The 57,671-nt window shown below is 71.8% G+C and carries 45 protein-coding genes, 2 tRNA genes and 1 pseudogene (2 of these 48 running past the window's edge); 15 read left to right on the top strand and 33 right to left on the bottom strand.

Features of this window, described 5'->3' with window-relative positions; translation table 11 throughout:
• Positions 1-80 carry the start of a GNAT family N-acetyltransferase gene (locus tag SM447_RS24715; protein WP_474575247.1) on the bottom strand. 337 nt of this gene lie to the left of the window's left edge, so the window shows 80 of its 417 coding nt (coding positions 1-80); its start codon is at positions 78-80; its stop codon lies beyond the left edge, outside the window.
• A 376-nt stretch (positions 81-456) separates the two neighbouring features.
• Between SM447_RS24715 and SM447_RS24720 the strand changes: the two genes are divergently transcribed.
• A complete protein-coding gene (locus SM447_RS24720) occupies positions 457-912 on the top strand; it encodes a hypothetical protein (RefSeq protein WP_474575248.1) in 456 nt (151 codons plus the stop codon).
• 256 nt (positions 913-1,168) lie between these two features.
• Here the strand turns inward: SM447_RS24720 and SM447_RS24725 are convergent.
• The 5 genes and pseudogenes from SM447_RS24725 to SM447_RS24745 all read right to left on the bottom strand — a co-directional run bounded on the left by SM447_RS24725 (position 1,169) and on the right by SM447_RS24745 (position 4,708).
• Positions 1,169-1,245 (bottom strand) — tRNA-Ile (locus SM447_RS24725).
• Positions 1,246-1,280: 35 nt separating this feature from the next.
• Complete coding sequence (locus SM447_RS24730) at positions 1,281-2,978, bottom strand: M16 family metallopeptidase (protein ID WP_474575249.1); 1,698 nt, start codon at positions 2,976-2,978, stop codon at positions 1,281-1,283.
• Positions 2,975-3,925 carry a hypothetical protein gene (locus tag SM447_RS24735; RefSeq protein WP_474575250.1) on the bottom strand — a complete coding sequence of 317 codons (951 nt, stop codon included), beginning with the start codon at positions 3,923-3,925 and terminating at the stop codon, positions 2,975-2,977. The genes SM447_RS24730 and SM447_RS24735 overlap by 4 nt, the downstream gene beginning before the upstream one ends.
• A 46-nt stretch (positions 3,926-3,971) precedes the next feature.
• Positions 3,972-4,472 (bottom strand): annotated as a pseudogene (locus SM447_RS24740) (FAD-dependent oxidoreductase); the annotation flags it as partial.
• A 163-nt stretch (positions 4,473-4,635) separates the two neighbouring features.
• A tRNA-Asn gene (locus SM447_RS24745) sits at positions 4,636-4,708 on the bottom strand.
• 276 nt (positions 4,709-4,984) lie between these two features.
• Between SM447_RS24745 and SM447_RS24750 the strand changes: the two genes are divergently transcribed.
• Both SM447_RS24750 and SM447_RS24755 read left to right on the top strand, forming a co-directional pair.
• On the top strand, positions 4,985-5,368 hold the full coding sequence (locus tag SM447_RS24750; RefSeq protein WP_474575251.1) for a hypothetical protein: 384 nt from the start codon (positions 4,985-4,987) through the stop codon (positions 5,366-5,368).
• A 170-nt stretch (positions 5,369-5,538) separates the two neighbouring features.
• On the top strand, positions 5,539-6,717 hold the full coding sequence (locus tag SM447_RS24755; RefSeq protein ID WP_474575252.1) for an ROK family transcriptional regulator: 1,179 nt from the start codon (positions 5,539-5,541) through the stop codon (positions 6,715-6,717).
• A 190-nt stretch (positions 6,718-6,907) separates the two neighbouring features.
• Here the strand turns inward: SM447_RS24755 and SM447_RS24760 are convergent, their stop codons facing one another.
• The 17 genes from SM447_RS24760 to SM447_RS24840 form a co-directional block, all read right to left on the bottom strand.
• Complete coding sequence (locus SM447_RS24760) at positions 6,908-7,915, bottom strand: sugar phosphate isomerase/epimerase family protein (protein ID WP_474575253.1); 1,008 nt, start codon at positions 7,913-7,915, stop codon at positions 6,908-6,910.
• A gap of 275 nt (positions 7,916-8,190) precedes the next feature.
• Positions 8,191-9,912 (bottom strand): ThuA domain-containing protein, encoded by a 1,722-nt coding sequence (locus SM447_RS24765; protein ID WP_474575254.1) that lies wholly within the window; start codon positions 9,910-9,912, stop codon positions 8,191-8,193.
• An 80-nt stretch (positions 9,913-9,992) separates the two neighbouring features.
• The gene (locus SM447_RS24770) at positions 9,993-12,863 is read right to left on the bottom strand and encodes a carbohydrate-binding protein (protein ID WP_474575255.1); all 2,871 of its coding nucleotides are present in this window, start codon (positions 12,861-12,863) and stop codon (positions 9,993-9,995) included.
• A 241-nt stretch (positions 12,864-13,104) separates the two neighbouring features.
• Positions 13,105-14,172, bottom strand: a complete 1,068-nt coding sequence (locus SM447_RS24775) for a polyprenyl synthetase family protein (protein WP_474575256.1) — start codon at positions 14,170-14,172, stop codon at positions 13,105-13,107.
• Complete coding sequence (locus SM447_RS24780; protein WP_474575257.1) at positions 14,169-15,557, bottom strand: alkaline phosphatase family protein; 1,389 nt, start codon at positions 15,555-15,557, stop codon at positions 14,169-14,171. Before SM447_RS24780 ends, SM447_RS24775 begins: the two co-directional genes overlap by 4 nt.
• A complete protein-coding gene (gene eboE, locus SM447_RS24785; RefSeq protein ID WP_474575258.1) occupies positions 15,554-16,762 on the bottom strand; it encodes a metabolite traffic protein EboE in 1,209 nt (402 codons plus the stop codon). The genes SM447_RS24780 and eboE overlap by 4 nt, the downstream gene beginning before the upstream one ends.
• Positions 16,762-17,613 (bottom strand): TatD family hydrolase, encoded by an 852-nt coding sequence (locus SM447_RS24790; protein ID WP_474575259.1) that lies wholly within the window; start codon positions 17,611-17,613, stop codon positions 16,762-16,764. Before SM447_RS24790 ends, eboE begins: the two co-directional genes overlap by 1 nt.
• A complete protein-coding gene (locus SM447_RS24795; RefSeq protein ID WP_474575260.1) occupies positions 17,613-18,230 on the bottom strand; it encodes an EboA domain-containing protein in 618 nt (205 codons plus the stop codon). Before SM447_RS24795 ends, SM447_RS24790 begins: the two co-directional genes overlap by 1 nt.
• 98 nt (positions 18,231-18,328) lie before the next feature.
• Positions 18,329-19,393, bottom strand: a complete 1,065-nt coding sequence (locus SM447_RS24800) for a sugar phosphate isomerase/epimerase family protein (protein ID WP_474575261.1) — start codon at positions 19,391-19,393, stop codon at positions 18,329-18,331.
• Positions 19,390-20,295 (bottom strand): SCO3242 family prenyltransferase, encoded by a 906-nt coding sequence (locus tag SM447_RS24805; RefSeq protein WP_474575262.1) that lies wholly within the window; start codon positions 20,293-20,295, stop codon positions 19,390-19,392. Before SM447_RS24805 ends, SM447_RS24800 begins: the two co-directional genes overlap by 4 nt.
• Positions 20,279-21,439 carry an inositol-3-phosphate synthase gene (locus SM447_RS24810; protein ID WP_474575300.1) on the bottom strand — a complete coding sequence of 387 codons (1,161 nt, stop codon included), beginning with the start codon at positions 21,437-21,439 and terminating at the stop codon, positions 20,279-20,281. The genes SM447_RS24805 and SM447_RS24810 overlap by 17 nt, the downstream gene beginning before the upstream one ends.
• 510 nt (positions 21,440-21,949) lie before the next feature.
• Positions 21,950-23,125, bottom strand: coding sequence for a Gfo/Idh/MocA family protein (locus SM447_RS24815; RefSeq protein ID WP_474575301.1), 1,176 nt, complete (start codon positions 23,123-23,125; stop codon positions 21,950-21,952).
• A gap of 54 nt (positions 23,126-23,179) precedes the next feature.
• The gene (locus tag SM447_RS24820) at positions 23,180-24,232 is read right to left on the bottom strand and encodes a substrate-binding domain-containing protein (protein WP_474575263.1); all 1,053 of its coding nucleotides are present in this window, start codon (positions 24,230-24,232) and stop codon (positions 23,180-23,182) included.
• Positions 24,233-24,322: 90 nt separating this feature from the next.
• On the bottom strand, positions 24,323-25,435 hold the full coding sequence (locus SM447_RS24825; RefSeq protein ID WP_474575264.1) for an ABC transporter permease: 1,113 nt from the start codon (positions 25,433-25,435) through the stop codon (positions 24,323-24,325).
• On the bottom strand, positions 25,432-27,039 hold the full coding sequence (locus tag SM447_RS24830) for a sugar ABC transporter ATP-binding protein (protein ID WP_474575265.1): 1,608 nt from the start codon (positions 27,037-27,039) through the stop codon (positions 25,432-25,434). Before SM447_RS24830 ends, SM447_RS24825 begins: the two co-directional genes overlap by 4 nt.
• The gene (locus SM447_RS24835) at positions 27,036-28,214 is read right to left on the bottom strand and encodes an ROK family protein (RefSeq protein WP_474575266.1); all 1,179 of its coding nucleotides are present in this window, start codon (positions 28,212-28,214) and stop codon (positions 27,036-27,038) included. Before SM447_RS24835 ends, SM447_RS24830 begins: the two co-directional genes overlap by 4 nt.
• A gap of 180 nt (positions 28,215-28,394) precedes the next feature.
• A complete protein-coding gene (locus SM447_RS24840) occupies positions 28,395-29,489 on the bottom strand; it encodes a YihY/virulence factor BrkB family protein (RefSeq protein WP_474575302.1) in 1,095 nt (364 codons plus the stop codon).
• A gap of 583 nt (positions 29,490-30,072) precedes the next feature.
• Between SM447_RS24840 and SM447_RS24845 the strand changes: the two genes are divergently transcribed.
• The 5 genes from SM447_RS24845 to SM447_RS24865 all read left to right on the top strand — a co-directional run bounded on the left by SM447_RS24845 (position 30,073) and on the right by SM447_RS24865 (position 37,086).
• The gene (locus tag SM447_RS24845) at positions 30,073-32,166 is read left to right on the top strand and encodes a TRAP transporter permease (protein WP_474575303.1); all 2,094 of its coding nucleotides are present in this window, start codon (positions 30,073-30,075) and stop codon (positions 32,164-32,166) included.
• Positions 32,163-33,203, top strand: coding sequence for a TAXI family TRAP transporter solute-binding subunit (locus SM447_RS24850; protein WP_474575267.1), 1,041 nt, complete (start codon positions 32,163-32,165; stop codon positions 33,201-33,203). Before SM447_RS24845 ends, SM447_RS24850 begins: the two co-directional genes overlap by 4 nt.
• Positions 33,204-33,269: 66 nt before the next feature.
• Positions 33,270-35,696 (top strand): sensor histidine kinase, encoded by a 2,427-nt coding sequence (locus SM447_RS24855; protein ID WP_474575268.1) that lies wholly within the window; start codon positions 33,270-33,272, stop codon positions 35,694-35,696.
• Positions 35,696-36,121, top strand: coding sequence for a roadblock/LC7 domain-containing protein (locus SM447_RS24860; RefSeq protein WP_474575269.1), 426 nt, complete (start codon positions 35,696-35,698; stop codon positions 36,119-36,121). The genes SM447_RS24855 and SM447_RS24860 overlap by 1 nt, the downstream gene beginning before the upstream one ends.
• The gene (locus tag SM447_RS24865; protein WP_474575270.1) at positions 36,118-37,086 is read left to right on the top strand and encodes a TAXI family TRAP transporter solute-binding subunit; all 969 of its coding nucleotides are present in this window, start codon (positions 36,118-36,120) and stop codon (positions 37,084-37,086) included. The genes SM447_RS24860 and SM447_RS24865 overlap by 4 nt, the downstream gene beginning before the upstream one ends.
• A 123-nt stretch (positions 37,087-37,209) precedes the next feature.
• On the opposite strand, the gene SM447_RS24870 is transcribed toward SM447_RS24865, so the two are convergent.
• The 9 genes from SM447_RS24870 to SM447_RS24910 form a co-directional block, all read right to left on the bottom strand.
• Positions 37,210-38,019 (bottom strand): ABC transporter permease, encoded by an 810-nt coding sequence (locus SM447_RS24870; protein ID WP_474575271.1) that lies wholly within the window; start codon positions 38,017-38,019, stop codon positions 37,210-37,212.
• Between the two features lie 8 nt (positions 38,020-38,027).
• Positions 38,028-38,822, bottom strand: coding sequence for an ABC transporter permease (locus tag SM447_RS24875; protein WP_474575272.1), 795 nt, complete (start codon positions 38,820-38,822; stop codon positions 38,028-38,030).
• A 24-nt stretch (positions 38,823-38,846) separates the two neighbouring features.
• Positions 38,847-39,779 carry an ABC transporter ATP-binding protein gene (locus tag SM447_RS24880; protein ID WP_474575273.1) on the bottom strand — a complete coding sequence of 311 codons (933 nt, stop codon included), beginning with the start codon at positions 39,777-39,779 and terminating at the stop codon, positions 38,847-38,849.
• Positions 39,780-39,840: 61 nt separating this feature from the next.
• Positions 39,841-40,377: a hypothetical protein gene (locus SM447_RS24885; protein ID WP_474575274.1), complete on the bottom strand. Its 537-nt coding sequence runs from the start codon at positions 40,375-40,377 to the stop codon at positions 39,841-39,843.
• 2 nt (positions 40,378-40,379) lie between these two features.
• Positions 40,380-42,245: a DNA primase gene (gene dnaG, locus SM447_RS24890; protein WP_474575275.1), complete on the bottom strand. Its 1,866-nt coding sequence runs from the start codon at positions 42,243-42,245 to the stop codon at positions 40,380-40,382.
• Between the two features lie 177 nt (positions 42,246-42,422).
• Positions 42,423-44,060: a BCCT family transporter gene (locus SM447_RS24895; RefSeq protein ID WP_474575304.1), complete on the bottom strand. Its 1,638-nt coding sequence runs from the start codon at positions 44,058-44,060 to the stop codon at positions 42,423-42,425.
• 142 nt (positions 44,061-44,202) lie between these two features.
• Positions 44,203-45,048 (bottom strand): siderophore-interacting protein, encoded by an 846-nt coding sequence (locus SM447_RS24900; protein ID WP_474575276.1) that lies wholly within the window; start codon positions 45,046-45,048, stop codon positions 44,203-44,205.
• A gap of 52 nt (positions 45,049-45,100) precedes the next feature.
• Positions 45,101-46,333, bottom strand: a complete 1,233-nt coding sequence (locus SM447_RS24905; RefSeq protein WP_474575277.1) for a deoxyguanosinetriphosphate triphosphohydrolase — start codon at positions 46,331-46,333, stop codon at positions 45,101-45,103.
• A complete protein-coding gene (locus SM447_RS24910; protein ID WP_474575278.1) occupies positions 46,323-46,676 on the bottom strand; it encodes a VOC family protein in 354 nt (117 codons plus the stop codon). Before SM447_RS24910 ends, SM447_RS24905 begins: the two co-directional genes overlap by 11 nt.
• 442 nt (positions 46,677-47,118) lie before the next feature.
• Between SM447_RS24910 and SM447_RS24915 the strand changes: the two genes are divergently transcribed.
• On the top strand, positions 47,119-47,619 hold the full coding sequence (locus SM447_RS24915) for a roadblock/LC7 domain-containing protein (RefSeq protein ID WP_474575279.1): 501 nt from the start codon (positions 47,119-47,121) through the stop codon (positions 47,617-47,619).
• Positions 47,620-47,723: 104 nt separating this feature from the next.
• Here SM447_RS24915 and ppdK read toward each other — a convergent pair whose 3' ends face one another.
• Positions 47,724-50,432, bottom strand: a complete 2,709-nt coding sequence (ppdK, locus tag SM447_RS24920; RefSeq protein WP_474575280.1) for a pyruvate, phosphate dikinase — start codon at positions 50,430-50,432, stop codon at positions 47,724-47,726.
• 313 nt (positions 50,433-50,745) lie between these two features.
• Between ppdK and SM447_RS24925 the strand changes: the two genes are divergently transcribed.
• From SM447_RS24925 to SM447_RS24950, 6 genes are all read left to right on the top strand, one after another.
• Complete coding sequence (locus tag SM447_RS24925; RefSeq protein WP_474575281.1) at positions 50,746-52,632, top strand: beta-N-acetylhexosaminidase; 1,887 nt, start codon at positions 50,746-50,748, stop codon at positions 52,630-52,632.
• Between the two features lie 466 nt (positions 52,633-53,098).
• Positions 53,099-53,758, top strand: coding sequence for a C39 family peptidase (locus SM447_RS24930; RefSeq protein ID WP_474575282.1), 660 nt, complete (start codon positions 53,099-53,101; stop codon positions 53,756-53,758).
• 296 nt (positions 53,759-54,054) lie between these two features.
• Positions 54,055-54,966 (top strand): ribokinase, encoded by a 912-nt coding sequence (locus SM447_RS24935; RefSeq protein ID WP_474575283.1) that lies wholly within the window; start codon positions 54,055-54,057, stop codon positions 54,964-54,966.
• Between the two features lie 5 nt (positions 54,967-54,971).
• A complete protein-coding gene (locus SM447_RS24940) occupies positions 54,972-56,000 on the top strand; it encodes an ABC transporter permease (protein WP_474575284.1) in 1,029 nt (342 codons plus the stop codon).
• A gap of 53 nt (positions 56,001-56,053) precedes the next feature.
• Entirely contained in the window at positions 56,054-57,073 is a 1,020-nt protein-coding gene (locus SM447_RS24945; protein ID WP_474575285.1) for a substrate-binding domain-containing protein, read from the top strand.
• A 3-nt stretch (positions 57,074-57,076) separates the two neighbouring features.
• Positions 57,077-57,671 carry the beginning of a sugar ABC transporter ATP-binding protein gene (locus tag SM447_RS24950; RefSeq protein ID WP_474575286.1) on the top strand. It continues 953 nt past the right edge of the window, so the window shows 595 of its 1,548 coding nt (coding positions 1-595); it begins with the start codon at positions 57,077-57,079; the stop codon falls past the right edge of the window.

Here is a 57,671-nt window from a genome sequence, read left to right on the forward strand (position 1 = left end):
GAGCGGGTGAACCAGTCCAAGGCAGCGGACCGCCAAGGCGCCGTGGCGTCGCCGACGGGTGCCCCCATCGCCTCCAGCATGATGACGCGGAGTTGTACCAACGCAGCCGCGTCGCTGGGAACAGCCCTACGTGGTCGTGCCATTTCTCGCCTTACTTCCCTCCAGCAGCGAGATCGCTGCGAATTCCTCAACCGATGACGGCGGTGAGGTCGAACAGAACAGTTCGTGCGGACCGGGCCGGACGGAGGTCGGCCTGGCGCGGCCTGGAAACCTTAGCCTCGGAGCACTGCGGCTACTGACCGATGTCGAGGACAACCTTGCCGTGCACAAGTCCCTCGTTCAGCGCCTGGATCGTGGTGCCGGCGTCCTTCCAACTGTCGCGCCTGGCGATGCGACCGCGTCGAGGTCTCCAAGCGCACGTTCTTTCGCACCTTCGCCAGCAAGGAGGAAGTGGCGATGGCGCCCTACGAGGACTTCTGGCGAACATTCGTCGACGACCTGTCACTGCGGCCGGCTTCTCCGGGCCGGCCGATCCTGCTGGCGTTGCAGGACAGCGTGCTGGCCGCCATGCAGATCATGGACTCCGGTGACTGGGCACGCCGGCTACTGCTCTGCACGCAACTGGCCAGCAAGACCCCCGCGATCGAAGCTCACTGCCTGTACTTCTGCGACGTCACCGTCCGCGCCGCGCTCGACGTCCTGCACCGCAGGTTCGGTCTCGCGTCTCACGACCTCCGCCCCCGGCTCGCGCTGGACGTCCTCGTCGCCGCGTTCCACCGCGGACTGGAAACCAGGGCCAGCCGGCCGCACGCTGCTACCGCCGATCAACTGACCACCGACACGCGCACCGCGTTCGCCACGATTCCCGGCATCCTCACCCTCGCTGCTGTCGCACCGGCGGACCAGGCCTGATCACGATGCCGCGCTGCTGGTTGATTCTGTCGGTGCGTTCGGGACTCCCATCGCGTGCGATGACAGCACCCGCACCGTCCGACGCGCCACCGACCAGCCCGTCCGCAACCTCAAAGCCAGCCGGCCCCGCAAGGCACCGCCTTGACCGGGCGGCGGCTCGTGCTGCTGCGGACTCAGTGCGGACTGAGGGCGTCGGTCCGGACCTCGACGCGGTTCTTCCGGATCGTCGGCAGCATGCCTGAACAGGGAAGACGGCTGGTGGGGCGGGCGGGACTCGAACCCGCGACCGAGGGATTATGAGTCCCCTGCTCTAACCGGCTGAGCTACCGCCCCGGCACCGGGCCGGATCTTATCCCGACAGCCCTTCCTCACCGGCGTCGCCCTCGGGCCAGCAGCGCGATGGGCAACGCGAGGATAACAGTGAGCAGCCAGCCGATCACGACCACACCCCACAGTACGGCGACGTCCTCCTCGGCGGTGGGGCTGACGAGCATGCCGATGGTGAGCAACAGGGTGAACCCGCCGACCACCAGGGTGGCGAGGCCGCTGAGCACCATCAGCGGGATCTCCCACCAGGCCCGCTCCCGCCGGGCCTGGCGCCCACGGGCCTCGCGGAGAGCGCGGGGTTGCGGGATGTCACCCGGGTCGCGGGGTGGCATCGTGATCTGCCGGTCGAGCGGTACCCCGCTGTCGATGACGCTCATCGCCGCCGGGTGCGTGTCGAACAGGGTCGGCTCGATGTGCAGCACGATCGCGTCGTGGCCGATGAGCTGCCGGGCGCCGTCCGGCCAGGCGAGCATGACGGCGCAGTCGGCGTACGGGACGGTGAGGGTGCCACCGGCACCGAGGTGGCTGACCCCTTCGGTGCCGACGAGCAGTCGGCTGTCGTCGTGTCGGGAGTGGTAGGTGGTGCCCGACACGACCGACTCCGACGAGGTCGGTGCCGCCGTGAAGCCGGCCCAGTCGGCGCTGGTCCCGTCGGGCACCATCAGCAGCGCCGACGCGTACGCCTCCTGGGCGACCTCGTGCAGGTCGGCGACGGTGACCGCCTTGAGTTGCGCGAGGTACTCGTCGATGGTGTGGTTCGGCTCGCCGGCGAGCAGGTTGAAGGCGTACGCGGGCAACCGCGCGGCGTCGGCCTCGGCGGTGGCGTACATGTCGATCCGCTTGGCCACCGCGGCGTCGAGGTCGCCCTGCTCGATCCGGCCCACGCGCAGCTTGGCGAGCACGTCGATGAACCCGCCGAGCACGGCGTCCTGCTTCTCGGCCAGCGCGTCCGCCAGGGCGCGCAGGTGGGCCTGCCCGTCGCCGCGCGGTTCGTACCCGGTGGTGATCGTGTAGGAGAGGCCCGCCTCCTGGCGCAGCGCCCGGAACAGCTCGCGCTCCAGCACCTCGGCGAAGACGTTCGCGGCGGTCCGGCGCCGCACGACCGCGTCGAGTACCACCGCCCGCGCGCCGTGCACGAAGTACGCCGGGGTGGTCGGCAGTGCCGACGAGGCGGTCGGCACCGGCTGCCGGGTGCCGGCGGGCAGGTCCAGTCGCAGCCCTTCGGGTACCCGGTCGCCGGCGATCCAGAGCACCGCGTTCTCCCGGGTGAACCAGCGCGTCGCCCACTGGCGGAGGTCGTCGGTGGTGAGCCTGCCCAGCCCCCACTCGGGATAGCTGCTAAGCCCGTGGTCGCGGGCACCGTGACGCCACAGCGGGATGTCGTCGATGGCCGCGCTTCCCCGGCTGCTCCACTCGGTGCGCAGAATGTCCTTCTCCACCTCCAGTCGTCCGGTCGGCAGGTCGGTGAGGTTGGCGCAGACGGAGGTGAGGAAGGTGGCGATGTCGGTCGCGGAGCCCTGCATGTGGAAGGTGGTGAAGGTGGGCCCGGTGGCGCCGTTGAAGTGGTAGTCGGCGGTGCCCAGCGGGGCGAGGACCAGGTGTTCGAGCAGGTGGGTGATGCCGTGTCGGGCCAGCGTCTCGTCGGCGGTGCCGACCCGGAAGGTCAGCCCGGCGCGCATCGGCCCGCCGGTGGGGGCGAGCAGGGTGGGCACGCCGTCGGTTTCCAGGTGCTGGATCACGGCCGGCCGCCCTTCGCGTACGCCTTGTCACGGAACCGCTGGAACTGCGTCACCGCGTCGCCGAAGTAGCCGAACATCGACTCGTCACCGAGGTCGCCGAGGGCGGCGAACTGCTGTGCCGCCGGGGCCCACTCCTGCATGAGGCAGAAGGCGAGGGCGAAGGTGCTGCGTACCCGGACCCAGCCCCAGCCGTGGCGGAACTCGCCGTGCCAGATGGAGCGCTGTGCCGCCTCGTGGATCGCGGCGCGCACCTGTGGGCCGCGCAGGAATGCCCGCGAAGCGGCGAGGGTGTCGTGCTCGAACGCCTGCTCCAGGTGCACCTCGACGACGAGGACGGCGTTGGGCGCGCCGGCCGGTGCGGCGTCGGCGCACTCCCGGGCGAAGGCGTACGCCTTCTCCCAGGTGCCGCTCCACTTGGGACAGAACTGCTGCAGCAGGGAACTCTGCGCGGGCAGGTGATGCGGGTGCCTGGCGGCGAGCCGGTCGTAGCGTCGGCGGGCCTCGGCCTGGCCGAGTTGCAGGCCGCGGGCGCTGGTGACCCGCTGCGTCCAGGCCGCCGCGTCCTCCGGGTGACGGGCGGTGGCCTCGATCAGGATCTGCTCGGCCCGGCGCAGGTGGTCGAAGAACTGGACGAACTGGTCCCGGCTGACGTGCTGCGCCCGCAGGCCCGTCCGGATCCGCCATCCGGCGCGGATCAGGTGTGCCCCCAGCGTCGCCGCGGCCACCGGGTCGTCCGGTTGCTCAGCGAGCGCCCGTTGGAGGAAGGCACCGGCGTCGGCCGCGTCGCCCACCTCGCCGACGAGGGCCGTCCGGCCGTGGGCGTCCTGGGCGTCGACGAGGGCGCGCAGGGCCGGCCAGTCACCGGCGGTCAGCGCGCCACGCGCGGCTGCCACCTGGGGATACGCCGCCGCGGTGTCGAAGACCGGCGGCGCGAGGGGTGCGGGCATGGCGAGGATCATAGGTGATCATCTTCGGGCCGGTGACCCCGAATTCTCAGTGCTGGCGCAGGTGCCGCAGGGTGGCTCCGGCGGTGCGCCATCCGCTGGCGAGCGCCCCCTGGATGGACGGGCTGTCGCGGTGGTCACCGGCGACGAACAGGCCGTTTCCCGGCGCCACCGGCTTTCGCAGTCGACCCTGCGGCGGCGGCGCGGCGGGCAGCGCGGCGGGGATGGTGACTGTGGTCAGGTGCTCCCAGTCGGCGCTGGGCCGCCCGTACAGTCGGGTCATTTCCAGCCGCACGGTCGGCTCGGGCGGTACCGACGGACCGACCACGGAGGTGGCGATCAGGTGCCGGCTGGGCGGCGCGTACCCGGGTGCGGCCCTGCTGACCACGACCGTGGTGGCGACCAGTTCCCGCCGGTCGCCATCGATGAGCAGGATCGGCTCGTCCAGCGGGGGCTCGGTGGTGGCGTGGTAGTAGGTGGTGTAGCTGTGCATGTGCACCGGCGGCAGGCCCAGCAGCCGGGTGGCGGTGGGCGGGTCGACGGCGTCGATGGCGACCCGGCCACCGAGCCGGTCGGCGGCCTCGACCAGTCGCCAGGACCGGACGGCCCGCCCCCGCCGCGGATGCGGACGGCACGTCGATGGGCGGGGTTCGACCCGGAATGACGAAACGCCCACCGGTCAGGGGCCGGTGGGCGCGAGGTCGAGAAGAAAGCTCCCCCGTTTGGACTCGAACCAAAAACCTGCCGGTTAACAGCCGGCTGCTCTGCCAATTGAGCTACGGGGGACCGCAACAACGCCCGGAGCGGATCGCTCCGCACCGCGCGCCGGGCACAAGAGTACAGGACGGCGGGGGGTGTTGGTCCAGGGGGTTTCAACGGCCACCACCGAGGATCCTTCAAGGTGTTTACCAGACAAATCGTCATCCCGGCACAAGGAGGTATGAGCGGAGAGCAGGATGGGTAGTTAGCTGCCGACGACAGGACGCAGGCGCGAATCGGTCGGTCCCGCCCTCCGGGGTTCCGGAGCGGGGCGACGGCGCGTCAGGTACGAAAGGAGCCGCCATGCGCGGAAAGATCATGTTCCTTGGCGGGCTGGCTGCAGGGTTCGTCCTGGGCGCCCGTGCCGGCCGGGAGAAGTACGAGGAACTGGTGGTCCGGGGCCGCAAGGTGCTCGATCACCCGACCGTCCAGGAGGCGGCAGGGGTCGCGCAGGCCCAGGCGAACCGCCTCTACCACGAGGGCAAGGACAAGCTCGGCAACTCCAAGCTGGGCGAGAAGCTGAGCTCCAACGGCAAGGAGGGGCTCACCCCCGCCGACGACACGTTCGCCGGCACGCCGGCCACGGCCGGCAGCAAGTCGGGGTCCGGCTCGTCGAGCACCGGTTCGACGTCCGCCACCTCCCGCAGCAAGCCGTCCGGCTCCGGAACCAACGGCAGCACGGTCTGAGCAGTACCGAACGGGCCCGGCCACCGACATCGGTGGCCGGGCCCGTCCGTGCGCCCGCCACGGGGCGTGCCGACGACCGGAGCGCCATCGACATCCGTTGACGGGTTCGGCTCCGGCCGGCCACTGCCCGGAAACACCGCCGTGGAAGACTCCCCCCGGAGGTGGTCGTGATGGCCCTGGTCCGGCCGGAGAATCCGCAGCAGGCACGGCTGGTCCGGTTGCTGCGTGACGAGGGTCCCCGCTCCCGGGTGGAACTGGGCGACCTGCTGGGCCTGTCCCGGACTGCCCTCACCACCGAGCTGGACCGGCTCGTCGCCCGAGGGCTGGTCGAGACCGCCGGGCCGGCGGCCTCCCGGGGCGGGCGCCGCTCGTCGTTGCTCCGCGTCTCCGCCGGGGTACGTTTCGCCAGCGTGGTGGTCGCCACCGACCGGATCACCGTCGCGATCACGGACGGCGAGCTGAACGTACTGGCCGAGACCGGCGAGGCGGCGGACGTGAGCGACGGACCGGAGCCGGTGGTCGGCCGGGCCGTGGAGCTGGTCGACAAGCTCCGTGCCGAGTTGGGCGTCGCCGAACTCACCGGTGCCGGCGTGGCCCTGCCCGGGCCGGTGGACGGCGGTGCCTCCACCGCGCCGGCCGTGCTGCCGCGCTGGCAACGGTTTCCGGTCCGGGACGCGTTCGCCGCCGAACTGGGCTGCCCGGTGCTGGTCGACAACGACGCGAACGTGCTCGCCCTCGGCGAGCGGCACGCCGGCATCGGCCGCACCGTCGAGGACTTCCTTTACCTGAAGCTCGGCACGGCGATCGGCTGCGGACTGGTACTCAGCGGTTCGCTCTACCGTGGGGCGACCAGCAGCGCGGGCGACATCGCCCATCTGCCGCTCGGCGAGGAGGGGCCGGCCTGCGCCTGCGGGGAGGTCGGCTGCCTCGAGGCTTACTGCGGGGACGCCGGGCTGATCCGGGCGGCGCTGACCGCGGCCCGGTCGGGCCGATCGCCGGTGCTGGCCGCGCGGCTGGCCGAGGCGGGCGCGCTCACGGTCGCGGATGTCGTGGCGGCCGCCACCGCCGGGGACCCGACCACCCAGGTGCTGGTCCGCGACGCCGCCCGCCGCCTCGGTCGGGTACTGGTCGGTCTGGTCAGCTTCTTCAACCCCGGCATCGTCGTGATCGGCGGAGCGCCCGACGGGCTCGGCCACGTCCTGCTCTCCGAGATCCGTGGCGTGGTCTACCGACGGTCGGCGCCGCTGGCCACCGGCACCATGCCGATCGTGCTCTCCGACCTGGCGGGCCGGGCCGCCCTGGTGGGTACGGCCCGCCTGGCCAGCGACCATGTCTTCAGCGCCGGCTGACCGGGGCCGCCGCGACGACCGGACGGCGGCGGTTCGGACGGCGGCGGGCGGAGCCGGCGTACGGCATCGTCGGCGTCGGCCGGGGTGGTGGCGCGGCAGGGTGGCGGACGACCTCGGGCGGCGGTGACGCGGTCCGGCGAAGCGGTGCCCGGGGGCCGGCGGGACGGCCGGGCCCCCGGGTCCGGTCGGTTCAGTCCTTGCTGCTGAACGCCGCGTCGAAGGCGGCGGCCGGGGCGTCGAAGGCGAGCCGGCGGACGAACTGGAGCGCCTCCGGAGCGCCGACCAGCCGATCCATCCCGGCGTCCTCCCACTCGATGGAGATCGGCCCGGAGTAGCCGATGGCGTTCAGCGCGCGGAAGCAGTCCTCCCACGGCACGTCGCCGTGACCGGTCGAGACGAAGTCCCAGCCCCGGCGCAGATCCGCCCAGGGCAGGTGCGAGGCCAGCCGGCCGCGACGTCCGTCGCCGGTACGCACCTTGGCGTCCTTGCAGTCGACGTGGTAAATCCGGTCGGCGAAGTCGAAGATGAAGTTGACCGGGTCGAGCTCCTGCCAGACGAAGTGCGACGGGTCCCAGTTCAGCCCGAACGCCGGCCGGTGCCCGATGGCCTCCAGGGTCCGCTTCGTCGTCCAGTAGTCGTAGGCGATCTCGCTGGGGTGCACCTCGTGGGCGAAGCGCACGCCCACCTCGTCGAAGACGTCGAGGATCGGGTTCCACCGGTCCGCGAAGTCCTGGTAACCGCGCTCGATCATGGCCGGCGGCACCGGCGGGAACATCGCGAGGGTGTGCCAGATCGACGAGCCGGTGAAGCCGACGACGGTGTCCACGCCGAGCTTCGCCGCCGCGCGGGCGGTGTCCTTGATCTCCTCGGCGGCTCGCTGCCGCACCCCCTCGGGTTCGCCGTCGCCCCAGATGCGGGCGGGGAGGATGCCCTGGTGGCGCTCGTCTATCGGGTGGTCGCAGACCGCCTGACCGACCAGGTGGTTGGAGATCGTGAAGACCTGGAGGTTGTGCTTGGCGAGCGTCTCCCGCTTGCGTTCGACGTACGAATCGTCGGCCAGGGCCTTGTCGACCTCGAAGTGGTCGCCCCAGCAGGCGATCTCCAGACCGTCGTAGCCCCACTCCGCGGCGAGCCGGCACACCTCGTCGAACGGAAGGTCGGCCCACTGGCCGGTGAACAGCGTGATCGGTCGCGCCATGTGTCCTTTTCCCCTGTCGTGTGGGGGATTCCGTACCTGCGGGACCGGGGCGAGGAACGACCGGATCGTCGGCGGCCCGACGATGCACCGGTGGACGCGGTCGCGCCTGGGGTCGACGGGTTGCGCCTCCCGCCGACTCACCGGCCACCTCGCGGTCGCCGCCTCTCACTCTAGGCCGGGAGCCCGCGACGGAAAAGACCCGGCGCCCAGCGGCACCGGCGGTGCGGGCAGGGGCCCCTGGTACGCCGCCAGGCGGCGTACCAGGGGCCCTCAAATCAGGGCAGTACCCAGCGCTGGTTGGCGCCGGTGTGGCAGGTCCACAGGTGCACCGCCTGGCCGTCGGCCGAGCTGTTGTTCGACACGTCCAGGCACTTGCCCGAGTTCGGGTTGCGCAACGTGCCGTTCGACTGGGCCGACCAGTTCTGGGCGCCACTGCCGTTGCAGGTCCAGAGCTGGATCTTCGTGCCGTCGGCTGAACCGGCGCCGTTGACGTCCAGGCACTTGCCCAACGCCCGGATCGTCGAGTTCGGCGTCACCGTCCACGTCTGCGCCGCCGAACCGTTGCAGGTGTAGATCTGGATCTGCGTACCGTCGGCCGTGGCCGCGTTCCGCACGTCCAGACACTTGCCGGCCAGACCGGTGATCCGGCCGGTACGGACGTCGCCGCCCGGCGGCGGGTTCGAGCCGCCGAGCTCCCTGATCCGGATGTTCCGGAACGACACGCTGTCACCCGCGCCGTGGTTCTGGATGCCGATGTGCCCGGGCAGCGAGCGGACCGGGTCGGTGTTGGTGAAATCGTTGATCTTCGTACCGTTCAGGAAGACCTGGAGACGTTCCCCCTCCACCAGCAGCTCGTAGGTGTTCCACTCCCCCGGCGGGTTCAACGCGGCGTCCCGGGCGGCGAGGTCGGCTGACTTGAAGCCGTAGACCGCGCCGGTGGTCCGGTCCGCTGTGTCGGTGGCGTCGATCTGCACCTCGTAGCCGTTGTTGATCGCCGAGTTCGGGTCGCTCGACGGTGGGAAGCCGATGAACACGCCCGAGTTGTGGTCACCGGTCATCCGCCAGTCCAGCTTGAGCGAGTAGTTGGTGAACTGCTTCGCGCTGTACCAGTACAGGCCCATGCCGCCGACGGAGGTCAGCGTGGCGTCGGAGTTGCTGAAGCTGCCCGGCCCGGCCTGCGACCAGCCGGTGGTCGAGCCGTTGTAGAGCGTGGTGTAGCCGGTCTCCGGCCGGCAGTCGGCCTTGGTGCGACCGGCCGCGTACCTGATGCCGCCGAGCAGGTGCGCCCGGAAGGCCGGTTCGGCGTACGACGCCTGGGTGTGGCCGCCACCGGTGTAGAAGGACCGACCACCGCTGTACGTCTTGCACCAGGCGATCGGATGGTCGGCGCCCATCACCCCGCCCGAGTACGTCGACTCGTCCAGGGTGGCCAGCACCCGCGCCCCGGAGCGGGGGTTGGCCTGGAAGTCGTACCACTCGTCGGTGCGGACCCAGTTCTGCGGCAGGTGGGCGGTGGCCGCGTGGGCCCGGTTCTCCACCCGGACGGTGGCCTGCTGGATCGCCGGGTGGGAACGGAAGTACGCCCCGACCAGGTTGCCGTAGAAGGACCAGCCGTACTCGGTGTCGGCGGCGGCGTGCACGCCGACGAAGCCGCCACCGGAGCCGATGTACGACTCGAAGGCGGTCTGCTGGCTGGCGTTGAGCACGTCACCGGTGGTGTTGAGGAAGATCACCACCCGGAACCGGGCGAGGTTGCCGGTGGTGAAGGCGGCGGCGTCCTCGGTGGCGGTGACGGTGAAGTTGTTCGCCGCGCCCAGGTCACGGATGGCCTGGGTGCCCACGGCGATGGAGTCGTGCCGGAAGCCCGCGGTCTTGGAGAAGACCAGCACGTCGTACGGGGCGTCGGCGGCGCTGGCCGGGGTGGCCGGGGTGGTGCAGGCCAGGACGGCGAGGACGGCGGTGGCCAGGCCGACGGTGGCTCGGAGGAGTCTGCGCATGTCGCTCTCCCAACGATCGTTGGTGTTAGGAGGGGCCCCCTGTACCACACTAGGCGTTAACAGGGGGCCCCTCCTTTCAGCTAAGGAAGGGTCCAGCGCTGGTTGGCGTTGGTGTGGCAGGTCCACAGGTGCACCGCCTGGCCGTCGGCCGAGCTGTTGTTCGACACGTCCAGGCACTTGCCCGAGTTCGGGTTGCGCAACGTGCCGTTCGACTGGGCCGACCAGTTCTGCGCCGCCGAGCCGTTGCACGTCCACAACTGGATCTTGGTGCCATCCGCCGAGGCGGCGTTGTTGACGTCCAGGCACTTGCCCAACGCCCGGATCGTCGAGTTCGGCGTCACCGTCCACGTCTGCGCCGCCGTACCGTTGCAGGTGTAGATCTGGATCTGCGTACCGTCGGCCGTGGCCGCGTTCCGCACGTCCAGACACTTGCCGCCCAGACCGATGATCGGCCCGGTCCCGCCGGTGCCACCGCTGCCGGTGGTGAAGGTGAACGAGTCCAGGTCGTAGAGCGCGCCCGTGCCGGATCCGGCGAAGGTCAGGTAGAGCGTGGTGGTGCCGGACGGCGGGTTGGTGATGGTGCCGGTGACCGTGGTGAAGGTGTCCCAGGCGCCGGTGACCGGGACGGTGGCCGAGCCGAGTACGGTGCCGGTGGCCGAGCCCGCCCGCACCTGGAGGGTGCCGCCGGAGCCGGCCGAGGAGACCCGGGCACTGAACGACGTCACGTTGTTGATCCGGTACGGCTCGAAGGCGATCCAGTCGCCGTTGTTGATGTTGCCGACGGTCTTGCCGCCCTCGGCGGCCGCCTTGTCGAAGATGTCGACGCCGGACGACGTCTTGTAGTGCTCGGCCTGGCGGCTGCGCGGCTGGAGGGTGTGCTGGGTGTGCGTGGTGAGCCCGCCGGTGTCGGTGTACTCGGCGTCGAAGATGGCGAAGATGTTCGCCGCGTAGTCGTGCTCACCGTCGACGGGGATGGTGATCGAGCCGGAGCAGCCGGTCCGCGAGGTGATCTGGTGGCCGTGGCTGTCGTGACCCAGCACGTAGGTCATCCGGACCTTGGTGCAGTCGATCGTGCCGTCCTCCGGATCGGTCACCGTGATGCTGAACGGCACGGTGTCGCCGAAGGAGAACAGGGACCCGTTGACCGGGCCGTTGATGGTGACGGTCGGTGCGGTGTTGCCGACCCGGATCTGGACGCTCGCGGTGCCGGTCGCGCCCTGCGGGTCGCGCACGGTCAGCGTGGCGGTGTAGCTGCCGTTGGTGTTGTACGTCTTGGTCGGGTTGGCCGCCGTGGAGGTGGTGCCGTCGCCGAACGCCCACGAGTAGGTCAACGCCCCGCCCTCCGGGTCCGACGACCCGGCCGAAGAGAAGTTCACCGTCAACGGGGCGGCGCCGGAGGTCCGGTTGGCCGAGGCCACCGCCGTCGGTGCGCGGTTGCCACCGGCGACGTAGTCGTAGCGGTAGAGGGCCGAGTTGGCGTCGCCGTTGAAGTAGCCGGTGCCGTAGTCCAGCACGTAGAGCGCGCCGTCGGGGCCGAAGGCCATGTCCATGACCTGCTTGCCGTTCCAGGGGAAGGAGGCGTCGATGCCGGCGATCGTGCCGTCACTGTTCACGTGGATCGGCTTGATCCAGCCCCGCCCGAACTCGCCGGCGAAGAACTGGCCGTTGAAGCTCTGGGGCCACTTGGTGGCCGAGTTCAGGGCCGCGTCGTACCGATAGACCGGGCCGGCCATCGGCGACTCGGAGCCGCCGCCGAACTCGGGCGGGCTGCCGGCGTCACCGGCGTACCGGATCCAGGACGGTTTGGCCGCCGGCAGGGTGGCCAGGCCGGTGTTGCGGAACGAGTTGTTGGTCGCGCCGCCGGTGCAGTTGTACTTGGGGCCGGCGGTGCCGGAGGCGAAGTCCCACTCCGCGTAGGTCTCGTTGGTGGTGTTGGTGCCCGTGCAGTACGGCCAGCCGTAGAAGCCGGGTCCGGTGACCCGGTTGAACTCCACCTGTCCGCTGGGGCCGCGACCGGTGGTGGAGCCGGCGTCCGGCCCGTAGTCGCCGACGTAGACGATGCCGGTCGCCTTGTCGACGCTCATCCGGAACGGGTTGCGGAAGCCCATCGCGTAGATCTCGGGACGGGTCCGGGCGGTGCCGGGGGCGAACATGTTGCCGGCCGGGATCGAGTACGTCCCGTTGGCGTTGACCTTGATCCGGAGGATCTTGCCGCGCAGGTCGTTGGTGTTGGCCGCGCTGCGCTGCGCGTCGTACGCCGGGTTGCGGTTGGTCCGCTCGTCGATCGGGGAGTATCCGCCCGAGTCGAACGGGTTCGTGTCGTCGCCGGTGGACAGGTAGAGGTTGCCGGCGGCGTCGAAGTCGATGTCGCCGCCGACGTGGCAGCAGATGCCCCGGTCGGCGGGAACGTCGAGGATGTCGACCTTGCTGGACTGGTTGAGCGTGAAGTCGGCGTTGAGGGTGAACCGGGACAGCCGGTTGACTCCCTGCCAGGACGACCAGTTGGTGCCGGTGGCCGGTGCGTCGCCGCTCGGGGTGGACAGCGGCGGGGCGTAGTAGAGGAAGATGTGCCGGTTGCTGGCGAAGTTGGGGTCGACGCCGACGCCCTGCAACCCCTCCTCGTCGTGGGTGTAGACCGGCACGCTGCCGATCACCGTGGTCGTGCCGGCCGCGTCGGTGCGGCGCAGCGTGCCGTTGCGGGCGGTGTGCAGGACGGAGCGGTCCGGCAGCACCGCGAGGGTCATCGGTTCACCGACCTCGGCCACCCCCTTGGCGAGGGTGACCTGCTGGAAATCGCTGGCGACGATGGGGTGGGCCTGGGCGGGGGCCGGACCGCCCAGGGTCGTCGGGCCGGCGCCGAGGGTCACCGTGCCGGCTGTGACGAGCAGGAGCAGCGCCGAGGCGCCGGTGAACCACCGTGCGGGGTGGTGGGTGGTGCGCACTGTGGACATCGCTGTGCTGTCCCTTCCTGACGAGTGCTCTGCCAGGGCGGGGCGCGCGCCGTCGCGCCGGATGCCGTAGCGGGGGTGCCGAGGGGGGTCCCGCGCCGCCGGTTCACCTCGACGAAACATTTCGGTGCTGGCGACGACACTAAACGCCATTCGTCGATGTGTCTATATCTTCTGCCTGCCCGATGCCGACTTTCGTCAGATGTGCAAAAAGTCGTCCTGAATGGACGGCTGGCCCGAGGCCTCAGCGCTGGCGATCCACGGCCTGGGCGGCCAGCTTGGCCAGGGCGGTGCGGCTCTCTGTGGCCACCTCGATGTGTTCCAGCGCCGCCAGCGCGGACTCGGCGCGTACCTGGATCATCTGCTCGATCTTCCCGCGGGCACCGGTGCTCTCGATGATGTCGCGCAGCTCGGCGGCGCCCTCGGCGTCCAGGTCGGGATTGCCGAACAGCTCGCGCAGCCGGGAACTCTGCACCCGGTCGGCGGCGTCGCGGGCCAGCGCCATCATCACCGTCGGCTTGCCCTCGCGCAGGTCGTCCAGAACGGACTTGCCGGTGACCGCCGGGTCACCGAAGACCCCCAGCACGTCGTCGCGGAGCTGGAAGGCGTCGCCGAGCGGGTCACCGAACTCGGCCAGCGTGTCGATCAGCTCGCCGGGCGCGCCGGCCAGCGCCGCGCCGATCTGCAACGGTCGGGTGACCGTGTAGCGGGCCGCCTTCATCCGGATCACCGTCAGCGCGCTGGCCACCGAGCCGTCGCCCACCCCGGACACCAGGTCGAGGTACTCCCCCGCGATCACCTCGGTACGCATCAGCGCGAAGACGCCGTACCCCCGGTGCACCTGCTCGGGGGTCAGTCCACACTCGTGGAACATCTGGTCCGACCAGGCGGCGCAGAGGTCACCGCAGAGCAGGGCGGTGTTTCGCCCGTACGCCTCGGGATCGCCGCGCCAGGAAGACCGGGCATGCAGGTCGGCGAAGATCCGGTGTACCGAGGGTTCACCTCGACGCCGGTCGCTGCCGTCGAGGATGTCGTCGTGGATCAGCGCGAAGGCGTGGAACAGCTCCAGCGCGGCCGCCGCAGCGATGATCGGATCGCCGTCCGGGCCGCCGGCCCCCCGCCAGCCCCAGTAGCAGAAGAGCGGCCGCAGTCGCTTGCCGCCGGCCAGCACGAACCGGTGCAGCGTGGTGAAGACGCCCCGGGGCGCGCCGTCCGGCCAGTCCGGATCCTGCCGGTCGAGGAACGCGGTCAGCTCGGCGTCGAACCGGGCGCGCAGCCCGGCGTTGTCGACCGGCGCCTCGGTGACCGTCACCGTCCCTCCATCCCGGCCAGCTCCAGCAGCAGCCCCTTCACCTCCGTGGCCGCTACCCGGTCCCGTGCCACCGACGCGTCGGAGCAGAGCAGCACCGGCCCGTCGGCCGGATCGGTGGGTAGCCGCCCGTGCGAACCCCGGACCGCCCGCGCGCCGGCGTCCAGCCCGACCACGCTCATCAGGTAGCGCATGCCGAGCTTCTTGCGGGCCAGCGCGACCGCGGCGCGTCGCTTCGCCGCCGAGGGCGCGGCCGGGTCGAAGAACAGCTCCGCCGGGTCGTACCCGGGCTTGCGGTGGATCTCCACCAGCCGGGCGAAGTCCGGCGCACGCGCATCGTCGAGCCAGTAGTAGTACGTGAACCAGGCGTCCGGCTCGGCCACCAGCACCAGCTCGCCGGCGCGCGGATGGTCCAGCCCGTGCGCCGCCTTGCCGTCGGCGTCGAGCACCTCGGCCACCCCGGGCAGACCGGCGCAGAGCTTCGCCACCGCCGGTACGTCCGCGGAGTCGCGCACGTACACGTGGGCGATCTGGTGGTCGGCGACCGCGAACGCCCGGGAGGTCCACGGGTCGAGGTACTCCATGCCCGCCTGGGTGTGCACCCGGAGCAGCCCCTCGGCGCGCAGCAACCGGTTGACGTCCACCGGCCGGGACACGTCCGTGATGCCGTACTCCGACAGCACCACCACCGTGGCGTCGCGGGCCCGGGCGGCGTCCAGCAGCGGCGCGAGCACGCCGTCCAACTCGGCCGCCGCGGCCGCGGCCTGAGGTGCCGACGGGCCGAAGCGTTGCAGGTCGTAGTCCAGGTGCGGGACATAGACCAGGGTCAGGTCCGGCGACTGCTCGGCGAGGATCTGTTCGGCGGCGCGACAGATCCAGCGCGACGACGCCAGCCCCGCGCCCGGCCCCCAGTAGGTGAACAGCGGGAAGGTGCCGAGCCGTCCGGTGAGCGCGTCGTGCAGCTGCGGCGGGTCGGTGTAGCAGTCCGGTTCCTTGCGACCGTCGGCGTAGTAGACAGGTCGCGGGGTGACCGTCCAGTCCACGTCCGCGCCCATCGCGTACCACCAGCAGACGTTCGCCACGGTGTACCCCGGCCGGGCCCGGCGCGCGGCCTGCCACAGCTTCTCCCCGCCGACCAGCGCGTTGTGCTGCCGCCAGAGCAGCACCTCGCCGAGGTCCCGGAAGTACCACCCGTTGCCGACGATGCCGTGCCCGGCGGGAAGGGCACCGGTGAGGAACGTCGACTGCACCGAGCAGGTCACCGCCGGCAGCACCGTGCCCAGCTCGGCGCGGAACCCGGCGTCGGCCACCGCGCGCAGCCGGGGCATGTGCGCCAGCAGTCGGGGGGTCAGTCCCACCACGTCCAGCACCACCAGTTGCCTGCTCATGCTCGTACCGCCGTTCGGATCGGAGTCAGCCCGAGGGCGACCAGTTCGTCCCGGGTGAAGGCCAGTTCGGCGGCGATCCCGGCGGCCAGGTCCGCGTCGGTGCGCGGGCGCCGCGCCACCGGCAGCACCCCCCAGGTGTACGTCTCGACGTCGAGGTGGTCGCAGCCGGCGTCGGCGCCGGCGAAGAGCGCGGCCAGCGCGGCGCGCAGCACCGGCAGCGTCGAGCCCAACGGCGGTTCGGGCGGGGCGTGCAGCGGCACGTGGTAGTGCACCCGCCAGGGTCCGGGCAGCGCGGCGTCGAGGGCGGCGTCCAGGTCGTCGGCCGCCCAGCGCGGATCCGCCGGATCGGCAGTGGGCGAGGTGCCGGTCGCGGCGGCGCAGCCGGCGGTGCGGGCCTGGTGCAGGAAACGCGGCTCGACCCAGCGCCGCAGCGCGGCGTCGTCACCGGCCGGGTCCGCCGCCTCCAGGGCGGCGGAGACCTGCACCTTCACCACCGGCAGGCCGGCGGCGGCCAGCCGCTCCAGGGCGGTCGCCGGTTCCTCCCAGGCGCAGGCGAGATGAGCGAGATCGAGGCAGATCCCGAGGCGATCGGTGTCCACGCCGGACAGGACGGTGACGGCCTGGGCGGTGCTCTCCACCACGCAGCCCGGCTCCGGCTCGAAGCCCACCCGCACCGGCCGGCCGGTGTCCCGTTCCACGGTGGCCAGGCCGGCGGCCAGCCGGTCGAGGCGGCGACGAGCGGCGTCCGCGCGGCTGCCGTCCCAGGGCGTACGCCAGGCCAGCGGCAGGGTCGACACCGAGCCCCGCGCCGCGTCGTCCGGCAGCAGGTCGGCCAGTACCCGGGCCAGCTCGAGGGTGTACCCGAGCCGCTCGTCGGTGGTCCAGTCCGGCCGGTACACCGCGCCCTTGACCACGGGGGCCTGGAAGGCGGCGTACGGGAAGCCGTTGAGGGTGACCACCTCAAGCCCGCGTACGGTCAGCTCGGTGCGCAACCGGCGACGGGCGGCCGGGTCGGCGGCCAGTTCGGCGGCGACCGGCGCGGCCAGCCACAGGCCCAGCCCGAGCGCGTCGACACCGAGCCTCTCGCGGACCGGCACCGCGTAGGTGTCCAGTTGGGCGACGATGCCGGCGAGGTCCTCGGCGGGGTGCACGTTGGTGCAGTACCCGAGGTGGACGATGCGTCCGCCGGCGTGCCGCAGCCGCATCAGCTGCCGCCGCGCAGGATCGAGTTGCCGGCGAAGGTCGGCTCGGCGACGTCGTCATCGGCCAGGTCGAGCCGCCCGGACTGCCCGTAGAACTCGACCGGGTTACGCCAGAGCACCCGGTCGACGTCGTCGTCGGTGAAGCCGGCGAGCAGCATCGCCTCGGCGGTCGCCCGGGTCAGCAGCGGGTCGGAGCGCCCCCAGTCGGCGGCCGAGTTGACCAGCATCCGCTCGGTGCCGTACGTCTTGAGCAGCTCGACCATCCGTGGTGGTGACATCTTGGTGTCGGGGTAGATGGAGAAGCCGAGCCAGCAGCCGGTGTCGCGGACCTGCCGCACGGTCACCTCGTTGAGGTGGTCGAGCACGACCCGCTCCGGTGCGATGCCGGACTCAGCCACCACGGCCAGGCTGCGCTCGACACCCCGGGCCTTGTCCCGGTGCGGGGTGTGCACCAGGGCCGGCAGGTCGTGCGCCACGGCCAGGGCGAGCTGGGCGGCGAAGGCGTCGTCCTCCTCGGGCGTCATCGAGTCGTACCCGATCTCCCCGACCGCCACCACGCCGTCCTTCTCCAGGTACCGGGGCAGCACGTCGAGCACCGGCCGGCAGCGTGGGTCGTTGGCCTCCTTCGGGTTGAGCGCGATCGTGGCGTGGTGGCGGATCCCGAACTGACCGGCCCGGAACGGCTCCCACCCGACCAGCGAGTCGAAGTAGTCGGTGAACGAGCCCACGTTGGTACGCGGCTGGCCCAGCCAGAACGCCGGCTCCACCACCGCCCGGACGCCCGCGGTGGCCATCCGCTCGTAGTCGTCGGTGGTGCGGGACGTCATGTGGATGTGCGGGTCGAAGATCCGCATCACACCTCCCTGTGCTGCGGTCGGCTGGCGGCGGTGAGCCGATCCAGCAGTTCGGTGGCGTCGGCTGGCATGCGCCGACCGGCCGCCCGGCGCTCGTCGGCCAGCCCGGCGAGCATCGCCGCCAGCTCGGCGTCCGCCCGGGCGTCGAGGTCGGCCACCACGGCCAGCGGCACGCCGGTGAAGACGCACTTGAGCACCGCCTGCCGCCAGGCCGGCTGGTCGAGGTGGCGGGCGTACGGGCCGAGGGCCGCGGCGACCAGCCGGGTGTCGTTGGTGCGGATCGCGTCGTGCAGCAACGGCAGTCCGGCCGCGCCGATCGGCAGCAGCGGCAGCGACTTGAGCACGGCCCGCTTCTCGGCGGCGTCCCCGGTCCGGTAGAGCGTCTCGGCCTGCCCGGCATGGTCGGTCCGGAGGGTGGCCAGCAGCAGCGCCCGGGCCGCCTCGTCGGCGCTCCAGCCGGGCAGGTCGGGCAGGTCGGCGCGGCCGCAGCGGCGGCCGGCCGCCGGGAAGAACCGAGCGATGGCGGTGGGTTCGGCCGCGACCCGGTCAAGGGCCGCCGTCAACCAGTCCCGATCGGGTACGCCCCGCAGGGCTGCCCGTAGCTCGTCCACTGTCATCGGATCTCCTCCCTCGTCCGCCGCCGTCGACGGCCGGTGGCGGTGGCGACGGTGGTGCTGGTGCCGGTGGTGCAACCGCAAGCGTCCGCTGCTCTGCTTCACTCCACGCGTCGGTCGTAGTCCGGATAGCGGACGCCCGGCGTCGCGTCCGTTGAAGCAGAGCAAAGGGTGTGCCGCGAGGTGTCGGCCGAGGCAGCCGAGGCCCCGCCCGCCGCGCCGCCGCCCGCCGCACCGCCGGTGGTGGCATCGCCGCTCGCCACATCGCCGCTCGCCGCATCGCCGGTGGTAGCCGGCTGGGACTCGGCGGCGCGGAGGAAGGTGAGCGAGTGGGCGGCCACCGCGGGGGCGGCGTGCGAGTGGCGGGGCAACTCGACGGCCACCAGCCCCGCGTAGCCGACCTCGCGCAACGCGGCCAGCACCGGCGGGAAGTCGATCTCTCCCGTGCCGAACTCCAGATGCTCGTGCACGCCCCGCCGCATGTCGTCGATCTGCACGTTGACCAGGTGCGCGGCGACGTCCCGGACGCATTCGGGCACCGGGAGCGGCTCCAGGCAACGACAGTGTCCGATGTCGAGGGTGATGCCGAGGCGGCCGGGTGAGCCGAGCGCCGCGTGCAGTCTGCGCCAGTCGGCGATGTCCTCGACCAGCATCCCCGGTTCCGGCTCGAACCCCAGGGTCACCCCCGCTGCCTCGGCCGCCTCGACCACGGTGGCGCAGCCGGCGACCAGGCGGTCCCAGGCGACCGTCGGGGTGACCGTCTCCGGCCGGACCCCGGCCCAGAAGGAGACCGCCTCGGCGTCCAGGTCCGCGCCGATCGCCACCGCGCGGCGCAGGAACTCGATCCGGAGCGCGGGGTCGGCGTGCAGCAGCGTCGGGGCGTGCTTGTGCCAGGGGTCCAGCAGGTACCTCGCGCCGGTCTCGATCACCAGCCCGAGGCCGAGTTCGGCGAGTCGCCGGCCGACCGCCTCCACCCGCCGGGCCAGCCCGGGCGCGAACGGGTCAAGATGGTCGTGGTCCAGGGTGAGCGCGACACCGGCGTAGCCGAGGTCGGCGATGACACCGAGGGCATCGTCGAGCCGGTGGTTGGCGAAGCCGTTGGTGCCGTACCCGAACCGCAGCCCGCCGCCGGCACCGGGGATCGTGGGAATTCCGGTGGGCGTCATGTCGGCGAGACCTTCCGGGCCAGGCGCCGGCCCAGTGGCGCGGCCGCCGCAACCGCCAGCCCGAGCAGGCCGGAGCCGGCGCGGGCGGTCAGCGCCCCCTGCAACGCGGGCAGGCCGGTGATGCCGGCGCCCACCGCCGAGCGGACCCGCCCGGCGGTGGGCCGGGCCACCACCTGCGCCTGTGCGTTCCCGTAGCGGGCGGCGTACCAGCCGGCGAGCACGGCGGGCAGCGCCACCGCCACGGTGCCGAGGGCGCGCCGACCGGGCGGGCAGGCGGCGGTCGCGGCCTCCCGTCGACGGGGCGGAAGGGCGGCGCTGGCGGTGACCAGGGCGGTGCCGGCGAGGGTACGCAGCGGCAGGGCGCGGTCGGCGCCGCTGACCTCCCGGCGGGACAGGGCGGTGACGGTCCAGGTGTGCGCGGCGACGGTGACCGCCGCCGGCAAGGCCCTGGCCGGCCGGCCACCGGCGGCACCGAGCAGCACGTCCAGCCCCCGGCAGGTGGCCATCACGGCGGGACCGGCGGCGGTGTTCTTGGCCGCGAGGTCGTACCCCCAGACGGCGGCGGCCAACGGCAGGGCGACGGCGGCGGCGCGTCGACCGCCCGCGACGGCGGCGAGACCGACACCGGCCGCGGTGAGGCCGGCGGCAAGGCCGACGGCGAGGCCGGGGCTGACCCGGCCGCTCGGTATCGGCCGCTCGGGGCGTTCCACGGCGTCCAGCTCGCGGTCGGCCCAGTCGTTGGCGGCCATGCCGGCCCAGTAGAGCAGCACCGAGGCGGCGGCGAGGGCCGGGGTACGCGGACCGAGGGCGCCCGCCGCGGCGGCACCGGCGACCACGTCCCCCGGCACGGAGAGCGCGGCCGGGGCGCGGACCAGCTCGGCCAGGTCAGCCACGCGCGGCATCGCTGCCTCCGGTGTCCAGAAGGCGGGCGAAGGCGCACAGCCGGCTCCACTGGTCGGCCAGCGAGTGGGTCGCGGTGCCGAGCGGATCCTTGAAGAAGAAGGCCAGGTCGGTCAGCGGCCCGGCGCGGCCGGCGGCGTGCGCGGCGGCGGTCAGCCGGGCGAGGTCCAGCACGAGTGGGGCGGCCAGTGCCGAGTCGCAGCCGTGCCAGGTGAACTCCAGCCGCATCCCGGTGCCGAGGAACCCGGCGAACGTGATCAGATCCCAGGCGGTCTTGAAGTCACCGAGTTCCTCGACGTACTCGATCCGGGTGTCCCCCTGCGGCAGGTAGCCGAGCGTCTCGCCGAGCACCCGCTGCTTGCTGCGCACCTTGGCGGCGTTGGCGTCGGGGTCGGCGAGGGTGGCGCCGTCGCCCCCGCCGAGCAGGTTGAGCCCGGACCAGGACCGCACGGCGAGGTGGCGCATCGCGAACATCGGGGCGAGCACCGACTTGAGCAGGGTCTCGCCGGTCTTGCCGTCGTGGCCGGCGTACGGCACGCCGTGCCTGTCGGCCAGTGCGGTCAACGCCGGCAGCCGCAGTCCCGTCGACGGGGTGAAGTCGACGTACGGGCAGCCCGCCGTGACGGCCGCGTAGGCGTACAGCGAGCTGGGCGGCAGCACCTCGTCTGGACCGGCGAGGGCGGCCTGCAGCGCGTCCGGGTCGGCGTGCGCGGGGTGCGGGCGGGGGGCCGGTTCGGTCGCGGCCACGTTGACCACCACCACCCGGGCCAGCCCGTGCCGCTGGCGGAACGCGGTGAGATCGCGGACGATCGCGGCGGCCCGGGCGGCCTGGCTCCCGGTGGTGGGTGCGGGACGCAGCTCCCGTTCGACGGCGGCCAGTTCCTCCGGCAGCGCGGCGACCAGGCGGGCCGGCAGCACCCCGGCGGCGGCGAGTTCCTCGGCACGCTTGGCGATCGGGGTGGCGACCACGTCGTGACCACCGAAGACCAGGTCGGCGAAGCTCGGCAGGGCGGGGTTGTTGACCCCGGGCAGTTCGGTGACGCAGCCTGTCGGCCCGGTCAGCCCGGCGCGCAGCGCGAGCGCCCCGACGATGCTGGTGGTCGCGACCGAGCCGCGTACCCCTACCAGCCAGACACCCGTACGCATGGCGCTCCTTCCGGTGTCCAGGGAACCGACATGCATCAATAGATCTTGATATCAGGAAATAGCTGAAAAATATACTGGTTAGGTTGATGCGCCCCGTCCGCCGCCCGTTCCGGTGGATACCCGCCGGCCGACGTCGAGGTCGGCGGCGACGACGTCGGCCTGGCGTACCGGTGGTGCGGACGGACGGGGCTGGCAGGCAGGGGTAGTCGGCGTCTCCCCCCTGCCTCCCCCGCATCCGGCCCGGTCGGGACGACGGTGGCCCGACCGGACGACTCGTCGGACGCGGTCCGCCTGGCGGCGGGAGTTCTCAGGTGGACGGTGGGTGGACCGGTCGACGGGGCGGCGGCCCTCCGGTGCTGCCGGGGAATCCCGGTCCGGCAGCACCGGAGGAACCGCATTGCTCGTGCCACCGGGTCGGATGGCCGGGTGACACGACCTCCGGTCCCGACCCGTTGCGGCCACGGGGCGCAACCGTGGCCGTCCTCGCCGGTCGGCTCCGGAGGTGGTTCATCAGGCGGCGACCGTCGCGAGCGTCGGCTCCACCTCGGCCCAGGAGGAGCCCTGGTCGGCCGAGCGGGCCACCGCGTCCAGTACCAGTTGCACCTGCAACGCCTCGGCGAAGGAGGGCGACGGATCGCCGCCGGTCGCCACCGCCTCGATGAAGTCACGCATCTGGTGGGTGAAGGAGTGCTCGTACCCGATGATGTGTCCCGGCGGCCACCAGGCCGACAGGTACGGGTGCTCGGCCTCGGTCACCAGGATCCGGCTGAAGCCCTGCTCGGCCGCCGGCCGGGTGGCGTCGTGGAACTCCAGCTCGTTGAGGCGCTCCAGGTCGAAGGCCACGCTGCCCAGCGACCCGTTTACCTCCACGCGGAGGGCGTTCTTGCGGCCGGTGGCGAACCGGGTCGCCTCGTACGTCGCCAGTGCCCCGCCGTCGAGACGGGCCACGAAGATCGCCGCGTCGTCGACGGTGACCGGGCCGGTGGTGGCGCCGGCCCCGTCGGCCTGCGCCGCCAGCCCGCTCGACTCGGTCGGCAACGGCCGCTCCTTGACGAACGTCTCGGTCACCGCGCTGACGCCGCTGATCCGCTGGCCGGTGACGTACTGGGTCAAATCGATGATGTGCGCACCGATGTCACCCAACGCGCCGGAGCCCGACACCTCCTTGCGGAGCCGCCAGACCAGTGGGAACTGCGGGTCCACGATCCAGTCCTGCAGGTAGGTGGCCCGGACGTGCCGGATCTGGCCGAGCCGTCCGTCGGCGATCAGCTGACGCATCAGCGCCACCGCGGGCACCCGCCGGTAGTTGAAGCCGCACATCGACCGTGCCCCGCCGGCCCGGGCGGTGGCCGCCGCGGCGGCCATCTCCCGAGCCTCGGCGACCGTGTTGGCCAGCGGCTTCTCGCACAGCACGTGCTTGCCCGCGGCCAGCGCCGCCAGCGCGATCTCGGCGTGGCTGTCACCCGGTGTGCAGATGTCGACCACGTCGATGTCCGGGCGGTTCACCAGCTCCCGCCAGTCCGTGGTGTGCTCCTCCCAGCCGAGCCGGTCGGCGGCCTCGGCCACCTTCCCGGAGTCCCGGCCGCAGACGAGCACCATCCGGGCCCGCGCCGGCAGGTCGTACACCCGGTTCACGGTCCGCCACGCCTGCGAGTGCGCGGCGCCCATGAACGCGTAGCCGACCATGCCGACCCGCAGTTGATTGTCTGTCGTGGACAAGGTGGGTCTCCCCCCGTTGTGTCAGAACCCGAGCTTGAGGTAGTCGCTCGCGTTCTCCTTGGTGATCGTTTCGGAGGCGAGGATGATCTCCTTGGGCACCTGGAGTTCCACCAGGTCGGACATGCCCCGGCCCTGACCGATCAGGCGGGCCAGCGAGATCGCGGAGGACGCCATCGACGGGCTGTAGGTCACCGTGGCCTTGAGCACCGTGTTGTCGGCCTGGATGTCCTCCATCGCCTTCTTCGAGCCGGCACCGCCGACCATGAAGAACTCGTTGCGGCTGGCCTGGTTGATCGCGGCCAGCACGCCGATGCCCTGGTCGTCGTCGTGGTTCCAGACCGCGTCGATCTTCGGCAGGGCCTGGAGCAGCTGCGCCGCCTCCTGCTGGCCCGAGTCCGCGGTGAACCGGGCCGCACGCCGGTTGGCCACCCGCAGGCCGCTCTGGGCCAGGGTGTCGGCGAAGCCCTTCGACCGCTCCTGGGTCAGCTCCAGTTCGTCCATGCCGGCGATCTCGGCGATCACCGGGTTGCTGACGCCCTTGGCCTTGAGCTGCTCCACGATGAAGGTCGCGGCGGAGACGCCCATGCCGTAGTTGTCGCCCTTGATCTGCAGCCGGTACGCCTTGGCGTCGGGGAAGGCGCGGTCCAGGTTGACCACCGGGATGCCGGCCTGCATCGCCTCCAGCCCGAACGAGTTGAGCTCCTTGCCGTCGTGCGGCAGCAGCACGATCACGTCGGGCCGCTGGGAGATCAGGGTCGCCAACGCCGCGCGCTGGGCCGCCGCGTCCGCGCCCGCCTCGACCGTCTTGAACTCCACGTCGGAGTACGCGGCGGCCTGGGCCTTGGCGTTGTTGGTGATCGCGGCGATCCAGCCGTGGTCGGCGGCCGGCGCCGAGAAGCCGATGGTCACCTGCTTGCCGGGCTCGGAGTTGGCGTTGTTGTCGGCCGCCTTGGTCTGCGCCTCGGTCGGCGTCTGCTCGTTGCTGGTGCAGCCGGCGAGCAGTACGCCGGCGCCGACGGCCGCCCCGCCGAAGAGCAGCCGGCGTCGCGACATGTCGCGACTGTGCTGGGTCATGACGACCTCCTGGTTATTCAGTGGTGGGGATTTTGGGTGTACGGGGCCCGGCCACCGTCGGTTGCTCGGTGGCCCGGATGGAGCAAGTGGTCAGCTCGTGGTGAGCCGGTTGCGCCGGAAGAACTGCGAGAGACTGCCGAACTGGACCTGCTGGATCAGGACGGCGGCGACGATGATGCCGCCCTTGACCATGTTCTGCACCTCCGTGGAGAGGCCGTTGATCGCGAACAGGTTGGTGATGGTGGCGAAGATGACCACCCCGAGCAGGGAGCCGATGATGGTGCCCCGCCCGCCGCTGAGCAACGTGCCACCGATGATCACGGCGGCGATCGCGTCCAGCTCGTAGAGATTCGCCATCGCCGCCTGGGCCGAGGTGGCCTGGGCGGTGAGCATGATCGCGGCGATGCCGCAGCAGAGACCGGAGAGCGCGTAGAGCAGCAGGGTCTGCCGCTTGACGTTGATGCCGGCCAGCCGGGCGGCCTCCGGGTTGCCGCCGACGGCGACGGTGCGTCGGCCGAACGTGGTGCGGTTGAGCAGCACCCAGCCCGCGCCGACCACCACGGCCAGGATGTAGACCAGCAGCGGGATGCCGAGCAGGTCGGTGCTGGCGATGCCGTTGATGACGCTGTTCTGCGAGATCTGGGTCTGCTTGTCGGAGATCTCGGCGGCCAGCCCCCGGGCCGCCACCAGCATGGCCAGCGTGGCGATGAACGGCACCAGCCGGCCGTACGCGATGAGCACCCCGTTGACCAGACCGACCGCCACCCCGACGACGACCGCGGTGAAGATCATGCCGCCGGCGCCGTAGCTCTGGGTCGCCACCGTGGTGCACCAGACCCCGGCCAGCGCGACGATCGCGCCGACCGAGAGGTCGATGCCGCCGCCGATGATGACGAAGGTCATCCCGACGGTGACCACCCCCACCACCGAGGCGAGCTTGAGGATGCTGAGCATGTTCGCCCAGACCCAGTCCGGGTTGGAGTAGAGGTCCGAGCGGGTCGCCGCGCCGATCACGAAGAGCGCCAGCAGCACGCCGATCAGGGCCAGATTCCGTTTTGCGCCCTCGCCACCGTCGCCGTGCCACCAGGAGAGCCGACCGGCGGCGGTCGGGGTCGACGCCCGGTGCTCGGCCGCCTCGGTCTCCGCCGGGTCCACCGGCGGCGACTGCGCCGGCAACTGGGTCGTGGGAGGACTGTCGGTCATGCCGGTGCGCCTTCCATCAGGGACCCCGCCATGACGAGGTCGAGCACGGTGTTCTCGTCGAGTTCGTCAGCGGGGGCCGTCCGGACGACCCGTCCCTCCCGCATCACCAGCACCCGGTCGGCCAGGCCGAGCACCTCGGGCACCTCGCTGGAGACCAGCAGCACACCGACCCCCTGGGCCGCGAGCTGCCGGATCACCTGGTACAGCTCGGCCCGGGCGCCCACGTCCACCCCGCGGGTTGGTTCGTCCAGCAGCAGCAGTCTGGTGCCGCCGAGCAGCCAGCGACCGACCACCACCTTCTGCTGGTTGCCGCCGGAGAGCGTGCGTACCGCCCGGCGGACGTCACGCGGGCGCATCTCCAGGCTCTCGGCGATCTGGTCCGCCGCCGCCCGTTCCCGTCCCGCGTCGGTGAAACCGAACCGGGCGTAGCGACCGAAGGTGGCCAGGGTGACGTTGCGGTAGATCGGCTCGCCGAGCAGCAATGCCTGGCTCTTGCGCTCCTCGGGTGCCATGCCCATGCCGGCCTTCACCGCCGCGCCGACGCTGCCCGGCCGCAGCGCCCGGCCGCCCATCCGCACCGAACCGGCCTCCGCGATTCGCGCGCCGTAGATGGTCTCCAGCAGTTCGGAGCGACCGGAGCCGACCAGGCCCGCGATGCCGACGATCTCGCCGGCCCGGACGGTCAGCGAGACGTCGGCGAACTCGCCGGCGCGGGTCAGCCCGTCGACCTGGAGCAGCTCGTCGCCGACGACGGTTTCGGTGGGGCGGTCGGGGAAGACGTACTCGATGGTCCGACCGGTCATCCGGGAGACCAGGTCGCGGGTCGGGGTCTCCCGGGCCGGCAGGTTCGCCGCGGTGGTCCGGCCGTCCTTGAGTACGGTCACCCGGTCGCCGATCTCGCGGATCTCCTCCAGGCGGTGCGAGATGTAGATGACCGCGATGCCCTGCGCGGTCAGCTCGCGGATGATCCGGAAGAGGTTCTCCACCTCGTCGTGGGCGAGCACCGCGCTCGGCTCGTCCATGATGAGCAGCCGGGCCTCGTGGGAGAGCGCCCGGGCCATGCTGACCACCTGCTTGCCGGCGGCGGGCAGGGCCCGCACCATCCGGCCCGGCGGGATCTCCGCGTGGCCGAGCCGGCCGAGGATCTGCCGGGTGTGCCGGGCCATCTGTCCGCGCCGGATGAAGCCGAAGCTGCGCGGCTCGTGGCCGAGGAAGGCGTTCTCCGCCACCGAGAGATCCTCGACCAGGTCGAGTTCCTGGTAGATGGTGGCGATCCCGGCGCGCATGGCGGCCTGCGGGTTGGCGAAGGTGGCGGGCTCGCCCCGCCACTCGACCAACCCCGAGTCGGGCCGGTGCACACCGGCGAGCACCTTGATCAGGGTGGACTTTCCGGCACCGTTCTGCCCGAGCAGGCAGTGCACCTCGCCCGCCCTGACCTCCAGTTGCACACCGTCGAGGGCCCGTACGCCCGGGAAGGTCTTCACCACGTCGGTCAGCCGCAGGACCACCTCACCGGCGACGGTGTCGGCCGGCACCTCGACCAGCGGAGTGCCGTCCCCGACGGCGGCGTCGTGCCCGCTCGGGGTGCCAGGATGCCCGGTCATGCCGCCTCCCCGAAGGCCAGGTCGCTGGCGAGCACGGCCGCGCCGGCCACGCCGGCGCGCGGGCCCAACTCGGAGAGCACCACCGGCAGGTTGCCGGTCGCCAGGGGCAACGAGCGGCGGTACACCACACTGCGGATCTCGGCGAGCAGGATGTGCCCGAGCTGGGCGAGCCCACCGCCGATCACGATCATCGAGGGGTTGGTGAAGCTGACCAGCCCAGCGAGCACCCCGCCGACCCGTCGGCCTCCCTCGCGGATGAGCTGGATGCAGGTCACGTCCCCTTCCAGGGCCCCGGCGGCGACGTCGAGGGCGGTGACCCGGCCGTTGGTCTCCAGCCGTTCGGCCAGCGCCGGTGAGAGGCCGGCCCGCGCGGCGGCGGTGGCGTCCTTGGCCAGTGCCGACCCGCTGAAGAGCGCCTCCAGGCAGCCCGCGTTGCCGCAGGAGCAGACCGGCCCGTGCGGGTCGACCTGGATGTGGCCGATGTCGCCGGCGCACCCGTCGGTGCCCCGGTAGACCTCGCCGCTGAGGTAGATACCGCAACCGATCCCGGTGCCGATCTTGACGAAGAGGAAGTCGTCGACCGAGTGGGCCACCCCGCCGTGCCGCTCGCCGATGGCCATGATGTTGACATCGTTGTCGACCACCGCCGGGCAGCCGTGCTCCCGGGTGAGCAGCTCGCGGACGGGGAAGCGATCCCAGCCAGGCATGATCGGCGGCGAGACCGGCACTCCGTCGCGGAAGCTGACCGGGCCGGGGACGCCGATGCCGACCGCGTCGAGTCGCTCGTAGACACCGTCGACCCGGGCCTTGTGCAGCAGTTCGTTGACGCGCTGGAGGATCGCCTTCGGGCCGGACCGGATGTCGGCCGCCTCCGCGTACGCCGCCACCGGCTCCAGCCGGCCGTTGACCACCTCGACGTCGATCGAGCTGGCACCGAGGTCGACGGCGGCGAAGCGCAGCTGCGGGCTCAGCTCGACCAGAGTGGAGCGGCGGCCGCCCCGGGAGGCGGCCTTGCCCGCCTCCGCCACGTAGCCGAGACCGACCAGCCGCTCCAACTCGGCGAGCAGCCGGGGCCGGGGCATCTCCAGTCGGTCGGCGAGTTCGGCCCGCGACAAGGCTCCCTCGTCGCGTAACAACCGCAACAGTCGTACGTGCAGGGGGTCGGCGTTGGGCACGGCTCACCTCTCCCACCGGGGTTCACATCGACGAAATGCCGACGTGTGGTGCCCGACACAGTAGGAGGCTTCGGCCCGCGCTGTCCAGACCTTAGAACGTTATTGGGATCAACTTTTGCCTTTTCTAGCAAAAGTTACGCCGTGGGCCGGTGAGTAGTTGGCGCGGAGGCGTCCGGAAGGTCACTGGGAAGGCGTTTCACCCTCCTTCGTACGCAACTTGCGGTCGTCGCGCAGCTCGACGTAGGGCTCCCGGTCGACCGGCCGCAACCCGCCGCTGATCGCCCGCGCCCGGGCCAACTCGGCGTCGAACTCCGCGCCGAACAGGATCGCGATGTTGCTCAGCCAGAGCCAGACCAGGAAGATGATCACACCGGCCAGCGCGCCGTAGGTCTTGTTGTACGAGCCGAAGTTGCTGACGTAGAGGGCGAAGAGGCCGGAGACCAGCAACCAGAGCAGCACCGACAACACTCCACCGGGGCTCACCCAGCGGAAGCCGCCCTGCCGCGCGTTGGGCGACGCCCAGTAGAGGATCGCGAACATCAGGCTGACCAGGACCAGCAGCACCGGCCACTTGGCGATGTCCCACACCTGCACGGCGGTGCGTCCCACCCCGAGGGCGGCACCGACCTCCTCGGCGAAGCGACCTGTGAAGATCACGATCACCGCGCTGGCCAGCAGCATCACGCCGATGACCGCGGTGACCCCCACCCGGATCGGCAGGGTCTTCCAGATCGGCCGTCCCTCCGGCACGTCGTAGATCGCGTTGGAGGCACGCATGAAGGCGGCGACGTAGCCGGAGGCCGACCAGAAGGCGGCGAGCAGACCGACGATCGCGGCGATGCCGGCCAGTCCGCCGTTCTGCTGCGCCTGCTCGATGGCGGCGTCGAGGATCTGGCGGATGTTCTGTTCGGGTACGGACTCCGCGACGGTGTCCCGTACCGTCCGGGTCGCCGCCGGGCCAAGCAGGCCGAGCAACGAGACCAGCACCAGCAGTCCCGGGAAGATGGAGAGTACGCCGTAGTAGGTCAGCGCGGCGGCCCAGTCGGTCAGTCTGTCGTCGCCGAACTCGCGGAAGGTCCGGCGCATCGCCGCCATCCACTCGCCGCGCGACAGCCTGCTCGGACGGCTGGGCTCGTCGTGGTCGACACCCGGCCGCTCCCCCTGGCCCTGCGGGGCGGTGTCGGGTTCCGGGTCATTCCGCACCGGACGGGAAGACTCCTCGGAGGCCATCGCCCCTCCCCTCGGTTCCGTTCGCTGTGATCGCCCAGGACACATGCCCAGCCACGGGCGTGGGGTAACCACCCGGCCCACAGCACCCCCGACCGGGACACGATTCCCCGTTCACGGGAATACGCCGCCCGCGGTTCCCATCGATGGCGACGGTGCCGGATCCGATCACTCGGGTAATGGCCGCGCGCCCTCCGCCGAGGGCCCCGAACGGACGGCGGTAGGCCCTCGAAGCGGCGCGGACGACGTCGCGCGCGGGCCCACTCCCACCGCAACTCCGCCGAGTCGTCGAACCACCGAACGTAATCTCGCATACGGAGAGTAGTCGGATGGGTAGATTTTCGCCGCCCCCGAGATGGCGTCAATATACCCGCTAATGCGGAAAAACGGACTCCGCCCGAACCGCTCGTCCGAGACCCGCCAACCCCACCATCGGCCCGTACGAGGCGATCGTGAACACCATTCTTAATCATTGACACGTTGCGCGACTTGAACGAATTTGAAGTCACTCAGCGAAGCGATGTTCGACAATGCCCCCAACGCGGAGCCAATTCGCGTATCGTCCCCCCTCGTGTCGGCTATCCGATTCACCGATGATTCCGGACGCGAACGCCACGGCGGACACAGCCGTGTGGCGGAGGCGGAGTTACCCGCCGCTCCGATCGATGCGGCCGAGTTGGCCGGCCGGTTCGAGGACGAGAAACCCGGCCGGGTGTTGGTCGGACCGGTCGCCCTCGTCCTGACCGCCGCGACGCTGGCGATCGGACTGCTCGCGCTCTGGCAGGTGTTCCGGCCGCTGGCGCAGGGCAGCAAGTACTACCTGATCTTCTTCCTGGCCGGCGTACTCCCGCTGGTGTTCCTCGCCTACCCGGCCGGCCTGCGGCTGCCGCGCGGCCTGCGGGCGGTGCTGGGAGGTCGGGCCGCGTCACAACCGACACCCGGCCTGACCGGCAGGTCCGGCCCCAGCCGCGTCGACTGGGTCCTGGCCGCCGCCGCGCTGGCCGGCTGCCTCTACCCGGTGCTGCCGATCGCCGTGGGCGGTGGCGGCGGCGGTTACGACGCCTTCCTCGACCGGCAGGGGCTGCTGGTCGGGATGGACGTCGCGATGGGCACCATCCTGCTGCTCCTGCTGCTGGAGGGTTGCCGGCGCACCACCGGCTGGATCCTGCCCGCGGTCTGCCTGGTCTTCCTCGGCTACGGCTACTACGGCGGGCTGCTGCCGCAGACCTGGGCGGTGGCGCACGCCGGGCTGGACTTCGGGCAGCTCGTCGACGCCTTCTACAACTCCGACAGCGGCTTCTACGGCACCCCGTTGGACGTGGCGGCCACGTACATCGTGCTCTTCACCATCTACGGGGCGGTGCTCGACCTCTCCGGCGCCGGCCGGTTCTTCGTGAACCTGTCCGCCGCGGCGTTCCGCCGCTCCCGTACCGCCGCCGGCCGCACGGCGGTGGCCTCCGGATTCCTGCTGGGCACCGTCTCCGGCTCCGGCGCGGCCACGACCGTCAGCATCGGCGCGGTCACCTGGCCGATCCTGCGTCGCGCCGGATACCCGGCGGAACGGGCCGGTGGCATGCTCGCCGCGGCCGGCGTCGGCGCCATCCTCTCTCCACCGACGCTCGGCGCGGCGGCCTTCATCATCGCCGAGTACCTCGGGGTGTCCTACCTTCAGGTGCTCGGCTGGGCGATGGTGCCGACCGTGCTGTACTACCTCGGCATCGTGCTCTCGGTGGAGATCGACGCGCGGCGTTCGGGGGTGCGCCCGGCGGCCCTGCCGGCCGGCTCCGCCTGGCGGCTGCTGGCCCGGTCCGGCTACCACTTCGCCTCGCTGTTCGCCATCGTCGGGCTGCTCGCTGTCGGGTTGTCCGCCACCCGCGCCGTGGTGCTGGCCACCCTGCTGGCGGTCGGCCTGTCCTTCCTGGACCGGCAGCACCGCCTGACCCCGTCCCGACTGGTCGCCGCGCTCTCCGGCGGGGTACGCGGGGTCCTCGCGGTGACCGTGGTCTGCGCGGCGGCCGGCGTCATCACCGCCACCACCACCAAGACCGGTCTCGGACCGCAGGCCGCGGCGCTCCTGGTCGGCGCGGCGAGCGCGGTCAGCTCCGAGCCGGCCGTGGTGCTCGCGCTGACCGCCCTGCTCGCCGCCGTCGCGCTCAGCCTGCTCGGCCTGGCGATCCCGGTGACCGCCTCCTTCGTGATCGGTTGGGTGATCATCGGGCCGGCCCTGCTCGACCTCGGTGTCAGCGCCCCCGCCGCCGCCATGTTCGTCTTCTACTTCGCGGTGCTGTCCGAGGTGTCGCCGCCGACCGCGCTCGCCGCGGTCGCCGCCGCCGCGGTCACCGGCGCCAGGGTGGTGCCGACGATGTGGCACACCCTGCGGTACGCGCTGCCCGCGTACCTGATTCCGCTGGCGTTCGTGATCACGCCGACCGGGCTCGGTCTGCTCGGCATCGGCGGCCCGCGACGCATCCTCGTCGCCACCGCGGTCACCGCCCTCGGTGTCGCGGTGCTGGCCGTCGCGGCCGGCGGTTGGCTGCCCGGCGTCGGCCCGGCGGGCGTGCCGGAACGCCTGGTCGGTGCGGCCGCCGGAGTGACGCTGCTCTGGCTGCAACCCGTGCCCGTCGCGATCGGTGCCGTGCTGGCCGGCGTCATGGCGGTGGGCGTGCTCGTACGACGCGGATCCGCCGGCCCCTCCGGCGGGACGCGAGCCGGATCACCGGCATGACCCAGGAAGGAGACAGTGTGGGACGGATCAACGTGCGACTCGTGGCCGGGGTGGGAGCCCTCACCCTCGTCGCCGCCGGCGCCGCCGGTTGCGGAGGCCGCCAGGGCACCGCGGCCACGGACGACACCGCGAGCGCCGTCACCTGCGAGGTGGCCGAGAACACCCGGGTGGGCATCGCCACCGGTAACGCCACGGGCGTCTACTACGTGGTCGGCAACGCCCTGGCCGGGCAGCTCTCGGACAGCACCGGCGGCCGGCTGACCGGCACGGCCGCCGAGACCGGAGCGTCGGTCCAGAACATCGAACAGCTCGTCGGCGGCCAGTACGACGTGGCCTTCTCGCTGTTCGACACCGCTGTCAACGCGGTGGAGGGCAAGGACAGCTTCACCGCCCCGCAGCCGGTCGAGGCGCTGGCCCGGATCTACGACAACTACACCCAGGTGGTCGTCCGGGCCGACTCGGGCATCAACTCGGTGGCCGACATGCGCGGCAAGAAGATCTCGACCGGCTCTCCCAAGTCCGGCACCGAGGTCATCGCGAACCGGCTGCTGGAGGCCGCCGGTCTGAACCCGGCCACCGACATCCAGGCCCAGCGGCTCGACCTCACCAAGACCGTGGAGGGTGTCAAGGACGGCACCGTGGACGGCTTCTTCTGGTCCGGCGGCCTGCCCACCGGCGGCGTCACCGATCTGTTCACCACGGCCGGCGACAAGGTGAAGTTCATCGACATCACGCCGCTGCTGCCTAAGATGAGCGAACTGAACCCCGCGTACCAGGCCGGCACGATCGGCAAGGACGTCTACTCCACGGCGGCGGACACCCCGACCATCGTGGTCCCGAACGTGCTGCTCGTCCGCAAGGACCTCGACGCCAACGTGGCCTGTGCCATCACCCGCACCGTCTTCGAGAAGAAGGACGCGCTGGCCCAGGCGAACCCCGCTGCCAAGGGCATCGCCCTGGACACCGCCCGCAAGACCGACCCGGTCGGTCTGCACCGGGGCGCGGCCAAGGCGTTGCAGGACCTCGGCGCGAGCTGACCGACGGCGGGCCGGGCCGGGGGCGCGTGACACCCGGTCCGGCCGCCCCGACCTCGGGAGACCCCCGTGCCGCTGTCCTCGCTGGCCCGCGTACGCCGGCACAGCCGTCCGTCCGGCCACACCGACCGCCTGTGGTCGGTGCGTACCCAACTGCTCGCGCCGATCCTGGTCGCCACCGCCGGCCTGCTCGTGCTGGGGGCCATCCAGACCGGTGACGCCCTGGCCGCCTCCACCGACGCCGAACGGGCCCGGGTGCTGGCCGGCACCGCCACCGCCACCGTCTCGCTGGTGCACGAGCTGGAGCGGGAACTCGGCGAGACGGCCGCGCTTCGCCAGCGCGGCGGTACCTCCGGCCGGCAACTGGTCGACGCCCAGCGACGCCGGGTCGACGAGGCCGGCGAACGCTACCGGGCCGCGAGTTCCGACGCCCGGCGTACCGCGCCGGACCTCGGTCGCGCCCTCGACGGCGTCACCGAGCACCTCGACCAGCTCGACGAGGCACGGGTGGCCGCGCTCGGCACCGACGCCGCCGACGGTCTCTACGTCGCTCTGGTGGAGTCGCTGCTCGCCGTCGCCGACGCCCTCCCCGCCCAGCTGCGCGATCCCGAGCTGGCCAACCGGGCCCGCGAGGTGGCGGCGGTCGCGGCTCAGGAACACCTGGCGTCGCTGGAACGCGACCTGCTGCGCGCCGTCTTCGTCCGGGGCGAGCTGGCCAAGGGCGAACTCGCGCGGTTGGGCCGGCTGCGCGGAGCGCAGGAACAGCGGCAGGCCGAGTTCTCCCGGATCGCCGGGGAGCGCGCCGCCGACGCGTACACCCGGCTGCTCGCCGGCGGCGACGTCTCCACCGCGCGGCGGATGCGCGACAGCGCGTTGAACGCCGACACCGAACCCGCCGCGCTCGCCGCCGACGGCGACGCCTGGTACGTCGCCCAGAGCGGTGCCATCCGCCGGTTCAACCTGCTCGGCCGGGAACTCTCCGACGAACTCGACCGCCGTGCCGCAGAGCTGGCCACGCACGCGCGCCAACGAGCCCTGATCACCGGTGGTTCCACTGCCACCCTGGCGTTGCTCTCACTGGCCGCTGCCGCACTGCTGGCGGTACGCACCAGCCGGCGGCTGCGCCGGCTGCGGGTGGCGGCGCTGACCATGGCGCATCGCGAGCTGCCCGAACGGATCACCGCCATCTCGGCCGGGGACAGCGGGCCGGTCGACGGGCCGGCCTCGCAGCTCACCGCGGGGATCAGCCGAGGACGCGACGAGATCGCCCAGGTGGCGGAGGCGTTCGACACCGTCAACCGGGCCGCGCTGCGGCTCGCCGGTGAGCAGGCCGAGCTGCGGATGGACGTGACCCGGATGGTCGAGGCGCTGGCCCGCCGGATCCGTACCCTGATCACCCGGCAGCTGCGTCTGCTCGACGAGTTCGAGCGGGAGGAGACGGATCCGGACGCGCTGGGCCGGCTCTTCGCCCTCGACCATCTCGCCGCCCGGATGCGGCGGAACGGGGAGAACCTGCTGGTCCTGGCCGGCGGCGAGCCCGGTCGGTCGCAGGACGGGCCACACCTGGTGGCCGATGTGGTGCGCGGTGCCGCCTCCGAGATCGAGGAGTACGCCCGGGTCGAGATCGACGTGCCGACCGCCGCAGTGCACGGCTCGGCGGTGGGCAATCTGGTGCACCTGCTGGCCGAGCTGCTGGAGAATGCCACCTCCTACTCCCCGCCGCACACGCCGGTGCATGTGGACGGTCGGCGTACCGTCGACGGGCTCACCCTGCGCGTACACGACCAGGGCATCGGCATCGGCGAGAGCCGGCTTGCCGAGATCAACGAGCGGCTGCGCGCACCGGCCGTACTCTCCAGCGCCGCGGCCGGCAGCATGGGCCTGCACGTGGTGGCCCACCTGGCCGCCCGGCACGGCATCCAGGTGCGGCTGCACAGCGCCGGTGCCGGCACGGTGGCCCAGGTGGACGTGCCGGAGGCGGTGCTCACCCGGATGGAGCAGGTCACCGGCCGACCCACCACCGTCGGCCGCCCGGCGTCCCCGGCCGTCGCTGCCTGGTTCCGACCCCGCGGCACGGAGGTCGCCGCGATGCCGGCCGGCGCCGGACCGGACCGGTTCGACGTGCATCGGGCACCGACGATGACCCTGCCCGTGGTACGCAACGGGGCGACGTCCTGGTCAGCGGCGCAGCCGGGCCAGCCGCCCACCGGTGCGCCCGGGCAGCCGGTCGGCACTACGCCGAACGGATCGACCGCCTCGGCCAACGGGATGCCGGCCTGGCGGCCCGACGCTGCCCGCCCGGAACAGGGCACCGCCGTGGGGCTGCCCCGACGGATCCGCGGCGGCGGCCTCCAGGCGGAACTGCACGACGTGCCGCAGCCGCAGGCCGCCCCGGACCTGCTCGACCCCGAGGTGGTACGGGCCCGGCTCTCGGCCCTCTCCGCCGGGGTGGCCCACGCGATGCGACGTAACCAGCAGACGAACGGGAGACCCTGATGATGCCCAACGGCAGCCCTGGCCTCGACTGGCTCCTGGCGAACTTCGCCGAGCAGGTACCGGACGTGTCGCACGCCCTCGCCGTCTCCGGGGACGGGCTGCGGCTGGCGGCCTCACCCCACCTCTCGACCGATCAGGCCGACCAGCTCGCCGCCGTGATCAGCGGGCTGGCCAGCCTGACCGTCGGCGCAGCCCGGCTGATGTCCGCCGGGCGGGTCCGGCAGCAGATCGTCGACATGGACGGCGGCGTGCTGCTGGTGATGGCCGTCGGCGACCGTGCCCTGCTCGGAGTGCTGGCCGCCTCCGGGTGCGACCTGGGCCAGATCGGCTACGAGACGGCGACGCTGGTCCAGCGGGTCGCCGAGGCGCTCGAACCGGCGGCCCGGGCCTGGGCGGACCCCCAGCACGGCGGGGTGCCGGCATGAGCCGGGGCCGCTGGTTCGTGGCGGCGCTGCTGGTCGTCACGGTCGTCGCGGGCTGCGCGGCGGAGAGCAGCCCGGAGCCGCGCCCCTGGCACGACGGGCGGATCTTCCTGGCCACCGGCAACACCACCGGGGTCTACTACCAGCTCGGCGGCGGCTACGCCGACGTCATCAGCCGTCACCTGCCCGGCTACGAGGCGCGGGCCGAACCCACCGGGGCCTCCGGTGAGAACATCACCCGGCTGGTCGAGGGCGACATGGAGATCGCCTTCAGCCTGGCCGACACGGCGGCGGACGCCAGCGCCGGACGCGGCGCCTTCAACGGCCGGCCACAGCCGGTGCGGGCGCTGGCCCGGGTCTACAGCAACTACACCCACGTGATCGTCCGGGCCGACGCCCAGATCGCCGACCTCGCCGGGCTACGTGGAAAGCGGGTCTCCACCGGCTCACCCAAGTCCGGCACCGACGTCATCGCCGGCCGGCTGCTCTCCGCCGCCGGGCTCGATCCGGAGCGGGACGTACGCCGGGCCCGGCTGTCGCTGCCGGAGACGGTGACCCGGATGCGCAGCGGCACGCTCGACGCGATGTTCTTCTCCGGCGGTCTGCCCACCCCGGGCATCGCCGACCTGATCAGCAGCGCACCGGACCGGTTCGCCCTGCTGCCGGTCGCCGACCTGATCGAGCCGCTGACCGCGGCGCACGGCTCGGTCTACACCACCGCCGAGCTGCCCCGCGACGCCTACGACACGCCGTCCGGCACCCCGACCGTGACGGTCGCCAACGTGATCCTGGTCAGCGCGGACATGCCGGACGACCTGGCGTACGACCTGACCCGCCTGCTCTTCACCTACCAGGCCGACCTGGCCGTGGCGCACCCCGAGGCGCGCAACTTCGACCGCGAATCCGCCGCCACCACCGACCCCATCCCCCTGCACCCCGGCGCCGCCCGCTACTACCAGGGCGGCTGACCCTCTGAGGCGCGACGAGGACTGTGGCACTCCTGGTGGACGAAACGCCGGCCTGAGGACACCTGGAGTGCCACGAATCGCCGGGCACCCGGGACGCCCGGGCGGTGCGGGACCACCCGCGACCTACTTGTAGAGCAGGCGGGCCATCCGGCGGGAGGCGATCAGCAGGCCGGCGACCAGCACGGCGAGCAGGTAGAGCACGTCGACCAGCCAGCTCCAGCCGCCCGTGTCGACGGTCAGCTCACGGATCAGGTGCACGGCACGGTAGAGCGGAGTCACCTCGACCAGCCACCGCAGCACCGCCGGGTACGCCTCGGCGGGCACGAAGGTGCCGGAGAACAGGAACAGGACGAACTGTGCCGAGCTGATCAGGTCGAAGTCCTGCCAGCTGCGCATGAACGTGGAGATCGCCATGCCGAGCGCGCCGAAGGCGAAGCCGACCAGCACCGCCGCCGGGAAGGCGGCGAGGGCGCGAACGGGAGTGGTCAGGTCCATCACGACCATCACCACCAGGAAGGCGGCCGAGTACGCGCTGCCCCGCAGCATCGCCCAGGCCAGCTCGCCCAGGGCGATCTCGAACGGCTGCACCGGCGTGGCGATCACCCCGTCGTACAGCTTCATGTACTTCATCTTCCCGAAGAAGTTGAAGGTGGTTTCCGCCAGCGCGCCGGTCATCGCCGACGAGGCGAGCATGGCCGGGGCGACGAAGGCCGCGTACGTGACGACCGCGCCGCTGGGCAGCGTCAGGTCGCCGATCAGGGCGCCCACCCCGACGCCGATGGAGAGCAGATAGAGCAGCGGCTCGACGAAACCGGAGACGAGCAGCAGCCAGTAGACGGACCTCAGGGCCGCGACGTTCCGCTCGGTGACCGAGGCGGATCGCCGCGACGCGGCCGAGACGTCGACCAGCCGGGGCAGCATCAGACTGACCATGACCCCTCCTAGACGACGAGCTTGCGGGCGAAGGCGCGGCGGGCGAGCAGCCATCCCCCGGCCGCCCAGGCGGCCAGGTAGCACAGGTGACCGGCGACCGACCAGTGCGGCGCGACCCCGAGCACCGCCGCCCGACTCAGGTCCACGGCGTGCCACAGCGGCGTGACGTACGCGAGCCAACGCAGCACCAGCGGCAGCGACTCGACCGGGAAGAACACCCCGGCGAACAGGGTCATCGGGATCACCGCGAAGCGGAACAGCATGGCGAGCCAACTGTCCGAGTCGACCGATGCGGCGTAGGCGAAGGTCGGCGCGGCGACGGCCAGGGCGAGCAGCGCCGCCACCGGCACCGCAAGCACCGCCCATGGCGACCGCAGCGCCCCGAGCACGCCGGTCACCAGCAGAAACGCGGTGACCGAGGTCAGCACCCGGAACAGCACGAACGACAGGTGGCCGGCGAGGATGTCGCCGACCCGCAGCGGGGAGGAGCGCTGCCCGAGGTAGATCTTCTGCCACTGGAGGTTGCCGAACACCGGCCACGTCGACTCGGCGACAGCCACCTGCAACGCCGTCGACGCGAGCAATCCGCCGACGATCCACTCCAGGTAGGAGACACCGCCGACACCCCGGTCGATGTACGCCCCGACGCCCACCCCGAACCCGAGCACGGTCAGCGTGGGCAGCAGGAAGGACGAGAAGGCACCGGCCCGCCAGGTGCGCCGGTAACCCATCAGGTGGTATTCGAGCACCCGCAGCGCCGGCACCCGTGGCAGGGCGGGTCGGTCCCGGGTCAGTTGTGTCATGCCAGCTCTCTTCCGGTCCTGGGCTCAGTCGACGAGGGTGCGGCCGGTGAGGTGCAGGAAGACGTCCTCCAGGCTGCTGCGCCGGACCAGCACGTTGGTCGGGTGCAGACCGAGCGCGGCCACCTCGGCCACCGCCGCGTCACCGTCGGGCACGTAGAGCAGGATCCGGTCGGGCAGCACCTCGACGCGCTCACCCAGGCCGTCCAGCTTGCCGGCGAACGCCTCCTGCGATTCGGCGGCGAACCGCAGCTCGACCACCTCGCGGGTGGAATGCCGCTCGATGAGCGTGCGCGGTGATCCTTCGGCGACGATCCGCCCGCCGTCCATCACGACCAGTCGGTCGCAGAGCTGCTCGGCCTCGTCCATGTAGTGCGTGGTGAGCACCAGCGTGACGCCCTGTTGCTTGAGCCGGAACAGGCGCTCCCAGACCAGGTGCCGGGCCTGCGGGTCGAGACCGGTGGTCGGCTCGTCGAGCAGCACGATGTCCGGCTCGTTGACCAGCGCGCGGGCGATGGTGAGCCGGCGCTTCATGCCACCGGAGAGCGGCTCGACCTTGCTGTCCGCCCGGTCGCTGAGCTGCACGAAGTCGAGCAGCTCGGCGGCGCGTGCCCGGGCCGTCCGGCGTGGGATGCCGAAGTAGCGCGCGTACGTCGTCAGGTTCTCCCGGACGGTCAGCTCCGGGTCGAGGTTGTCGAGCTGCGGACACACCCCGAGCCGGGCCCGGATGGCCGGACCGTCCCGCACCGGATCCATGCCCAGGATGCGCAGCTCTCCGCCGCTGGGCGGCGAGGTGCAGCCGACCATCCGCATGGTGGACGACTTGCCGGCACCGTTGGGCCCGAGGAAACCGAACGCCTCACCGGCGCGGACCTCCACGTCGATGCCGTCGACGGCGGTGAAGCCGCCGAACCGCTTCACCAACCCCCGAGCCTGGATGAGTGGTTGTGCCGTGGTCACCCCCGGACCTTAGACACCGGGTACGACACTTCCAACGGATTAAGAGCGACCGGACGCGACCTCAGAGGTCGTGGGGGGTGGTGGCGGTGCGGGCGGCCGCGACGAGGCGGTCGGTCTCCGCGAGGACGTCCGGGTCGTCGATGGGGGTGCCGGGGTCGTAGTGGACCATCCAGGTCAGCCCGTCGCTGCCGGGGACGCGGCGGCCGACGATCCGGCCGGATCCGCCGGGCAGGGCGTGGTGCTGGGTGTACGCGACGGATCGGGTGACCCGGGTACGAACCTGGTGCGGCAGGTCACCCGGATCGAGCAGCAGGTACCGCTCGGCGGGCAGGTCGGCGACCACCCGGTAACCGTCCCGCTCGGCGGTCTGTTCCCCCGGGGTCACGGTCAGCTCCCGGCCCGACCAGACGGCCTTGACGATGTCGTGCCAGCCGATGCGGTGGCCCCGCCCCGGCAGCCAGAGCCCGAGATTGGTGGCGACCACCACCCCGTCGCCTTCGCCGTTGCCGGCGGCGGCCCAGGCAAGCACCCGCTCGTCGCGCTCCAGTGGCGGCCGGTCGGCCGGTGGCAGCTTGGGCCGGCGGCGGAAAAGTGGCATCCCTACAACCCTCCCGCCGCCTGCTCGCGCAGGGCACGGGCGTGCTGCTCCAGTGAGAGCAGCTCACCGAAGGCGGCGAAGTACTCGTCCTTGTTGTTGACCGGATTGATCCGCTGGATCCGGGACTTCAGCTCCCGGATCCGCGCGGTGACCGATCCCCACTGCAACCGGGCCATCGTGATTGAGACGTAGCGCGGGTCGGGTTCCCCGTCGATCCGCAGCGGCTCCACGGCCAGCTCGCCGACCAGGGCCTGGGCGGCCAGGTCCGCGCAGGCGTCCCGTACCGCCTCGATCCACACCGCGCCGCCGGCCGCCGACGCGGCACCGCCAGCCGCGGCGACCGCTACCCGGACGGCCACGTGCACCGGATGCCGGTAGTCGCTCGCCTCGACCGCGTCGAACATCGGTCCGGCCAGCACCGGCTCCTGCAGGGCCAGCTTGAGCGCCTCCCGCTCGACCATCGACTGTGGGCTGTCCACGGTCGGCTCGGTGCGGCCGGGGCGCACGGTCGGCTCGTCTCCCGGGCGTCCCGAGGCGGCGGCGAGCACCGCCCGCTGTACCGGCTCGATCTCCATGCCGAGGTCACCGGCGAGCTTGCGGACGTACTCCGGGCGCTTCTCCCGGTCCTTGAGCTTCGCCACCAGCGGCGCGGCGCGGCGCATCGCCTCGACCCGACCGTCGACGGTGTCCAGGTCGTACCGGCTGATCACGTGGCGCAGCGCGAAGTCGACAAGCGGCTCGCGGCGGGCGACCAGATCGCGGACGGCCAGGTCGCCCTTTGCCAGGCGCAGCTCGCACGGGTCCATGTTGTCGGGGCTGACCGCGATGAAGGTACGCCCGACGAAACGCTGGTCGTCGTCGAAGGCGCGCAGCGCGGCCTTCTGCCCGGCCGCGTCCCCGTCGAAGGTGAAGATGATCTCTCCAGCGACCGCGTCGGTGTCCAGCAGCAGCCGCCGCAGCACGCCGATGTGGTCGGCGCCGAACGCGGTGCCGCAGGTCGCCACGGCGGTCGGTACGCCGGCCAGGTGGCACGCCATCACGTCGGTGTAGCCCTCGACCACCACCACCCGGCCCTGCTTTGCGATCTCCCGCTTGGCCTGGTCGATGCCGTAGAGCACGTGGGACTTCTTGTAGATCGGCGTCTCGGGAGTGTTGAGGTACTTCGGGCCGTCGTCGTCGGCGAAGAGCTTGCGCGCACCGAAGCCGATCACGTCGCCGGTCAGGTCCCGGATCGGCCAGAGCAGCCGGCGGCGGAACCGGTCGATCAGGCTGCCCGAGCGGGCCGGGCGGGACAGCCCGGCGGTGACCAGTTCGTCGTGGGTGAAGCCCTGCTGGCGCAGGTGTCTGGTGAGCAGGTCCCAGCCGTCGGGGGCGAAGCCGCAGCCGTACCGATGCGCGGCGGCCCGGTCGAAGCCGCGCTCGGCCAGGAACTCCCGGGCGGGACGGGCACCGGCCGTGGCCAGCTGGGCGGTGTAGAACTCGACGGCGGCGGCGTGCGCCGCCACCAGCCGCTGCTTCTGCCCCTGCTGCGGGCGGTTCGCCCGAGGCGCGGACCGGTCGTCCTCCACGTACCGCAGTTGCAGGCCGGCGCGGGCGGCGAGCCGCTCCACCGCCTCGACGAAGCTGAGGTGCTCGGCGTCCATCAGGAACTTGATGGCGTCGCCGCCGGCACCGCAACCGAAGCAGTACCAGACGTTGCGGGCGGGCGAGACGTTGAACGACGGGCTCTTCTCGTCGTGGAAGGGGCAGAGCCCCTTGAGGTTGCCGCCGCCGGCCGACTTGAGCGTCACCGTGTCAGAGATGATCTCGGCGATGGACGTACGTTCGCGGACCAGCGCGATGTCCTCGTCCCGGATCCGCCCCGTCATTGCGCCACCCCCTCCACCTACATCCTGCCTGCCCGCTCACGCGGGTAAGGAAGGGCCCCCTGTTAACGCCTGCGGTAGAGGAAGGGCCCCTTATTAACACACGGGAACACGCGGGCACACGCGGACAGCGGCGCGCCGAGTGTGGGCGAAGGGCAGCGGCGCGGCGGGCAGGAACGGTCAGCGAGGACGGCGACGCAGGTACCGCCGCACCGGCGGCGGATCCTCCTCCTCGTACGACCGGGCGGCGCGGACCGCTTCGGCCAGGCCGTGCCGGCGGTTGCGGGCCGGCGCGGCCAGCAGTGGATCCTGGGCCATGTCCTTGATCAGGGCGGCGGCCAGTCCGAGCATCACCACCACGAACGGCAGCGCCACCATGATGGTGGCCTGCTGGAGCGCGTTGAGCCCGCCGACCAGCAGCAGCACCGCGGCGACCGCGCCGATCAGGATTCCCCAGCTGACCACGAGCACCCGGTGCGGGCGCAGGGCACCCCGGGAGGTCAACGAGCCGAGCACCAGCGAGGCGGAGTCGGCGCTGGTCACGAAGTACAGCGCGATGAGCACCATGGCGAGCACGCTGCTCAGCGCCGCCAGCGGCAACGCGTCGAGCAATCCGAACAACGCCTGCTCGCTGCTGGCGGTCGCGTCCGCGACCAGGTCACGCACCCCGGTGGCCTGCACCCGCAGCGCGCTGCCACCCATGATCGCGAACCACACGGCGCTGGCGCCGCTGGGTACCAGCAACACGCCGATCAGGAACTGCCGGACGTTACGACCCCGGGAGATGCGGGCGATGAAGGTGCCGACGAAGGGCGCCCAGGAGATCCACCACGCCCAGTAGAAGATCGTCCAGCCGCCCAGCCAGGCGTGGTCGGAGAACGCTCCGGTGCGGGTGGACATGAAGATCAGGTTGTTCAGGTAGTCACCGATGGAGGCGGGCAGTACCTCGAGGGTGTAGATGGTCGGCCCGACCACGAAGACGAAGAGCATCAGCGCGACCGCCAGCACCACGTTTGTGGTGGAGAGCCACTTGATGCCCCGGTGCAGCCCGGTGAAGGCGGAGATGACGAACGCCAGGGTGAGCGCCCCGATCACCACCAGTTCGACCGCGGTGCTGTCCGGCACGCCGGCGACCAGGTCGAGCCCGGCGGCGACCTGGAGAGCGCCGAGACCGAGGCTGGTGGCGGAGCCGAAGACGGTGGCGAAGACGGCCAGCAGGTCGATGACCCGGCCGGTGGCACCGTCGGCCCGGTCCCCGATGAGCGGCCGGAACGCCGCAGAGATGCGGTTCTGCCGGCCGCGACGGAACGTCGAGTAGGCCAGCGCCAGCGCCACCACCGCGTAGATCGCCCACGGGTGCAGGGTCCAGTGGAAGAGCGTGTACTGCATCGCCGCCGACGCCGCCTGCCCGGTCTCCGGCGGAACGCCGGTCGCCGGGGGCGGCGTGGCGTAGTGCTGGATGGGTTCGGCGACGGCGAAGAAGACCAGGCCGATGCCCATGCCGGCGCTGAACATCATGGCGATCCAGGCGAGGGTGGTGAACTCCGGCTCCTCGTCGTCGCGGCCCAGCCGGATGCGGCCGAACCGGGACAGCGCCAGCACCACCGCCAGCACCAGGAAGGCATTGGCCGCCACCACGAAGAACCAGCCGAACGTGTCGATCACCCACGTCAGACCGGACTCGCCGACGCTGGCCAGCGAGTCGCGGGCCGACACGCCCCAGACGACCACGGCGAGCACCCCGCCGACGCCCAGGCCCAGCACGATCCGGTCGATAGCGCCGCCCGTACCACCAGGTTCGGCGGTCTTCTCGTCCATCCGCTCGGTCATGGTCACCCCTGACCATCCTCCCGTTCCGCTGCGGTCGTGATCCGACTTCCGGCGAATCACCCCCGATGGTCGGCTTTTGACCCACCAGGGCGGTGTTGGGGTGCCACCTTGCCGGTTATCGGTCCGCAGGTCAACCGAGCGGAGCGGGAACCCGTGCCTGCTCGTCGGCCTCGACCTGGCGGTTCCAGTCGGGCTTGGTGGCCCGCCAGCCCTCGTCGTCCAGGCCCTGACGCCAGTAGCCGGAGATGGACAGCCACTCACGGGGAACCGCTCGGTCCACCCGCAGCAGCCGGCGCAGCTGCCGTACGAAGGACGCCTCGCCGTGCACGAAGGCGTGCACGGTCCCGGGCGGGAACTCCAGCGCGCGTACGGCGGCCACCAGCGCCTCACCCACCGGACGTTCGCCCCGGTGCAGCCAGGTCAGGCGGACCTCCCCGGGGCTGGGCAGCGGCTGCTCGTCGGCCGGGCCGTCGACCTCGACGAAGACGTACGCGGGCGCGCCGACCGGCAGCCGGGCCAGGGAGGCGGCGATCGCCGGCAACGCGCTCTCGTCACCGACCAGCAGGTGCCAGTCGGCCTCCGGGCTCGGCGAGTAGGCCCCGCCCGGGCCGACGAACAGCACCTCGTCGCCGGGCCGCAGTGCCGCTGCCCACGGGCCGGCCAGTCCCTGGTCCCCGTGGTGCACGACGTCGACGGTCAGCTCACCGGCCGCCGCGTCCCAGGCCCGCACCGTGTAGGCGCGCAACCGTGGCCACTGCTCGCGGGGCAGCTCGCGCCGGATGGCGGCGAGGTCGATCGGGCGCGGATGGTCGACTCCGGCGACCGGAAAAACGATCTTTATGTAGTGGTCGGTGAACTCGCCGACCGGCAGGCCGACCAGTTCGTCCCCGCCGAGCACCAGCCGAACCACGTGCGGGGTGGGCCGCCAGGTACGCAGCACGCGGGCGGAGGTGACCTTCTTCGGACGATCCGTCATTCGGTAAGGCTAACCTCACTCGTGGGGCGCCGGTCGCCCACCGGCCCCGGTGTCAGCTTCTGATCAGGCGCTCGTGCCAGGCCAGGGCGGCGGGATCGGTCAGCGAGGCCACCTGGTCGATCACCACCCGCAGTCGGGCGCCGTCGTCCGGTGCGCTCCGCCACAGCGGGGCGAAGACCGGGTCGAGCGCGTCCGGTGCCCGCGCGGCGAGTGCCTCCACGAGGCCGGCGACGATCTCCCGCTGCCGCCGGTAGCGCCCCTGCGCGCCGGGCCGACGCATCACGTAGCGCAGGGCGATGCCCTTGAGCAGCGCGCACCGGGCGCGCAACGACCGGGGCACGACCAGGTCGGCGGCGTACCGCCGATGTGGCCCCGGGCCGAAGCGCTCGGTGGTGGCGGCGACGGCGGTCGCCACGAAGCGACCGGTCAACACGCTGGTGGTGGCCTTGAGCGCGGCCTGAGCCCGGTGGCTGCCGTCGTAGCCGGCCAGCGGGGCGAGCACCGGATCGGCGAGCAGTTCGACCAGCGCCTCGTCGAGGTAGCCCGGCGGCTCGGTCGAGTAGACAGCGGCCACGTCGGCGCAGAGCGCCGCCCGCTCGTCGGCGTCGGCGAGCAGCGGCTCCAGGGTGAGGTACCCGCCGTGGATGCCGTCCTCGACGTCGTGCACCGAGTACGCCACGTCGTCGGCCCAGTCCATCACCTGCGCCTCCAGGCAGCGCCGCTCACCGGGCGGCGCGCCCTCGCGGACCCACTCGAAGGCGGGCAGGTCGTCGGCGTACGCCCCGAACTTGCGCCGGCCCGGCCGGCGGGTCCACGGATACTTGCCGACCGCGTCCAGTGAGGCGCGGGTGAGGTTCAGCCCGGCGGACTCGCCGTCGGGCCCGTACACCTTGGCCTCCAGGCGGGTCAGTACGCGCAGCGTCTGGGCGTTGCCCTCGAACCCACCGCAGTCGGCGGCCAACTCGTCCAGCATGGCCTCGCCGTTGTGACCGAACGGCGGGTGCCCGAGGTCGTGGGCCAGCCCCGCGGTGTCCACCACATCCGGGTCGCAGCCCAGCCGAGCGCCCATCTCCCGGGCGATCTGGGCCACCTCCAACGAGTGGGTCAACCGGGTCCGCAGGAAGTCGTCGGTGCCGGCCGTGTGCACCTGGGTCTTCGCGGCCAGCCTGCGGAACGCCGCCGAGTGCAGCACCCGGGCGCGGTCCCGCTCGTACGGGGACCGGCCGTGCTCCGGGTCCTTGACCGGCTCGGTCGCCCGACGGGCCGCGTCCGGCTCAATCCCCACGCTGCCGCAGCACGCAGAACTCGTTGCCCTCCGGGTCGGCCAGCACGGTCCAGTCGTCGCCGTCCTGACCGACGTCGACGTGCCGGGCACCCATGTCGACCAGCCGTTCCACCTCGGCCTCCCGATCGGTCGGGCGCAGGTCCAGATGCAGCCGGTTCTTGCTCTCCTTGGCACCGGTCACGGGCACGAAGACGATGCCGGGAAGCCGGTCCGCACTCTGCCGGATCTCCACCTCGTCCGGCCGTTCCTCGACGATCTGGTACCCGAGCGCCTCGGCCCACCAACGGGCCAGCCGGCCCGGGTCCCGGGCGTCGACGGTCAGGCTCTCCCACACGCTGGTCATGCCGGCACCACCGCCGCGGCCGGGCCAGCCTCCGACAGCTCGGTACGCGATCTCATCCGGCCATCCCTTCGCGACGTCGGCCCACGGGCCAGGGCCTGTGTCAAGGTCCTCCGTCACGCCGAGGCGGAGTCCAGGCGGCGGCCGGCAAGGCGGAGATCGGTCCGGATACCGGTGTCGCATCCGGACCGATCTCCAACGCCGCCGGTCGTTGTCTGGGCCCGCCGCAGGCCGGCCAGGGACCTTAGGTCAGGTTACGCCCGGCCACCCGGTTCGGCGCGTCGGCGACATTCCCACGGCGGGTCCGCATCCTCCGATCAGACGAGAGTTGTCGTCTGATCGCCGACCGTGACGGGATCGCGCACATCGACGTCCACGGGTAGCGTCGCCATCGCGGAACGTCACCTGTTGCGGCGGAGACACGACCGGTGGGAGAGGCACGCTCGTGAACGCGGAAACGATGATGGGCACCGAGCTGCGGGGGCTGCGCCGCCGTCGCCCCGAGGTCGCCGGCACGGTCCTCGCCGGCACGGACGGCCTGCTGATCTCCAGCGACCTGCCCATGACCGACGCCACCCACCTGGCGGCGCTGGCGGCGGCCAGCTTCGGCCTCGGGCACCGGATGGCGGCCACCGTCCGGCACGGCGAGTTCCACGAGTCCGTGGTGCACACCGCGGCCGGTTGCGTGATCACCTTCCCGGCCGGTAAGGACGCCCTGCTGACCCTGGTCGCCGACCCGGGGGCGGATCTGGCGGCACTGCGGGAGGAGGCCCGCGGGATGGTCCGCCGGGCCGGTCCGGCGCTGGCCGCATGCCGTCGTCCGACGTTGCTGCCCCACCAGCCGGATCCGCACGCCCCGCTGGCGGTACGCACCCCGATGGCGACCCTGCCGAACCAGCGCCCCCGCCGCGACCCGTCGATCACCTGGCGCCGCCCCCCGATCTGACTTCCCATCCGGGGTCGACCGTCCGACGACATCGGGGATGTTGCTGCCTCGCCGGTGGCTCGACAGAGCAGCATCCCCGATGTCGCTGCCTCACGTCAGCACCCTCAGCGGCTGTCCGAGCCGGTGGTGACAACTGCGGCCCGGCCGGCCTCCAACCGCGCCACCGGTACCCGGAACGGGGAGCAGGAGACGTAGTCGAGCCCGACGGAGTGGAAGAAGTGCACCGAGTCCGGGTCTCCGCCGTGCTCGCCGCAGACACCGAGCTTGAGCCCCGGGCGAGCCGCCCGGCCCTCCTCGGCCGCGATGCGAACCAGCCGGCCGATCCCGTCGGCGTCGATCGACTCGAACGGTGAAATGCCGAAGATGCCCAGCTCCAGGTAGCGCCAGAAGAACGCCCCCTCCACGTCGTCGCGGGAGAAGCCCCAGCCCATCTGGGTCAGGTCGTTGGTGCCGAACGAGAAGAACTCGGCCGCCTCGGCGATCTGCCCGGCGGTCAGCGCCGCCCGAGGTACCTCGATCATCGTGCCGATCAACACGTCGACGTCACTGCCGCCGACCACCTCGGCGATGATCCGCTCGGCCTCGGCGCGTACCGTCTCCAGCTCCTGGACCGCACCGACCAGCGGAACCATGATCTCCGGGCAGGGCCGTACGCCCTGGCGGGTGCACTCCACGGCGGCCTCGGTGATCGCCCGGACCTGCATCGCGAACAGGCCAGGGATGACCAGGCCCAGGCGCACGCCGCGCAACCCGAGCATCGGGTTCTCCTCGTGCATCCGCCGCACGGCCGCGAGCAGGGCCTCCTCCTTGGCGACGTCCTCACCGCGCTCCTGGGCGACCGCCACGTTGACCGCGAGCTGCTCCAACGGGGGCAGGAACTCGTGCAGCGGCGGGTCGATCAGCCGGACCGTGACCGGCAACCCGTCCATCTCCCGGAAGATCTCCACGAAGTCCGCCCGCTGCAACGGCAGCAGCGCGGCGAGCGCCTCCTCCCGCTCCGTCGCGTCCCGCGCCAGGATCAGCCGCTCCACCAGCTCGCGACGGTCACCGAGGAACATGTGCTCGGTGCGGCACAGCCCGATCCCCTCGGCGCCGAAGCGCCGGGCCCGCGCCGCGTCGGCGGCGGTGTCGGCGTTGGTGCGTACCGCCAGCCGCCGGCTGCCGTCGGCGTGCGACATGATCCGGTGTACGGCCTTGACCAGGGCGTCGTCCGTGGTCGCCGGGTCGAGATCGCCCTCGAAGTACCGCACCACCTCCGACGGGCTGACCGGCACCTCACCCAGGTACACCTTCCCGGTGGTGCCGTCGATGGAGATCACGTCGCCCTCGGTCACCGTGTGTCCGGCCACCGTGAACCGCCGCTTCGGCACGTCGATGTCCAGCTCGTCGGCGCCGGAGACGCAGGTCTTGCCCATCCCCCGGGCCACCACCGCGGCGTGGCTGGTCTTGCCGCCACGCGAGGTGAGGATGCCCCTCGAAGCGATCATGCCGTTCAGGTCGTCCGGGTTGGTCTCCCGGCGGACCAGGATGACGGCCTCGCCCTCGGCGGCCAGTTCGACCGCCCGGGCGGAGGTGAAGACCACCTTGCCGACCGCCGCGCCCGGTGAGGCACCGATGCCGGTGGCGACCGGCTGGAACTCGTGGTCGAGCTGGAAACGCGGGAACATCAGCTGGGCCAGTTGTGCGCCGTTGACCCGGTGCAGGGCTTCGTCGAGGTCGATCAGGCCCTCGTCGACCAGCTGACCGGCGATGACGAACGCGGCGGCGGCCGTCCGCTTGCCGACCCGGGTCTGGAGCATCCACAGCTTGCCGCGCTCGATCGTGAACTCGATGTCGCACAGGTCCCGGTAGTGCCGCTCCAGCCGGGCCATGTAGTCGAGCAGTTCGTCGTAGGAGTCCTTGTCGATCCGCTCCAGCTCCTGCAACGGCACGGTGTTGCGGATGCCGGCCACCACGTCCTCGCCCTGGGCGTTGGCGAGGTAGTCGCCGTAGATGCCCTGGGCGCCGCTGGCCGGGTCGCGGGTGAAGGCCACGCCGGTGCCGGAGTCAGGGCCCAGGTTGCCGAAGACCATCGCGACCACGTTCACGGCCGTGCCGAGGTCGGCCGGGATGCGCTCCTGCCGGCGGTAGACCACCGCCCGCTCGGCGTTCCACGACTCGAACACCGCCCGCACGGCCAGATCCAACTGCTCCCGCGGATCCTGTGGGAACTCCCGGCCGGTGTGCTTGCTGAAGATCTTCTTGTACGCGTCGACCAACTCGCGCAGGTCGGCCGCGTCCAGGTCGAGATCGTCGGTGGTGCCCCGGGCGCGCTTGGCCTCGTCGAGCGCGTGCTCGAACTCCTCACCCGGCACCTCGCAGACCGTCTTGCCGAACATCTGGATCAGCCGCCGGTAGGAGTCCCAGGCGAACCTCTCGTTACCGCCGGCCTGTGCCGCCAGGCCCACGACGGAGCGGTCGTTGAGACCGACGTTGAGCACGGTCTCCATCATTCCGGGCATCGAGAACTTCGCCCCCGAGCGTACGGAGACCAGCAGCGGGTCGTCCGGGTCACCGAGCCGCCGGCCCATCCCGCGCTCCAGCGCCGCCAGGTGGGCGGCGATCTGACCGGCCAGCCCGGCGGGTTCCGCGCCGGTGTCGAGGTACGCCTTGCACGCCTCGGTGGTGATGGTGAAACCGGGCGGTACCGGTAGGCCGAGATTGGTCATCTCGGCCAGGTTCGCTCCCTTGCCACCGAGGAGGTCCTTGAGATCCTTGTTGCCCTCGGCGAAGTCGTAGACGTACTTGTGCTCGACCGTCTCTTGTGCTGCCACCAGAGCCTCCCACGCGCCCGGATTGACACTTAACGAAGGTTCAGTTTTCTGTTTCCCCGGAACCACACGCTGGTAATCCGGGAGGTCGTGCCGATCGGTGGGCGAAGGCTAAGCGAACAACGCGCGGCCCGGGAGCATTCGGTGACAATAGGCACAGCAATCACGACTGTCCGCGTTCGGGACAGTTTTTGGGAACGTTTCCACGCGCACATTCACGCAATTGCCGACCTCCCCGTACCCTTGACGGCACGCTGTGTCACCACGCCTCGCACCATTGCCACAACCGCCGCGAATACACCCCCTCGGAGTCCTCGTGTCCGCGCCGTCCAGCCACACACCAGAGCCCCTCGATCCGTCCCGCACCGCCGACGTCGCCGTCCGGCCCGACCCCGCGCCCACCGCAGCGGACGGAGCCGCCGCGCGGGCCGACGTCACCGCCGGGACCGAAACCGCCGCGCACGCCACGGCCCAGACCGCCGGGCGTACCGCCGGGGAGCTGGCCAGGGCGGCGGACCGGGAGGCTGCGACGCTGCTCGCCCCGCCGGCACCGGTCCGGCTGGGCGATGTGGTGCCCGCTCCGGAACGGGTCGAGCCGGACGACACGGCCGACTACCTGATCACCGCCGACACGGTGATCCGGGTCAGCGCCGACCCGGCCGCCCTCGCCGTCGCCGGACAACTCGCCGCGCTGCTGCGGCCGGCCACCGGGTACCCGCTGCCGGTGACCGACACCACCACGTCCGCCCGGGCCGCCGACGCCGGGTCCGCGACCGCCACCGGTGGCGTCGGTGACCTCGGCGGCATCGTCCTCGACCTGACCGGCGAGGCCGGGCTGGGCGCGGAGGGCTACCGGCTCCACATCACCACCACCGGGGTTCGCATCACGGCCGGCACCGCCACCGGTCTCTTCCACGGGGTGCAGACGCTGCGGCAGCTGCTACCGGCCGCCGTCGAGAGCGCCACCCCGGTCGCCGAACGCTGGGTGCTCCCCGGAGGCTCGATCCTCGACCGCCCCCGCTACCCGCACCGGGGCGCGATGCTCGACGTGGCGCGGCACTTCTTCGGCGTCGGCGACGTGCTACGGGTGATCGACCATCTGGCCCGGTACAAGCTCAACCGGCTGCACCTGCACCTCACCGACGACCAGGGCTGGCGGATCGCCATCGAGTCCTGGCCCCGGCTGACCGCCGTCGGCGGTGCCGGCGCGGTCGACGGTGCCCCCGGCGGGTACTACACCCGGGCCGACTACCAGCGGATCGTGACGTACGCCGCCGACCGGCACATCACCGTCATCCCCGAGATCGACCTGCCCGGTCACACACACGCGGCGCTGACCGCGTACGGCGAGCTGGCCCCGGACGGGGTCGCCCCAGCGCCGTACACCGGCACCGAGGTCGGGTTCAGCTACGTCGACCCGGCCAACGAGCGCACGTACGACTTCGTCGCCGACGTGCTCGGCGAGATCGCCGCCCTCACCCCCGGGAGGTGGCTGCACATCGGGGGCGACGAGGCGTTCAAGGTGCCCGCCGAGGTGTACGCCGATTTCGTCGACCGGGTGCAGCGCATCGTCGCCGGGCTGGGCCGGGAGGTGATCGGCTGGCATCAGATCGCGCCCGCCGCCCACGCCGACGGCCGGATCCTCCAGTGGTGGGGCACGACCGGCGAGGACCCGGTGACCGCCGAGGCGGTACGCCGGGGTGCCCGGTTGATCCTCTCCCCCGGCAACCACGCGTATCTCGACATGAAGTACGCCCCGGACACACCCATCGGGCACGACTGGGCGGGCCTGATCGACCTGCGCCGGGCGTACGACTGGGACCCCGGCGGTCACCTGGCCGGCGTACCGGCCGAGGCGGTGCTCGGTGTCGAGGCCCCGCTGTGGACCGAGTCGGTGACCACCCTCGCCGAGATCGAGTTCATGCTCTTCCCACGGCTGCCCGCCATCGCCGAGTTGGGCTGGTCACCCCGGTCGACGCACGACTGGGGCTCGTTCCGCGAGCGGCTGTCGGGACACGTTCCGCGCTGGGCGGCCGCGGGCATCGCGTACCACCGCTCTCCCGAGCTGCCCTGGCCGACTCCGGCGACGCCGGTTCCCGCTCCGCGCGACCCGTCGACCGGTTCCGACGGTGTCGGGGACCAGCCGCTCAGCCGTCCCGGCGAGCCGCCGGCCCGTCCAGAGACCGCCTCAGGCCGGGGATGAGGCGACCTGTCTGATGCCGGCCGTGTGGCCTGCGCCCTCTCGGGGCCTCGTGACCGGATGGCGAGTTATGTCTGGATAGACCGGTTCGGCGCGACCGTGTCTGGCCAGCGACGCGCCGCATCCCGCGATGACCGATTCGGCGGTGACCGGCACCACCCCGCGGGTGGAATCGCGGGACCCGTCCGACGGTTGTACATGACGTAACCACGGGCACCTCCGAGCGCGGCCCCCGGGCCGGCCGGAATGACCCCCCACCCCCGGGCGTTACATCCCCGGTAACCGCGAGCGCCCCCCGCGCCGCACCCCCCGGGGCCGGAATGACCCCCCACCCCCGGGCGTTACATCCCCCGGACGTCGCGAGCAGGATCCCCGATCCCCCGACGACCAACATCCCCTTTCTGAACGCGGCCCACCGCACCCCCTGCGGCGCGCGCCGCGCACCCCCGACCGAAAGGTGCAAATCATCATGGCTACCACCATCCTGCGCAAGACCGCCCTGACCATCGCCGCAGCCGCCGCCACCGCCGGTGGCATCGCCGGCCCCGCCATCGCCGCCCAGGCCGCTCCCGCGACCAAGCCGGTCGTGCAGGTGCAGGCCGAGCGCAAGCCCGGCGGCGAGCGTGAGCTCGACGTGCGCTACGAGGCGCAGCCGAACTTCTACTACTGTGGCCCCGCCGCCGCCCGCAACGCCCTGAGCGTGCAGGGCAAGAACATCGACGTGGACGCCATGGCCAAGGAGATGCGTACCACCGAGGCCGGCACCAACTCGATCAACGACATCACCCCGGTGCTGAACAAGCAGACCGGCAAGGACGTCTACAAGTCGGTCGAGATCTCCGGCGCCAAGGCCGACGCCAAGCAGACCGACAAGCTGCGCGACGACATCGTCCGCACCGTGGACGACGGCCGGGCCGTGGTCGCCAACATCGCCGGCACCGCCACCGACACCGACGGCATCGCGCACAGCTTCGAGGGCGGCCACTACATCAGCGTCGTGGGTTACCGCGACGGCGGCGAGACGGTCACCATCGCCGACTCCGCCGACCCCGCCCAGGCCTCCTACCGGATGAGCATCGACGCGCTCGCCGACTGGATCGCCACCCGCGGCTACAGCGCCACCTCCTGACAACCGAACAACATCACGAAGGGCCGACCCCCCCGTGGGGTCGGCCCTTCGTCGTCCCCACCCATCCCACCGCACCGCGACTTCGGGATGTTGCCGTCCCGGGTCGTCGCGAGGCAGCGACATCCCCGAAGTTGCCGCCCCGGTACGCGCATCGTGCCAGCGTCAGAGCAGGTCAGAGCCGCTTCACCGGGTCGAGAAAGTTACCTGCGGAAGCCTCGGGAGCTATTGACACCCCATCGGGCCCGACCTAGTGTCCTCTGGAGTTGTACATGGTTGTCCATAGACAAGAGGCAGACATGAGGATCGCGGTGATTGGCAGCTACGGTGCCGGGCTCACCATGCGGGTGCCACGGGCACCGGTCGCGGGCGAGACCCTCTCCGGCGGCCGGTTCGCCTCCGGGCACGGCGGCAAGGGGTCGAATCAGGCCGTGGCCGCGGCGCGCCTCGGTGCGGAGGTCAGCTTCCTGACCGCAATCGGCGCGGACCAGTTCGGCGAGGCCGCTCGCCAACTGTGGACCGACGAGGGGGTGGACGCCAGCGCCGTCCGCACCACCGACGCGGCCACCATGGTCGGGTTCATCCTCGTGGACGACGACGGCGAGAACCGGATCGCCATCGCGCCGGGCGCCCTCGACGAGCTGAGCCCGGCCGACGTCGACCGATTCGCCGCTCGCATCGCCGAGGCCGACCTGGTCGTCGTCAGTCTGGAGATCCCGCTGCCGGTCGCACTCGCCGCGCTGCGTACCGCCCACGAACACGGGGTGCGCACGCTGCTCAACCCGGCCCCGGCCGCGGCCCTGCCCGACGAGGCGTGGGCGTGGATCGACGTGCTCACCCCCAACGCCAGCGAGGCGCGGGTGCTCACCGGCCTCGACCCGGCCGGCTCCGCCAGCGCCGAGGAACTCGTGCAGCGCCTGCGGGTCCGCTACACCGGGACCGTCGTACTGACCCTCGGCGCCGACGGCGCCCTCGTGGACTCCGGCGGGCGGCAGACCCGCGTCGCGCCGGTCACCGCGCCCCGGATCGTCGACACCACCGGTGCGGGTGACGCCTTCACCGCCGCGCTCGCCGTCGCTCTGACCAGAGGTGACGACCTCATCGAGGCGGTCCGGTACGCCGCCGCAGCCGGCGCCCACGCCGTCGGAGTCGCCGAGGTCATACCTGCCCTGCCTGGCCCGGACGATGTCGCGGCCCTGTTGAGGAGATGAGAGAGATGGCCCAGATGACCGCGCAGGCGGCCCCGCCGGAGGTGCCCGCCGCCGCCCCCCGCAGCCCTTCACCCCTGCAACGGTTCCTGCACGCCCGCGAGGCGAGCACGTTCCTCGCCCTCGTGGTGCTCTTTCTGTTGGGCACGATGCTCGCCCCGGGCTTCCTCGGCACCGACAACTTCCTCACCGTCGGACAGCAGATCGCCCAAATCGGCATCATGGCGATCGGGGTCACCTTCGTCATCATCAACGCGGAGATCGACCTCTCCGTCGGCTCGATCTACGGCCTCGGCGCCGTGGTCACCGGCCTGCTGATGACCTCGGACATCGCCTGGCCCCTCGCGGCCCTGGGCGGGATCGCTGCCGGTGCGGTCGCCGGCCTGCTCAACGGCCTGATGACCGTGGGCTTCGGGATCCCGTCCTTCATCGTCACCCTCGGCACCCTGAGCGTCTACCGGGGAGTGACCCTGCTGCTCAGCGGCGGATCGCCGATCTCGCTGTCCGCCAACGACCCCAACGTCGCCGAGTTCAACCTGCTCGGTCAGGGCAAGCTCTTCGGCCTCCTGCCCATGCAGCTGGTCATCTTCGCCCTCGTCGCGGTGCTCGGTGCGATCGTGCTGTCGCGCTCACGCTACGGCTTCAACACCTACGCCGTGGGCGGCAGCGCCGAGGCCGCTCGCCTGTGCGGCATCAACACCGGCCGGGTGAAGATCGCCGCCTTCACCCTCTCGGGCACCCTGGCCGGCCTCGCCGGCGTACTCGGCCTGTCCTTCCTGTCCTACGTGCAGGGCGTCACCGGCACCGGGATGGAACTCGTGGCCATCTCCGCCGTGATCATCGGTGGTGCGGCCCTGTTCGGCGGCTCCGGGACCATGCTCGGCACCGTCATCGGCGTCGCCTTCATCGGCGTCCTGCAGAACATCCTCAACCTGCGCGGCATCTCCTCCTTCTGGCAGACGGTGGCGACCGGTGCGGTGATCATCCTCGCCGTGGCGGCCGACAACTGGCTGCGCAGACGCTCCGGGCGTCGCTGACCCCGCGTCGGCACCCGCCCATCGCCCGTCCCCCACATCGCAAGGAGTTCTCCATGAGACTGTCCATCCGACGCCGGGTCGCGGTCGCCGCGACACTCGGCCTGACGCTGCTCGCGGGCGCCGCCTGCGGCGCGGTCACGCCAGCGGGCAACGCCAGCAGCGGTGACGGCGAGTTCCAGCTCGCCGACTACATCAAGCAGGCCGTCGACAACGGCGAGACCCTCAAGATCCGGCTCAGCTACCACGACCCGTCGCTGGCCTTCGCCGTACCGATCCGGCAGGGCATGGAGCGGGGGGCGGCCGAGCTCGGCGTCGAGGCGCAGATGATCGGCCCGACCGGCGGCAACGCCGCCGACCAGGTCGCCGAACTGCAGACCCTGATCAACCAGAAGCAGATCCACGGCCTGGCCGTCTCCTCGGCCAGCAACGACGCGCTCAAGCCGGTCATCGCCCAGGCGTACGACGCGGGTATCCCGATCATCTCGTTCAACACCAACAACCCCGAGTCGAAGCAGATGGGTTTCGTCGGGCAGGACCTCGTCGCCTCGGGTGAGTCGCTGGCCAAGGAGTTGCTCGGTGTCCTCGAGGGCAGGACCGGCAAGGTAGTGGTGGTCTCCGTCGACTCCGGTGCCGGGTGGTCCAACGACCGCTTCTCCGGCTTCCAGACCGGCGTGCAGGGCTCCGGCCTGGAGATCGTCGGCCCGGTGAACACCGGCAACGAGCCGAGCGCCGCGTACAACACCATCGAGTCGACGATGGCCGCGCAGCGCGACGCTATCGCCCTGGTCTCCCTTGACTGCTGCAGCTTCACGGCCGGCGCGCAGTGGCTCCAGCAGTCCGGCAACGCCGGGAAGATCCACTCTGTCGGTTTCGACGTGCAGCCGCAGACCGTCGAGTACCTCGAACGCGGCGTGGTCGATCTGAGCATCAGCCAGGGCCCGGCCGAGCAGGGCTTCCAGGCCGTCAAGCTGCTCGCCGACTTCCTGAAGAACGGCACGGAGATCTCCGACGTGGACACGGGCGCGCTCGTGGTCACCCGCGACAACGTGGCCGACGTGCCGGTGGAGGGCTGACCGATGACCAGCCCGGCCACGATCGCCGCCCCGACGACGGCTGCAGCCGTCGAGGTGACGGGTCTGTCGAAGCACTTCGGAGCCGTCCGAGCCCTGCAGGACGTGACCCTGAGCGTCCCCACGGGCAGCCTCACCGCCGTGATGGGTGAGAACGGTGCCGGAAAGTCGACGCTGATGAAGATCCTGGCCGGGCTGGACAGCCCCACCGCCGGCACGGTCCGGGTCGACGGAGACGAGGTCCGCCGCTTCGACCCGGCCACGCTGCTCAGCCGGCACCGGGTCGCCCTGGTCCCCCAGGAACTCGCCCTCGCCCAGGACCGTACGGTCGCCGAGAACATCATGCTCGGCGTCGAGCCCGGCTCCCGCACCTTCCCGCACCGGCGCCGTCTCGACGAGCGGGCCGCGCAGTTGCTGGACCGGCTCGGCGTACGCGTCGACCCCCGCGGCACCGTCCGCCACCTGGACGCGGCCACCCAGCAGTTGGTGGTCATCGCCCGGGCACTGGCCCGGGAGGCCCGGCTGATGATCCTCGACGAGCCCACCTCGATCCTGTCGCCGGCCGAGTCGGACCGGCTCTTCGAAGTGATCCACTCGCTGC

The organism is Micromonospora aridisoli (assembly GCF_056150025.1).

Excerpts from the sequence above, each read along its gene's own strand:
- SM447_RS24900 (WP_474575276.1), bottom strand. The coding sequence starts at position 45,048 with ATGACGGATCGTCCGAAGAAGGTCACCTCCGCCCGCGTGCTGCGTACC.
- SM447_RS24895 (WP_474575304.1), bottom strand. The coding sequence starts at position 44,060 with ATGGACGAGAAGACCGCCGAACCTGGTGGTACGGGCGGCGCTATCGAC.
- SM447_RS24770 (WP_474575255.1), bottom strand. The coding sequence starts at position 12,863 with ATGTCCACAGTGCGCACCACCCACCACCCCGCACGGTGGTTCACCGGC.
- SM447_RS24860 (WP_474575269.1), top strand. The coding sequence starts at position 35,696 with ATGATGCCCAACGGCAGCCCTGGCCTCGACTGGCTCCTGGCGAACTTC.
- SM447_RS24805 (WP_474575262.1), bottom strand. The coding sequence starts at position 20,295 with ATGCCGCGCGTGGCTGACCTGGCCGAGCTGGTCCGCGCCCCGGCCGCG.
- SM447_RS24765 (WP_474575254.1), bottom strand. The coding sequence starts at position 9,912 with ATGCGCAGACTCCTCCGAGCCACCGTCGGCCTGGCCACCGCCGTCCTC.
- SM447_RS24910 (WP_474575278.1), bottom strand. The coding sequence starts at position 46,676 with ATGACCAGCGTGTGGGAGAGCCTGACCGTCGACGCCCGGGACCCGGGC.
- SM447_RS24810 (WP_474575300.1), bottom strand. The coding sequence starts at position 21,439 with ATGCGTACGGGTGTCTGGCTGGTAGGGGTACGCGGCTCGGTCGCGACC.
- SM447_RS24830 (WP_474575265.1), bottom strand. The coding sequence starts at position 27,039 with ATGACCGGGCATCCTGGCACCCCGAGCGGGCACGACGCCGCCGTCGGG.
- SM447_RS24825 (WP_474575264.1), bottom strand. The coding sequence starts at position 25,435 with ATGACCGACAGTCCTCCCACGACCCAGTTGCCGGCGCAGTCGCCGCCG.
- SM447_RS24940 (WP_474575284.1), top strand. The coding sequence starts at position 54,972 with ATGGCCCAGATGACCGCGCAGGCGGCCCCGCCGGAGGTGCCCGCCGCC.
- SM447_RS24780 (WP_474575257.1), bottom strand. The coding sequence starts at position 15,557 with ATGAGCAGGCAACTGGTGGTGCTGGACGTGGTGGGACTGACCCCCCGA.
- SM447_RS24755 (WP_474575252.1), top strand. The coding sequence starts at position 5,539 with ATGGCCCTGGTCCGGCCGGAGAATCCGCAGCAGGCACGGCTGGTCCGG.
- SM447_RS24800 (WP_474575261.1), bottom strand. The coding sequence starts at position 19,393 with ATGACGCCCACCGGAATTCCCACGATCCCCGGTGCCGGCGGCGGGCTG.
- SM447_RS24930 (WP_474575282.1), top strand. The coding sequence starts at position 53,099 with ATGGCTACCACCATCCTGCGCAAGACCGCCCTGACCATCGCCGCAGCC.
- SM447_RS24790 (WP_474575259.1), bottom strand. The coding sequence starts at position 17,613 with ATGCGGATCTTCGACCCGCACATCCACATGACGTCCCGCACCACCGAC.
- SM447_RS24735 (WP_474575250.1), bottom strand. The coding sequence starts at position 3,925 with ATGCCCGCACCCCTCGCGCCGCCGGTCTTCGACACCGCGGCGGCGTAT.
- SM447_RS24720 (WP_474575248.1), top strand. The coding sequence starts at position 457 with ATGGCGCCCTACGAGGACTTCTGGCGAACATTCGTCGACGACCTGTCA.
- SM447_RS24945 (WP_474575285.1), top strand. The coding sequence starts at position 56,054 with ATGAGACTGTCCATCCGACGCCGGGTCGCGGTCGCCGCGACACTCGGC.
- SM447_RS24750 (WP_474575251.1), top strand. The coding sequence starts at position 4,985 with ATGCGCGGAAAGATCATGTTCCTTGGCGGGCTGGCTGCAGGGTTCGTC.
- SM447_RS24865 (WP_474575270.1), top strand. The coding sequence starts at position 36,118 with ATGAGCCGGGGCCGCTGGTTCGTGGCGGCGCTGCTGGTCGTCACGGTC.
- SM447_RS24875 (WP_474575272.1), bottom strand. The coding sequence starts at position 38,822 with ATGACACAACTGACCCGGGACCGACCCGCCCTGCCACGGGTGCCGGCG.
- SM447_RS24815 (WP_474575301.1), bottom strand. The coding sequence starts at position 23,125 with ATGGTCGGCTACGCGTTCATGGGCGCCGCGCACTCGCAGGCGTGGCGG.
- SM447_RS24850 (WP_474575267.1), top strand. The coding sequence starts at position 32,163 with ATGACCCAGGAAGGAGACAGTGTGGGACGGATCAACGTGCGACTCGTG.
- SM447_RS24840 (WP_474575302.1), bottom strand. The coding sequence starts at position 29,489 with ATGTGTCCTGGGCGATCACAGCGAACGGAACCGAGGGGAGGGGCGATG.
- SM447_RS24760 (WP_474575253.1), bottom strand. The coding sequence starts at position 7,915 with ATGGCGCGACCGATCACGCTGTTCACCGGCCAGTGGGCCGACCTTCCG.
- SM447_RS24885 (WP_474575274.1), bottom strand. The coding sequence starts at position 40,377 with ATGCCACTTTTCCGCCGCCGGCCCAAGCTGCCACCGGCCGACCGGCCG.
- SM447_RS24935 (WP_474575283.1), top strand. The coding sequence starts at position 54,055 with ATGAGGATCGCGGTGATTGGCAGCTACGGTGCCGGGCTCACCATGCGG.
- SM447_RS24820 (WP_474575263.1), bottom strand. The coding sequence starts at position 24,232 with ATGACCCAGCACAGTCGCGACATGTCGCGACGCCGGCTGCTCTTCGGC.
- dnaG (WP_474575275.1), bottom strand. The coding sequence starts at position 42,245 with ATGACGGGGCGGATCCGGGACGAGGACATCGCGCTGGTCCGCGAACGT.
- SM447_RS24795 (WP_474575260.1), bottom strand. The coding sequence starts at position 18,230 with ATGACAGTGGACGAGCTACGGGCAGCCCTGCGGGGCGTACCCGATCGG.
- eboE (WP_474575258.1), bottom strand. The coding sequence starts at position 16,762 with ATGCGGCTGCGGCACGCCGGCGGACGCATCGTCCACCTCGGGTACTGC.
- SM447_RS24870 (WP_474575271.1), bottom strand. The coding sequence starts at position 38,019 with ATGGTCAGTCTGATGCTGCCCCGGCTGGTCGACGTCTCGGCCGCGTCG.